The sequence below is a fragment of the Hymenobacter edaphi genome (assembly GCF_003258365.1).
Taxonomy (GTDB): domain Bacteria; phylum Bacteroidota; class Bacteroidia; order Cytophagales; family Hymenobacteraceae; genus Solirubrum; species Solirubrum edaphi.
The window spans coordinates 113,337-171,007 of sequence record NZ_QHKM01000007.1 but is presented as its reverse complement, the minus strand read 5'-3'; the positions used below and the strand labels follow the sequence as shown (position 1 = coordinate 171,007).

The following is a 57,671-nucleotide window of genomic DNA, read 5'->3' as shown; positions in this document are numbered from 1 at the left end:
GCGGCACCGGCGACGATTACTGCCACGGCCTAGCCGTCGACGCGGCCGGCAACCTCAGCATCACCGGCGAATACGGCAGCCCGCAGCTGGCTTTCGGCAGCACCACGCTCCCCAACGCGGGCAGCAACTACGCCACCGAACTGTACGTGGCCAAGCTCAACACCGGCGGCCAGTGGCTCTGGGCCACCAAGGGCAGCAGCAGCGGCCGCGACGAAAGCTACGGCATTGCCCTGGATGCCAGCGGCAACACTTACGTAACGGGCTTCTCCCAAAGTCCCTCGCTCACGCTGGGCAGCACCACGCTCACCGGCGCGGGCTATATGGCTTTCGTGGCTAAGCTCGATGCTACCGGCAACTGGCTGTGGGGCAGCGGGCAGGCAGACGCCAGCGGCTCCCGCGTGCAGCTGGACGCAGCCGGCAACGTCTACGTGGGTGGCGGTTACTGGGGCATGCCCACCATCGGCGGCGTCACGCTGCCGCGCGGCGACAGCAGCAACGTGTTCGTGGCCAAGCTCAACCCCAGCGGGCAGTGGCTCTGGGGCCTGGGCGCGGGCGCCACCGGCAGAGAAAACCTCACTGACTTTGCCCTCGACGCCGCGGGCAACGCCTACCTGACCGGCTTCTACGCCAGCAACCGGGCCGTATTCGGCAGTACGACGCTCTACCACACCGGCGGCACCTACGCCTTCGTGGCCAAGGCTACGCCGGCCGGACAGTGGAGCTGGGCTCAGCCCGTACCCAGCAGCGGCACCACGGCCTTGGCCCTGAGCGGCCAGCAGCTGTACGTGGCCGGCGACTTCTACACCTCCGCGGCCACCTTCGGCAGCAGCGTAGTGAGCAACACGCAGGGCGACTTCAGCGGCACCTTCCTGGCCGTGCTGGCCGACCGCCCGCTGGCCGCGCACGCCGCCGCGGCCACCGCGCTGCTGGGCGGCGAAGCCTACCCCTCGCCCTCGGCCGGCCCGCTGACGGTGGCGGTGCAGCCCCGGCAGCCCGGCCCCGTGCTGCTGACCGTGCGCGACGCGCTGGGCCGGGTGCGCACTACGCGCACCCTCGGCGGGGCGGCGGGCGTCCGGCAGCAGCTGACGCTGGACGAGGCCGCCACCTGGCCCGCGGGCGTGTACCGGCTCATCATCAGGCAGGGTGGGCAGCAGCAGGTGCTGCCCGTGGTGCGGCAGTAGCCTTTTCGCCACGCTTCCAGTCCCGAACCGGGCCCGCCGCAGCGCCAACTGCGGCGGGCCCGGCTGCGTTTAGCCGCTGTTTCCGACCTTTGCCCGCGTATGCTACAGCTGAATTTCCGCGAACAAGGCCAGGGCCGGCCGCTGGTCATCCTGCACGGCCTGTTCGGCACCCTCGACAACTGGCAGACGCTGGCCCGGCAGTGGGCCGCGCATTTCCGCGTCATCCTGGTGGATCTGCGCAACCACGGCCGTTCCCCGCACGCCGCCGAGCACACCTACGCCCTGATGGCCGAGGACGTGCGCGGCCTCTTCGACCAGCTGCAGCTCCCGGCCGATACCACCCTGCTGGGCCACAGCATGGGCGGCAAGGTGGCCATGCGCTTCGCCCTCGACCACCCCGAGCGCGTCCGCCAGATCGTGGTGGTCGACATTGCCCCGCGTTTTTCCGACATGGAGCACCAGGACGACGTTATCGAGGGGCTGAACGCGCTGAATTTCGCGGGTATCGACAACCGCCAGCAGGCCGACGACGCCCTGGCCCGGCACATCCGGCAGCCCGACGTGCGGCAGTTTCTGCTCAAAAACCTTTACCGCCGCGAGGACAACTCCTTTGCCTGGCGCATCAACCTGCCCGTGCTGACGGCCGGCGTGGCCGCCCTCGGCGAGGAAATTACCGCCGCCGCGCCCTTCCTCAAGCCCGCCCTCTTCATCCGCGGCGGCAAGTCCGACTACGTCAACGCCGAGGACAAGCTGCACGGCATTCCGGCCCTGTTCCCCAACTCGCAGGTGGAAACCATCGTCGACGCCGGCCACTGGGTTCACGCCGAAAAGCCCCAGGAGGTGTTCGAGCTGGTGACGGCCTTTGTCAATCAATGAGTGAGTGACGGACTCGGTGAATGAGTGACAGGCCAGGAAACCGTCCGCTCAATCACTCAATTACTCATTCGCTCATTCACTCATTGCCTATGCCCTCCCTCTACCTCATTCCCACGGTGCTGGCCGACGACACGGCCGCGCAGGTGTTGCCCCCGCAGGTGCCGGCGCAGGTGGCCGCGCTGCGCTACTTCCTGGTCGAAAATGCCCGCACGGCCCGGCGCTTCATCAAGCAGGTGGCCCCGGCGCAGGTGATGGAGGAGCTGCGCCTCACCGTCATCGACAAGGACGCGAGCGAGGCGCAAGTGAAGGCCGCGCTGCAGGTCATGCTCCGGGACGGGCTCGACGCCGGCGTGCTGTCGGAAGCCGGCTGCCCGGGCATTGCCGACCCCGGGGCCCTGCTGGCGCGCGAGGCGCACCGCGTGGGCGTGCGGGTGGTGCCGCTGGTGGGACCCTCGTCCCTGCTGCTGGCCTTGATGGGCTCGGGCCTGAACGGGCAGAGCTTTGCCTTCCACGGCTACCTGCCCATCGAGCGGGGCAAGCGCACGGCGGCCATCAAGCAGCTGGAGCGCACGGCCCAGCAGCAAACCCACCTCTTCATCGAAACGCCCTACCGCAACGGGCAGCTGCTGGAAGACCTGCTGGCCGCGCTGCAGCCCAGCACCCGCCTCTGCGTGGCCGCCAACCTGACGGCTCCCACCGAGTACCTGCGCACCGACACCGTGGCCGGCTGGCGCAAAACCGGCCTGCCCGACATCCACAAGCAGCCGGCAGTGTTCCTGATCGGGGCCTAGCCCGCCACGACCAGCGGCCGGCGCGACGCCAAGCGGCCAGGGGTTTTGCCTACCGGCTCCGGGAAATATCCCGGAGCCGAATTATTTATATCCTATTCTTAATCTAGGGCTATCCGATCCGGCCTATTTTTGTCTTTCATGTTCATTTTCGGCTGGCTTATGCCTACACCCTTACCCTCTTTTTCCCGTCCCGGCTTCGCGCGGCGGCTTTCCCTGCGGGCCCTGCTGTTCCTGCTGCTCTGCCTGGCGGGCCTAAGCACCCGGGCGCAGAGCTGGCAGTGGGTCAGCCAGGCCGCCGCCCGGCCCAGCAGCAGCGGCTCGTTTGCCAACCGCACCGCCACCGACGCGGCCGGCAACGTGTACGTGGCGGGCTACTTCCAACAATCAATTTCCCTGGGCAGCATCAGCCTGACCAGCCCGGACGAAAGCAATATGTTTGTGGCCAAGCTGGACCCCAGCGGGCAGTACCAGTGGGCCGTGCAAGTAGCCGGCGCTTCGCCGAGCGGGCTGGCCCTTGACGCGGCCGGCAACGTGTACCTGGCCGGCACCTTCGGCGGCGAGCGGCACACCGTCACGTTCGGCAGCACCACGCTGACCAACAACGACCCCGGCCAGTATCCTTCGCCCGACGTGTTCGTGGCCAAGCTCAACGGCACCGGCCAGTGGCAGTGGGCCGTGAAAGCCGGCGGCCCCGACGCCGACTTCGGCGTGGATCTGGCCCTGGACGGGGCCGGCGACGTGTACGTAACCGGGCACTTCGCCAGCGCCAGCGCCAGCTTCGGCAGCACCACGCTCGTCAACGGCGTGGCCCAGCCGGGGCCCTATAACTACAACATCTTCGTGGCCAAGCTCAACGCGGCCGGCCAGTGGCTCTGGGCCAGCAAGGCCGGAGGCGCCAACACGGACCAAGCCAGCGGACTAGCCGTGGACGGCAACGGCGGGGTTTACATCACCGGTACCTACGCCAGCAACCCCGCCACTTTCGGGACTTATCCGCTGACGGGCAGCGGCTTCTCCAACCTGTTCGTGGCCAAGCTGACGGCGGCAACGGGCACTTGGCAGTGGGCCAGCAAATCCGGCGGGACGGGCTACGGCTACGGCGTGCGCCTGGCCACCGATGCCAGCGGCAACGTGTACGTGGCCGGCAACTTCAGCGGCACGCTCACCTTCGGCACGGCGACGGTTACCACCGGCTCTTCAACGTCTTCTTTCTCCGAGGTCTACGTGGCCAAGCTCAACCCCAGCGGCCAATGGCAGTGGGCCAGCAAAGCCGGCGGCTCCAGCGACGACATGGTGCAGGGTATTGCCGTCGACGCGGCCGGCAACGCCTTTGTGGCCGGCTCCTTCCGCAGCCCCACCGCCGCGTTTGGCACGCTGACGCTCACCAACTCGACGCCCATGCCAGCCGGTTTTACCTACACCGAATCGGACCTGTACGTGGCCAAGCTCAACGCCAGCGGGCAGTGGCAGTGGGCCAGCAAGGCCACCGGCACGCGCGGCGAAGACGCCAGCGACGTGGCCCTCGATGCCAGCGGCAACGTGCTTGTCTCGGGCGAGTTCTACAGCGGCCGCCTGACCGCGGGCAGCAGCGTACTGCCTAGCAACGGCTACGGCAGCAACGTCCTCGTGGCCAAGCTGAATGCGGCCGGCGCCTGGCAGTGGGCCACCTCCAACGTCGGCAGCAGCGGCTACTACACCAACGGCGTGGCCCGCGACACCAACGGCAACCTCTACGCGGTCGGCAACTTCAGCGGCACGGTGAGCTTCGGCACGACCACGCTGGTCAGCACCGGCGAGGCGGACCTGTTCGTGGGCAAGCTGGATGCCTCCGGGCAGTGGCTCTGGGCAGTGCAGGGCGGTGGCGAGGGCTACGAATCGAGCTCGGCCGTGGCCCTCGACGCGGCGGGCAACGTGTACGTGAGCGGCAGCTTCGGCAGCCTCAGCGCAGACTTTGGCAGCTTCTCGCTCACCAACAACGACAACACCCGCGGCAGCTACGCCACGGACGACGTATTCGTGGGCAAGCTCAACGCCAGCGGGCAGTGGCAGTGGGTCAGCAAAGGCGGCGGCCCCGACTCGGATTACAGCAACCACGTGGCGGTCGATGCCGCGGGCCGGGTGTACGTCTGCGGGAGCGGCAACAGCAGCCCGCTTACGTTCGGCAGCACCACGCTCCCCAACAGCACCTCCTCCTACAACGCCTACGTAGCCCGCCTCGACGGCAGCACCGGGGCCTGGCAGTGGGCCGGCCAGGTAGGCGGCGCGGGCCGCGACGAAGCCACCAGCATGGCCTTCGACGCGACGGGCAACCTCTACCTCACCGGCAGCTTTAGCGGCGCCGGCGTGGCTTTCGGCAATACAACTCTGACCAGCAGCGGCGAGGGCGACATCTTCCTGGGCCAGCTGAGCCCGGCCGGCCAGTGGCAATGGGCCCTGCGCGCCGGCGGCCGCTACGACGACTTCGGCGGGCGCATGGCCGTCGACGCGGCCGGCAACCTCTACCTGACCGGCAGCTTCCACGGCCCCACGGCCACGTTTGGCACCATCTCCCTTGCCTCCACCAGCACCGACAGCAGCGACGTGTTCGTGGCCCGGGTGCCGAGCGGCGTGGCCAACTGGCAGTGGGCCGTCAAGGCCGGCGGCGCCGGCGACGACTACGGCTACGCCCTGGCCACCGATGGCGCCGGCGGCGTGTACGTAGGCGGCAACTTTTTCGGGCCCACCGCCAGCTTCGGCAGCATCAGCCTGGCCAACACGGTCGCCAACCCGCTCGACGACCCCACTTCCGACCTGTTCGTGGCCAAGCTCGCCGCGGCCAACGGGCAGTGGCTGGGCGCGGTGAAAGCCGGCAGCGCCGGGTACGACGGTGCCTACGGCCTGGTAACGGACCCCGCCGGCAGCGTCTTTGTTGCCGGCTACGTGGGCGCGGGAGCCAGCTTCGGCAGCATTCCCGCAACCAGCAGCCTGGACTACGGCAACGGGTTCGTGGCCAAGCTCAGCGGCTTCGTTACCGCCGCCAAGCCGCGCAGCTCGGCCGATGGGCAGCTTACGGCTTACCCCAACCCCTTCGCCGACCAGCTCACCCTGCGCGTCGACGCGCCCGTGGCCACGGCTACGCTCACCTTGCGCGACGCCCTGGGCCGCACCGTCCGGCAGCAGCTCGTCGGCGTGCCGGCCACCCGCGAAGCATCGGTTTCGGTGGCGGCGCTGCCCGCGGGCCTGTACTTCCTCAGCATCGACGCGGTCAACTACCACGGTGTGGTGCCGGTGACGCGCCGCTAGCCCCGCCCCGACAACAGGCAGCCCCGGCACCACTCAAGGCGCCGGGGCTGCTTTTTTTATTTCGTAGGGCAGTAGCTGCGCGGTACGTGCAAAACGGTATCTCTGGCGCCCCGCGGCGCTTCAGCGGCTTACCGGCGCCCGGCCACATCCCGGAGGTTACTTCAGCAGCTGGTACGTCACAAACGACAGCACGTAGGCCAGGCCGCTCATGTACACCAGTTGCAGCAGCGGCCAGGTCCAGCCCTTGGTTTCGCGGTAGGTGGTGGCCAGGGTGCTCACGCACTGCATGGCAAACACGTAGAACACCAGCAGCGAGGCGGCCCGGGCCGGGGTGAAGAAGGGCTGCCCGTTCTCGTCCTTTTCGGCCCGCAGCTTTTCCTGCACGGTGCTCATGTCCGCGTCCTGCCCCACGCTGTAGATGGTCGACATGGTGCCGACGAACACCTCCCGGGCGGCAAACGAGGTGAGCAGCGCGATGCTCACCTTCCAGTCGAAGCCCAGGGGCCGCACCGCCGGCTCAATGCTGCGGCCGAACACGCCGGCGTAGGAGTTTTCCAGCTTGTGCGAGGCAATCAGGTTTTCGGTCTGGGCGGGCGTCAGCTGCTGCCGGGTAGCCTCGGTGCGGGCCTGCTGCTCGGCCTGGTCCAGGGCGTCGCCGGGGCCGTAGGAGGCCAGCACCCACAGCAGCACCGAAATGGCCACGATAACCTTACCGGCCTGGAATACAAAGGCTTTCACCTTCTCCACGATGGTCAGACCCACGTTTTTCCAGCGCGGCCAGCGGTACACCGGGAATTCCATGATGAAGAAGCTCCGCTCCTTGGCTTTCAGGATAGACTTCAGGGCCCAGGCCGACAGCACCGCCGACACGAAGCCCAGCAGGTACAAACCCATCAGCACCACGCCCTGCAAATTGAAGACACCCAGCACTTTCTCGTCGGGCACCACCAGCGCCACCAGCACCGTGTACACCGGGATGCGCGCCGAGCACGACATCAGCGGCACCACGAAAATGGTGATGATGCGGTCCTTCCAGTTCTCGATGGTGCGCGTGCTCATGATAGCCGGCACGGCGCAGGCCATACCCGAAATCAGCGGCACCACGCTCTTGCCGTTCAGCCCGAACTTGCGCATGATCTTGTCCATCATGAACGTGACCCGCGCCATGTAGCCCGATTCTTCGAGCACGGCAATGAAGGCAAACAGCAGCGCAATCTGCGGAATGAACATCAGCACCCCGCCCAGGCCGGCAATGATGCCGTCGGACAGCAAATCGATGAGTGGCCCCTCGCCCAGCAGCTTCACCTGCGCCCCCAGCCAGGCCACGCCTTGGTCGATGAGGTCCATGGGATAAGCGGCCCAGGAGAAGATGGCCTGGAAGAGCATGAACAGCACCCACAGAAAAATCAGGTAGCCCCAGATCTTGTGGGTCAGCACCCGGTCCAGCCGGTTGCTGGTCGACTCGTTCTGCTCGGCCCGCGTCACGCGCACCACGTCCAGCAGCAGCTCCGAGATGCGCGCGTACCGGTCAATCGTCTCCTGGGCCTGCAGGCTGATGGAGTCGAACTGGTATTTCTCGCGTAGCTCGCTGAGGTAGGCCCGGTCGTCGGCCGAGAGAAAGCGCAGCCGGTCGCCCTGGTGGGCGTAGTGCAGCGCGAGGTAGTCGTTGTGGAGGTTGAAGTAGTAACGGATCTGCCGGATCATCGGCAGCAGCTGCTCCGAGGGCTGGTAGAACGTTGCGGTGGGCGGCCCCAGCTCCTGCGCCATCACGATCTTGAGGGCCGTCACGCCCACGCCCTTGCGGGCATTCATCGGGATGATGGGCACGCCCAGCTGGCGCTGCAGCTCCTCCACGTCGATCTGGATGCCATGCTGGGCGGCCGTGTCCATCATGTTCAGGGCCAGCACCATGGGCAGCTGCAAATCAGCCAGCTGAGTGAACAGCAGCAGGTTGCGCTTCAGGTTGGAAGCATCGGCCGTCACCACCACGAAGTCGGGGTAGCCGTCGGCGCCGCGGTCGTAGAGCAGGTCGGTAATGACCTTCTCGTCGAGGCTTTTGGGGTAGAGCGAGTAGGTGCCGGGCAGGTCGATAATGTCGGCCCGGTGCTGCGGGGTGAGCTGGGCCGAGCCGGTTTTGCGGTCCACCGTCACGCCCGGGAAGTTGCCCACCTTCTGGTTGAGGCCCGTCAGCTGATTGAACAGCGAGGATTTACCCGAGTTGGGGTTGCCGATCAGCGCAATGCGCGTGTGGCGGCCGGCCGCGCTACCCGTCGTCACATCCGGCCCCAGAGGCTGGGGTTTGTCAATTACTGCCGCACGCGCCATTCGTTCCCGTTAATCTTTCAGCATTATCGTGGCCGCCTCGCTCACCCGCAACGACAGGGTGTACTCCCCGTCGACGTGCAGAGTGATGGGGCAGCCCAGCGGTGCCCGGCCGCTCAGCTTCACCCGCGTGCCCGGGATGCAGCCCATTTCCAGCAGCTTCAACGCCATTTCGGGGTCGTTGAGGCAGCAGATGGTGCCGGTTTCGCCGAGGCGCAAATCCTTCACACTCCGGGGTGTGGCGAGGGGGGCAGTCAAAGTGGGCACGGGCGGGCGGGATTATTTAGACAAGCTATAAACAAAGGTACTACCTGCAAAGGTTTCCGCCAAAAAAGCGGCCGTCGGCCCGGGCCCCGCAAACTGCCGTTAGTACTTAGGCTTTGCGGAATTGCATTCTTATAAATATTCTTAGCAGACTTGCAATCCAAGGCCCGGTGGCTTGTATTTTTGGGGTATAATCCAACGCTTATGCTCAGACGCTTACTTTTCTTCGTTGCGCTAGGTTGGTTGCTCCCGCAGTTGGCAAGTGCGCAGGATAACCGCATCACAGGCCGCGTGGTCGACTCCAAGACCAAAGAGCCCATTCCCTTTGCTTCCATTGGCCTCAAAGAGGAAGCCACCGGCGCGTTGACCAACGAGTACGGCTTCTTCCAGATGGCCAAGCCCGATAAAACTGCGCAAGACTCCCTGATCGTGCAGGCGCTGGGCTACCTGCGCAAGGCCGTGGCGGTGCAGAAGGCCGACAAACTCGAGGATTTGATCATCGAGGTGGAAAAGCGCAACATCGTGCTGAAAAACGTGGAGGTTTCGGCCGACAAGGTGAAGAATGCCAACATGGGGGCCCGCAGCAACAACCCCGGCGAAGGCATGATTCAGGGCATGCCGGGCAGCCAGTACGCCTTTTTCGTGAAAAACGAGAAGGGCAAGAAGCTGGGCATGATCCGCACCGTGTCGTTCTACATCGGGGAGCACGGCTTCCCGAAGGAGCCCTTCCGCGTGCGCATCTACAAGAACGACGGCGACTACAACGCCCCCAACACCGACCTGCTCACCGAAAACGTAGTGGTGTCGGCCCCGGGTGGCGGTGCCTGGTTCACGGTGGACATGACGCCCTACAACATTCCGGCCCCCGACGAAGGCTTCTTCGTGGCCATGGAGTGGATTGTGTCGGGCGACAAGTTCTACACCACCAACTTCATGGACAACTACACGCCCTACGGCCAGATCATGCGCCCGACCTTCGAGTTCAAGGAAAGCCGCACCTGGACGTACTCCATGGGCAAGGGCTGGAGCCTGATTACGATGTCGAACGGCTCGGGTCTGCGCTACAACGCCATGATCAAGGCCGAAGTCGACGTCTACAAGTAAGAGCGTTTTCTCTCTCCCACAAAAAAGGCCCGCATTACTGCGGGCCTTTTTTGTGGGGGGCGGCTGGCGGCTAGCTGTTCTTCACCACGATTTCCACGCGGCGGTTTTGCTGGCGGCCGGCGGCCGTGGCGTTGGAGGCGGCCGGGGCTTCCTCGCCCATGGGCTGCACGCTCACGCGGGCGGCGTCAATCTTGCCGTTTTGCACCAGCCAGGTTTTCACGGCCTCGGCGCGCCGGGCGCTCAGCTCCTCGTTGTAGTCCTTGGAGCCGCGCGCGTCGGCGAAGCCCATGATGCGCACCTGCTTGTCGGCGAAGCGCTTGCCGATGGAACCGGTAATCTGGTCGAGGGTGGCTTTGGCCGTGGGCTTCAGCTCGCTCTTGTCGGTGTCGAAGAACACGGTTTCGTCGACGGAGTACACGCTGTACTGCTCGTTGCCGCGCACCGTCACGTCCTTGGTGGTAATCTCGTCGAAGCGGGCGTCGGGCAGATCCGCGTCGACGTCCCAGCGGTCGGCGGCCCCGGCCACGGCCCCGGCGGCCGACTCGCCCTCGCGGTACACGACGGCGGTATCCTGGGTGGCTTCCTGCGGTTCGTCCTTGGTCTGGGGCTTGTTCAGGCCGTCGCAGGCGCCTAGGGAAAGGGTCAGGGCTGCCAGGGGCAGCAGTAGAAGGTGCTTTTGCATGGTTGGGGAAAAGAAGGGAGGGACGGAATACCGCGGCATACGCAGCCTTCCGTCCCTCCGTTGACTATTCCGCCGGCTTACTGTTTTTTGGCCTGTCCGATAATCCACTCCCGGATCATTTCCTGCGCCTGGGGCGAAAACGTTTCGCGCTGCTGCCCAGCCACGATGGGCCATTCGGCCGGGTCGGACTGGAACAGGTGGTTGACGCCGTTGAGCTTTCGGCTCACCACGTTTTTATTGCCTTTCAAGCCTTTGGCGAGCAGCGGCAGATTGGGCTCGGCGGCGGCGTAGGTATCGGCGGTGCCGTGCAGCAGCAGCACCGGGCAGCTTACCCCGGCCAGCTTCTCCACGGGGTTGAAGCTCAGGAAGTGGCGGTAGCGGGGCGAGGTCAGCTCGGTGGCGCTGGCCTGGGCCGTGGCCTGGTCGATGGCCTCGTTGTTCTGGCGCAGCATGTTGGCCACGATGGCCTGGGCTTGGTTGTTGTCCTGGGTCTGCTGAATGATGTCGAGCATGGTCTGCTGGCGCTTAGAGGCGGCTTCGATCTGGGCCGGGTCGGTGCCGAGGGAGCGGAGCGTGTTCGCCTGCTGCTGCACCACGATGTCGCGGCCGGGCAGGCCGTGGGCGGCCAGCGTGACCACGAAGGCCGGGGGCAGGGGCTGCGCGGCCGCCAGCAAGGCCACGTTGCCGCCCTCGCCGTGCCCGATAACGCCCAGCCGGGCCAGGTCCACCTCGGGGCGGGCGCGCAGGAAGTTCAGGGCAGCCTGCACGTCGCTCACCAGCTCGGCCGTGGTGGCCGTGGCCGGCGTGCCGCCCGACTGGCCCACGCCGCGGTCGTCCACGCGCAGCACGGCAATGCCGCGGCGGGTCAGAAAATCGGCCAGGGAGCCCATGGGGCGGTACTCGCCCACGGTGGCGTCGCGGTCCTGGGCGCCGGCGTCCGACACGAGCACCACGGCCGGGAACGGGCCTTTGCCGGGCGGCACCGAGAGCATGCCGGCCATGCGCAGGTCCACCGGAATGTTGGTGAACGTGACTTCCTCCTCGCGGTAAGGCGGGGTCAGGCGCACCTTGGCGCCGGTGCTGGCGGGCGGCACGCTGTATTCCAGCGTCATGGGCGCTTTCAGGCCCGGCTGCTGCCAGGTGCCTTCCACGTGCTTGCCATCGGCCGATATGCGGCCCACAAACTGGCTGGCTGCTTCTTCGGCCACAAACATGACGGTGTCGCCGTGCAGCTGCACGTCGACGCTCATGCGGGTGACTTTCTGCATGGGCACGTCGAGGGTGGCGAAGTACTTGCCGCCGGTGAGCGTGACCACGCGGAAAATAACTTCCCACTGGCCGCCGGGCACCTTAAGCGGCCCTTTCCAGAAACCGTCGAGGGCGGGCGCGGCCTGGGCGCTGAACCAGCTCAGCGTCAGCAGCAGACAGCTTAGGCTTTTAAAGTAAGACAGTAGGCATTGCTTCATGGCTAGGTGCGGGAGGTAAACGGGACGAAAAAGGAGGAGCCGAACCAGTCAGCGCGTTTTCGGCCTACGAACATAATCAAATTTATTATCAGAATAACCCAGTAAACCCTAATGAATCTAACCAGCATTCCGCCAGCGGCCTCCGCCGCCCCCGGTATGGGGTGCACGGCCGGCCCGCGCCGGGGGCGGTTTGCCCCGGCGACGAGCCCGGCGGGCATAGCCAGCAGTTGATTATGTCAACGGGAAGCGCCGATCAGCCAACCGCTCGTCGACCCCAGGTTACTCCGAGTCAATGAATCAAAAATATCACAGAAAGCCTGGCCGTTAACCGTTCGGCTTATCAAGTCCGGCCTCCCCTTGTCAAACGGCGCTATTTACTGGCCGAACGCCGCCCGCGGCAGTTTGGCCACGGCTGCTTGCTCGCATTGGCTCCAGGGCTTTACTCAGCCACAAACACGCGCTTGACCCGCTCGCTCACGTTGGTCAGCAGCTCGTACGGAATGGTGCCGATGCGGGCGGCCAGTTCCGTCAGGGGCAGGCCGGCACCGAAGAGCACGGCCGCGTCGCCCTCCTGCACGTCCGCAATGCCCGTCACGTCGACCATGCACATGTCCATGCACACGTTGCCGATGATGGGCGCGCGCCGGCCGCGGATAAGCACCTCGCCCCCACCCCGCGAAAAGCGCCGGTCGTAGCCGTCGGCGTAGCCAATGGCCAGGGTGGCAATGCGCCGGTCGTGGTCGGCCGCCTCACCGCGGCGGCCGTAGCCCACGGTTTCGCCCGCCGGCAGCCGCTTGAGCTGCGAGACGGTGGTGCGCAGGGTGCTGACGGGCTGCAGCGCTTCGGGCGCGAGGCCGGCCGCTTCCACCCCGTAGAGCCCGATGCCGAGGCGCACCATATCAAACTGCGCCTTCGGAAAGCGCATGATGCCCGGCGAGTTCAGCGCGTGCTTGATGACCGGGTAGCCCAGGGCCGCTTCGAGCCGGGCCGTCATGCGCCGGAAGGCGGCCAGCTGCTGCTCGGAAAAGCGGTTGTGCTGCTCTTCGTCGGCGCCGGCCAGGTGGGTAAGGGCGCTGGCCACGCGCAGGGTGCCGGCGTGGCGCTGCAGCAGGGGCAGCAGCTCGGGCAGGTCGTCCTCGGCGAAGCCCAGGCGGCGCATGCCGGTATCGAGCTTGAGGTGAATGGCGGGCAGCGGGCCGTCCTCGGCCGCCTGCAGGTACTCGCGCAGCCGGGCGAAGGAGTAGATTTCGGGCTCCAGGTGGTACTGGCGAAGCAGGGCGAAGGAATCCGGCGAGGGGTTCATCACCATGATGGGCAGCGAGATGCCGTGCTCCCGCAGCTGCACGCCCTCGTCGGTGTAGGCCACGGCGAGGTAATCGACGCGGTGAAACTCCAGCAGGCTGGCCACTTCGTAGGAGCCGCTGCCGTAGGCAAAGGCCTTCACCATCACCATCAGCCGGGTGCCGGGCTGCAGGCGGGCGCGGTAGTAGTTGAGGTTGTGCACCAGCGCATCGAGGTTGACTTCGAGCACGGTGCCGTGGATCTGGCGCTGAAAGGCCGTCACCACCCGCTCGAACTCGAAGCGCCGGGCGCCCTTCACCAGGATGGTTTCGTGGCGGAAGTAGTCGGGCTGAAACCAGCGCAGCAGCGCGGCGGTATCGGCAAAAAACGCGCACTCGGGCACGGCCGCCCGCAGCACGGCCGCGTGCCGGCCGATTTCGGGTCCTACGGCCAGCAGGCGCTGCACGCCGTGGCGCCGGGCCAACTCGGCCACGCGCTGGTACAGCTCATCGGCCGGCAGGCCCGATTCGAGCACGTCGGAGAGGATGAGGGTGTGGCGGCCGCGGCGGGGCTGGCGGCGCAGCGCATCCAGGGCCAGATCGAGGCCGGTCAGGTCGTTGTTGTAGGTGTCGTCGAGGACGTAGCAGTCGTGGATGGCCTGCTTCATCTCGAGGCGCATGGCCACCGGCTGCAGGCGCAGCAGGCGGCGCTGCACCTCGGCGGCGGGCAGCCCGCGCCAGAGCAGCACCGCGAGGCAGTGCAGGGCGTTTTCCACCGAGGGCTCGTCGGCGAAGGGCAGCGTAAACGGGTGCTCGGCCTGTTCGTAGCGCACGTGGGCAATGGTTTGCCCGGGGTCGGCGCCGGCTTCCACGCGCACCTGCACCTGCGCTTCGGCCGCGCCGTGGCGCGTCCAGGTCAGGCGCTGCACCGTGGCGGGCAGCGCCGCGGCGGCCTCGTGCACCTCGGCGTGGTCGTGGCAGTAAAACAGCGTCCGGACGCCCCGGAACAGCTGCATCTTCTCGGCCGCCTTCTGCTGGCGCGAGGCAAAGCCCGCGTCGTGGGCCGGGCCGAGGTTGGTGAACAAACCCAAAGTGGGCTGAATCACGGCGGCCAGCCGCGGCATCTCGCCCGGCTCGGAAATGCCCGCCTCGAAGATGCCCAGGGTGTGCGCCGGGCGCAGTTCCCACACGCTCAGCGGCACGCCCACCTGCGAGTTGTAGGAGCGTGGCGAGCGGCAGATCAGCTCGTCCGGGCTCAGCAGCTGGGCCAGCCACTCCTTCACGATGGTTTTGCCGTTGGAGCCCGTCACGGCCAGCACCGGCAGCCCCGGAAACGCGGCCCGGTGCGCGGCGGCCAGGGTTTGCAGGGCCGTCAGGGCATCGGCCACCAGCACGAAGCCCGCGCCGGGGTAAGCCGCCACGCCGCCCGGAATCAGCGCGGCCCGGTCGGCCAGAAACAGCCGCACGCCCTGCTGGTAGAGCTCGGGCAGGTACTGGTGGCCGTCGTGGTGGGGGCCGCGCAGGGCCACGAACAGCGTGCCGGCGGCCTGGGCCACGCGGCGGCTGTCGAGCAGCAGCGTCAGCACGGGCGCGGCGGCCTCGGCGGGGGCCTGCAGCAGCGCGCCGCCGGTGAGGGCGGGCAGGTCGGCGAAGGAAAGCATAGGCGGCAGCGGGATTCTGCTGGCAAAGGTAGGCCGGCCCCGCCGCTTCGCCCCCGAGCGGTGGGCTGGCGCCTCGCCAAAGGCAGCCCGTTTTTCGGGCCGCACCCGTGCAACCATCGGGCGGGCGGCGGGCTCTTACCCCAACCGGGGTAGCACCGCCCGGCCCCGCCGCACGGCGGGCCGCGGGCCGCTGCGGTCGGTTGTCTTATCCGCTGATTGCTATGCGTCGACTTTACTCACTGCTGCTCGCCGGGACGTTGTGCCTTGGCCTGAGCGCCTGCCCGTTCGTGGATCGGTTGCCCCCGCTGCCGCAGTACAAGCCCGTTCTGATGCCGCGCAGCCAGCTGGAGCAGGCCGTGGCCGTGCTGCCGCCGCGGGAAATGCGCAACACCGGCAAAATCTACCTGCGCGACCCGTACATCTTCATCAATGAGCGGTACGAGGGCTTTCACGTCATCGACAACCAGAACCCGGCCCAGCCGCAGCCGCTGGCCTTCGTGCGTATCCCCGGCAACGTGGACGTGGCCATGAAGGGCAGCCTGCTCTACGCCGACAGCGGCGCCGACCTGCTGACCTTCGACGTGAGCAACGTCCAGCAGGTGCGGCTGCTGCACCGCGTGCGCAACGCCGTGCCCGAGCTGCCCATGCCCGAGCTGGGCCAGGTGCCGGCCGAATACCAGCCCCAGAACCGCCCGGCCGACGCGGTAGTGGTGGGCTGGCAGAAACTCTAACCCGCCCCTACCGTGATGAAGCTATCCACTATCGTATCGGCCGCGGCGCTGGGCCTGCTGAGCGCGGCCCTGGGCGGCTGCAGCGCCGACAGCGCCAGCCCCGACAGCGCGGCCCGCGCCGCCGACAACGGCAAGGGCGGCTCGCTGGCCCGTTTTACCGTGCTCGGCGACAACCTCTACGTGGTCGACGAGAGCAACCTGCGCCTGTTCAGCCTGGCCACGCCCGCCGCCCCGGCGGCCGGCCCGGTGATACCGCTGGTGCCCGGCGTCGAAACCATCTACCCGCAGGCGCCCTACCTGTTTTTGGGCACCCAGCGCGGCATGTACATCTTCGACGCCTCCACGCCCACCGCGCCCACGCAGGTAGCCTTTTACCAGCACGTGGTCAGCTGCGACCCGGTGGTGGTCGACAACCGCTTTGCCTACGTCACGCTGCGCGACGGGCGCACCTGCGGCGGCGGCCCCAATCAGCTGCAGGTTATCGACCTGGCCAACCTGCGGGCGCCGCGGCTGGCCCAGGCCTACCCCATGCAGCACCCGCTAGGCCTGGGCGTCGACAGCACGCTGCTCTTCGTGTGCGACAAAGACCAGCTAAAGGTGTTCAGCACCGCCACCGCCCCCGTGCTGCCCGCGCCGCAGACGTTCGACGTGAATGTGTTCGACGTGATACCGCACCGCGGGCTGCTGCTGGCCATCGGGCCCGGCGGCCTGTACCAGTACCGCTACCGGGGCGGCCGGCTCAGCCAGCTCAGCCACCTGCCCATCCGGCCCACCAATTGAGCCGCGTGAGTTACCGGCTGCGGCCGTGGGCGCTGGTGGCCGGCGGGCTGCTGGCCCTGGGCGGCGCGGCCTGGGCCCAGGCGCCCGCCGCGCCGCCCGCCCCCGGGGCGAAGCACGGGTATTCCGTGCAGGCCGGGCTGTTTCCGCTGCTGGCGCGGGGCTACCACCTCGGCGCCGCCAAGCTGCTGGGTCCGCAGAGGCGCCACGCCCTGGTCGTCACGCCGCAGTGGTACGGCGGCCGGGTGCAGGGCCTCACGTCGCGCATCAGCGCCGGCGCCCCCGACCACGTGCGGGGTTACGGCCTCGAGGTGCAGCACCGCATCTTCCTCGGGCCGCGCGAGGTGGCCCAGGAGGGGTTTTACGTCGGCTACGGCGGCGGCTACCAGCGCTTCACGCTGGACTACCAGGCCAAGAACTGGCTGCCCGAGCTGCGCGACGACGGCCTGACCTACTACGAGTTCCGGCTGCGCGAGCAGCAAACTGCCATCCGCCGCTACGCCACGGCGCTGGTGGTGGGCGGGCAGGTATTTCTGCCCGACACGCCCGTTTTTCTGGATATGTACCTGGGCCTGGGCTTCCGCTGGGCGCGCCGCCGGGCCACGGCCGCGGGCTGGTCCTACGAAAGAAACTCGCTTGACTACGGCCACGCCGGCCAGTACACCCCGGTGGGCCTGCGCGTGGGCGTGGCGTGGTAGCGGCCTCAGAACCCGATGCCCAGCCGGAAGCCGTGCGTGAGCTTCTGCCCTTGCTGAAACGCGGTGTAGTAATCGACGCGCACCAGCTTGAAGATGTGCTCGATGCCGGCGCCCAGCTCCGCGTACTGGCCGGCGGTGGGCGTGTAGAGGTAGTTTACCGAGCCCACTTCCTGCCACTTCAGCCGGCGCATCAGCGGGATTTTGTTTAGGAAGAAGCCGTTGAAGTGGTGGTCGAAGTGGCCTTCCACGAACCGCTCCCGCGTGGCGTACTTGTAGTAATCGAGCAGCTGGAAGCGGGTGAAGTCGGCGGCCAGGAAAAAGCGGTTGCCCGAAAACTGCCGGTAGTCCATGAAAGCCAGCTGCGGCTTGCCCAGAAAGCCGCCCGCGCTCAGGCGATACGAGCTGGTGCCGAGCAGCCCGAACTGCACCGTTTGTCGGATGCCCGCTTCCAGGAAGGTATACTGCACGTCGGAGCCGGGGGCGTGCCAGCCCTGCCGCCAGGTCAGGCGGAAGGTGGGGTAGCGCGAGCCAAGGTTGATTTTGCCGTCGGGGCGGGTGATGTAGCGCTGCCCGGGGCGCCAGCTCAGCCACAGCTCCGAGCTCAGCGCCCGGCTGCGCCCGAAGCCGGTGCCGCCGGGCAACTCCAGCGCCACCGGGTCGTTGGGCGTGAAGGCCCGGCCCGGAATGTCGCGGATCAGGTTGATGGTGGCGTTGTCCAACTCGCGCCGGTCGAAGTAGCTGACCGCCCCGCGCACCTGCAGGCCGTTGATGACCTCCGCCAGGTAGCCAATTTCGGCCCCGCGGCGCTGGTAGTACTTGGCGTAGTTGTGGTTGCGAAACAGCGTGGCCGAGGTGTTGATAATCGGCGTGAGCTGGGTGTTCGGGTCGAAGTTTTCGATGGTGCGGCCCACCTGCACCTGCCAGCGGGCCAGCTTCACCGCGTCGTGCTGCCAGTTGAGCTCCACCGAGGGGCTGAAGAGCTTGGCTGCCACCCCGTAGCGCAGCGAGGGCGTCAGCCAGAAGCGCCGCTCGTCGTCGGTGTAGCGCGAGTAGGTCACCTCGGGGTTGACGATGGTGCCCTCCACGGTGCTGTACTGCAGCATGTACACCAGCGGTTTGGCCCGGTACATCTGCTTTTTGTGGGTGTTGTTGTAGGTGTAGCCCAGCGAGATGAACTGCTGCATGCTGAACTTGTTGCGGATGCGGTCCAGCGAATCCTGGTAGGGCTTGGAGTTGCGAATGGCCTCGGTGCTGTCCTTGAGGTGGTAGTCCTTCACCTCCTCCTCGGTCAGCGGTACCGGGCGCACCTGGCTCCAGTAGGCGCTGTCCCGCTCGTTGGCACCCTTTTCCACGCGCATCACCTCGCCGGCGGCCAGCTTCTCCACTTCCAGCAGGTTGCCGCGGCGGGCCGAAGAATCGAGGGCGGCCTGCACGGTTTTGCGGCTCTGGCGCTTGGCCTGCCGGCTGGCCTGGCGGGCGGCCGGGCGCTGCTGCCGGGCCTCGGCCACGGTTTCGGCGTGCACGGGCTCGTTCGAGGGCGCGGCCGGGGCCGGGGCGGCCGGCTCGGGGCGGCTGGGGTAGGTCGGCGTCACGCGGTACTGCGAAAACATAGCCGTCAGGTAGGCGTTGCCCTTGAAGCCGAACGCCGAGATGTTGGCCGTCAGCGTCTGGCTTTGCAGCACCCAGGCGTGCGGGGCGCCGGGCGCGGGCACAAACTGCTGGTCGATGCGCACGTTGTCGACGTAGTCGAGCTGGGCGTCCTCGTTGAGCGTGAGCGACACCGAGTGCAGCCGCCAGGTGCCATCCACCACGAAAATGTGCCCGCTGAACACCGGGTCGGTGCGGCGGCGCGGAATCACGCGAATCTTGTGAATCAGCTGCCCGTCCTGCTGGGTGCTGCCCTCCAGCACGTACTGGTAGAACAGGAAGGCGTTGGGCGCAATCGGCGAGACGAAGCCGCGCTCCGAAAACACCTTCAGCACCGGGTTGTAGAAGCTCAGGCCCCGGCCCGCCCCGGCCCGGTTCAGGCTGAAAGCCTTGGCGTCACCGCTCACCCGCGAGGATATCATGCGCTCCTTCACCACGTTGGGCTGCCGAAACGACACCTCCGACACCGACTCGGACAGGTAAATAATGCCCGGCTTCAGGTCGGGCCCGACCTTGAACAGGCCCAGCACCTTGCTCGGCACGTCCTTGAGGCGGGCCAGGGCCTTGATGTAGCCGCGGGCCGTGAAGGCCGCCACCTCGCGCTTATGGTAGCTGCGCCAGTCGATGGCGTGCTGCACGATGGCGAAGGCCGGGTCGCGGTCCTTGGCCCGCACCACCACTTCGCGCAGCTGGTACTGCTCGGGCGTGAGCGTCACGTTCAGCACGGTGGCCGTGTCGCCGCCCAGCACGCGCACCGGTTGCAGCAGCGGCTTGTAGCCCACAAACTGAAACACCAGCTCGTAGCGGCCGGCCGCCAGCGGGAGTTGGTAGTTGCCCTGCTCGTTGGAGGCGGTGTTGGTGGGGGTACCTTTCACGGCCACGTTGGCGAAGCCCAGCGGCTGGCCCTTGGGGTCGGTGATGCGGCCACGCACGACGCCGGCCGACGCCAGCAGCGGTAGGAGGCTCAGCAAAAGCAGCAGGGAGAGTAAGCGACAAACCATGAATCGACCGGAACGCAAGACAGCGGGGTAATTTATGGAGTAGATAAGCGAAGCCTCCCGGACGTTGCCCGCCCCGCCGTATTTTTTCCGGCCGGCCGGCGGGTGATTGTTCGCTCACGCGCCCGGGCACCGGCCCCGCGTCCCAGTATTATCGCATAAACGCTCGGCTTACGCAACACTTCGGGACGCGAATAATTCACTGGCAGATTCTCAGCCCGGCGGGCGTGGTGGCTGCGAACATCGCAGCAAACGAGCCCATTCGTTTCTAAAACCCACGCAACGGATATTAATTCCTTAATATTGTGTGAAATGTGACAGCTGCGTATTACCTTGCCGCAGCTGAACCCAAAGAACCTCTGCTGGTTCGCTGGTTTTGTTTTTTGGATTCAACTTGTTTATGTGAGCGAACAGCCGCCGCCTTCTGGGCGGCGGCTGTTTTTTTGGCCTATCCCAATGCGGGCAGCTCCCGAGCCGGCGGCTGCGTAAGCCCTCACTGACGACCCCGTAACCCGCCAACGGCTCCGGCCCCCTCCCGCCATGCCCCTCGACGATCAGGCCCCGCGCAAGCGCAAAACCTACACGCCCGGCGAAGCCCTGCCCAAGATTGCCGCCTACTGCGCCTACCAGGAGCGCAACTCCAAAGAAGTGGAAGACAAGCTGCGCAGCTACGGCCTCGACGAGGACGAGGCCGGCGAAATCATGATCCGACTGGTGCGCGAGAAGCTGCTCGACGACGAGCGGTACGCCCGCTCCTTTACTCGCGGCAAGCACCGGCTGAAGAAGTGGGGCCGCCGCCGCATCCGCATGGAGCTGAAGCAGCGCGGCCTCTCGGAGTTCTGCATCAAGGCCGGCCTGAGCGAAATCGACGGCGACGAGTATTACCAGAACCTGAAAGAGCTGCTGGAGCGCAAAAACGCCCTGGAAAAGGAGCCACACCCCTACAAGCGTCGCCAGAAGCTCATGGCCTACGCCACCCAGAAGGGCTACGAAAGCGAGTTTATTCAGGACGCACTAGGCGAGGTGCTCGGCGGCGAAGCCGAGGCGTAGGCCCCCTAGCCGACGATGCGCACGCGGTAGGGGCCGCGCCGGTCCGAAAACACGCAGGCGCCGTCGAGCACGACCATGTGCGGGTTGTGCAGGTAGGCCACCGGGTCGGCCACAAGGTCGGTATCCTGGCGGCACTGCGCGCACTTGGGCCCGGCGCCCGGCACAAACCGGCCGCCGCAGGGGCACTCGGGCAACGTGGCGGCCACCTGCGCCAGCAGCTCGGGGGTAGCCGCGTCCCACACCGTCGCCTTGTCGGCCTCGCGGTGCACCACGTTGGAGCAAACGGAGCAGTAGAAATGCGGGAAACACTCGCTCATCCCGCTGGAGCGCCAGGCTTCGTTCGGGTGCTGGCAGTGCGGGCAGCGCAGGTGGCCCACCCAGGGCAGGGTGCGGGGGTAGTCGACGGTATCCATAAGCGGCGGCGTTGACGGTCGGGCCCGCAAGGTAGGTGTCGGCGGCCGGCACCGCCCTCAGTCGAAGCACAGGCCGAACCGGGCCGCCACCGCCGCGAGGGGCGCCGGGTCGGGCTCGGCGGGGGGCAGCGGCGGCACAATCAGGGCCTGGGCCGGCTCGCTCAGCGCGCGGTAGAAGTGCTCGAGGCCCGCCGGCGCCACGTGCAGCAGCACGCGGGCGTAGTCCGATTCGAGGCGAAACCAGTGGCGGCGGTGACGGGGCAGGTGCATGGTGTCGCCGGGGCCAGCGGGCAGCACGTCGTTGTCCACGTAGAAGCGCAGGCGGCCTTCCAGCACCACGTAGGTTTCATCCTCGCAGCGGTGGGTGTGCGGGGGCAGCTCGCAGCCGCGCTGCAGGCTCACGTCGAGCAGGGCAAACTCGCCCAGCGAATCGGCGCCGGTGACCAGGGGCGTGACCAGGCTGCCCCGATGCCACCACGAATGCTGCAGGCAGCGGTGCCGCAGCAGCGGCTGGCGGCCGGGCATCAGCGTGGGTTCGACTATTTCGACGGCCGGGGCAGCGGCTCTCAGCGGGCCGGCGGCAGGTATGGCGGGAGTTTTCATAGCGGGCAGGGTTGGGCGGGAGCGTCCCCAAATCTACCCCGCGCGCCCCGCGGCGGCCAAGCGCGCGGCATCACATAAAATGCAGCTCGTCAACGCCATTGCGGCCGATAGAGGCGTTACCGGTGCCTGCGGGCCGCTGCGCCTCGCATCAATATGTGCGGCTGCGCTGCTCTAGCCGCGCGGGCCGCGCACCGGCGGGGCCGTCTGCGGCACCAGTATCACGCGGCGGCCGGTGAGGGTTTCGAGCATGGGCCGCAGAATCTGCTGGGCGTTGCGCTCCGTCTGGGCCAGGATGCCCGACTGCAGGGCGGCGCGCTTCACGTTGGCCTCGGCGTACTTGTAGCCCTGGTCCACCAGTTCGGCGTCCTGAAAAAAGCCGTTTTCGACCCCGTACACCCGGCTGCGGTTGTGGTCGACGCGCCAGGTGCACAGCTCGGCTTTGGGCAACGCCACGCGCACCACCGAGTCGCCCTCGAAAACCACGTCGGTGGCCTTCACCTGGCGCAGGTCCAGGCAGCCCACGGCCTCGCCGGCCACGATGAGGGCCACTTTGGCGTCGGGCAGGAAGCGGTAAGTGCTCCTTTTGTACTCCACGATGTCCTTGAACTGGTAGCGCACCAGCTCCAGTCGGCCCAGCCCCTCGATTTTTTCCAGCACCGTATTGTGGCTCACCGTCACGCGCGGGGCGGGGTTGAGCGGGTTCAGCTCGGTGAGGGTGCCGGCCACCTTCTGCCACAGAAACCAGCCCAGGGCCAGCAAAAACACCAGCGGCAGCACGCGCCGCAGCAAACGAACAAGGGACATACCCGCAACTAAACGATGAGCAACTCTGCTGCTATACGGCCGCGGGCGGATAGCTGCCGAACCGCTGCTGAAAACCCGCCCAGCCCTGCAGCCCGCCGGTGTGCACCGCCACCACCGTGCTGCCCGGCGCGAAATGCCCGGCCTCGATCAGCTGCAGCGTGCCCACCAGCAGCTTGCCGGTATACACCGGGTCGAGCACGACGCGGTGGCGCAGGTAGAACTCCTCGATAAAGCCCAGCAGCTCCGTCGAGTAGCTGGCGTAGCCGCCGAAGTGGGCGCCGTGGTGCAGGTGGTAGTTGGCGTAGCGCCGGCCCACGGCCTGCTCGGTCAGCGCGTCCACTTCGGTGCGCAGCCAGTCGGCGCCCTTCAGCGCGGCTACGCCCACGGCCTGCCGGCGGCCGTCGAGGCCGGTAAGCAGGCCCGCCAGGGTGCCGCCAGTGCCGCAGGCCACGGTCAGGGCATCGTAGGCTTCGCCGGCGGCGTTCAGCTCCTGCACCAGCTCGGCCACCCCGCGCAGGGCCAGAGCATTGGTGCCGCCTTCGGGCAGCACGTAGGCCGGGCCCAGAGTGGTCAGCAGCTCGGCCACCCAGGCGGGGTCGTTGCGCCGACGGTAGGCCTCGCGGCTCACGAAGTGCAGCTGCATGCCGTCGGCGCGGCACTGCTGCAGGGTGGGGCTCAGCGCCGGGGCTTCTTCGCCCCGCACCACGCCCAGGGTGCGGAAGCCCTGCAGGCGCCCGGCAGCGGCCACGGCGGCCAGGTGGTTGGAGTAAGCTCCGCCGAAGGTCAGCAGCGCGTCGTGGCCCTGCTCGCGGGCGGCCAACAGGTTGTATTTGAGCTTGCGCCACTTGTTGCCGGGCAGCTCGGGGTGCTGCCAGTCGTCGCGTAGCAAACGCAGGCGCACGCCGCGCCGCTCGGCGGCGGACTCGGCCAGGTCTTGCAGAAACGGGGCAGCAGGCAAGGGCAGTATAATAAGGCAGGTGAGGAACAGCCGGGTGAATTGTACGGCCGGGCGCGGAAAACTTACCCGCCCGGCTGTAAAAAAGATGACCGGTTGAGCAGCGCCGACCACTAACCGGGCAGAACTTGCCCAATCAGTTGTGCTGCCACCAACTCACCGGGCAAATTCTACCCGCGGAGCCCTCTTGTACACCAGTGCCCGGGTAAAAATTCCGAGCGCCGTCGTGGCAGAGAGGACCCGCCGGATAAAAAATACCCGGGGAGTCGTAACCAGGACGACTCCCCGGGCAAGCAGGGCTGGCGCGACTCCGTTTTAGCAAGTCGGCGGCAGCTTCCGGCCGGGCATCGGCACCTACGCCGCCAGCAGGTCGTCGTTGTCGGCGGGGGCCGCGGCGGCAGGAGGGCTGCCGCGGCGCAGCACGAAGACCACCCCGCCGATAACTACCAGGAACAGCAGCACCGACGACACCATCGAGATGATGTTGCCGAGGCGATACTCCTTGGGCTCGAACTTGAATTCGATGGTGTGCCGGCCGGCCGGCACGGGCAGGGCCCGCAGCACGTAGTTGGCGCGCAGGTGCGGCACCAGCTGGCCGTCGAGGTAGGCGTTCCAGCCGTCGGCGTAGTAGATTTCGGAGAAGACTACCAAACCCGGGCGAGCGGCATTAGCGTTGTACTTCAGCTCGTTGGGCGAGTAGCTGGTGAGCTGAATGGTGGAGCCGGCCGGGTCGTAGCTGGTCGTCGTTTGCGGAAACTTGCTCACGTCGACCACGGCCGTGGTGGCCGGGTCGAAGGTGCTCAGCGCGGCTATTTCCTGGTCGGGGTTCTGCACCGGCTGCACCTTGCTCACAAACCAGGCATTACCCAGGGCGCCGGCGTTCGGAATGGCCTGCGTCTCGCCGTTCTGCTGGGGCGGGCTGATGAAGTAGCGGGCGTTGAGCATGTTCAGCACCCGCGGGTTGCCCACCTGGCCGGTGGTCGAGAGCTGCTGAAACAGCTGCTGCATCTCGGGGCTGATCTGCCGCTCAATCAGTTCCTGGTAGCGGCGCAGCTTGGCGCCGTGGTAGCCGCCGATGCTTTTGTGCAGGTAGGACGTCTGGGCGTCGTTGAAGGGGTTGGCCAGGTTCAGCACCCGGTAGTGCAGGGTTTTGTCGGCCAGGATCTGCTCGTCGGCCTTGGTGGGCGCAAACTGCTCGGTTACGGTCTGGGTAGTGAAGTTGCCCTCGCCCAGGTAGCGCTTGTCGGCCGTCCAGAGGTCGGCCAGCACCAGCAGGCCCACCAGCGCGGCGGCCAGCGTCAGGCCGAGCTTGCGGCTGAGGTAGAACCAGAGCACCCCGGCCGTGGCCACGATAAAGAAGATGGAGCGGAACACGTCGGTGCGCAGCAGGGCGGCGCGGTCCTGGCGCAGCGCATCCAGCGGGAAGCCCTGCGGCAGCTGGCTGTCGACGGGGCCGGCAAAGTCGCTGCCGAGGCTGAACACCAGGGCCAGCAGGCACAGGCCGGCGGTGATGCCCACGGCCAGCAGCAGGTGCCGGCGCAGGCCGGCCACTTCGGGCGTGTCCTTCTGGGCCACGGGCAGGCCGGCCACCAGCGGGGCCGCCGCGGCCGGGCGGGCGCGCAGCACCCGGGCCAGGGCCAGCACGGCCAGCAGCGGCATGGCCAGCTGGGCAATGGTCAGGGCCATCGACACCGCCCGGAACTTGTTGTAGCCCGGGAAGAAGTCGAACATCAGGTCATTGAACGAGGCGAAGTTCTTGCCCCAGGCCAGCACGATGGAGAAAAGCGTGGCGGCCAGCAGCCAGGTGCGGGTGCGGCGGTCGGCCACGAACACGCCGAGCACGAACAGCAGCACCACCACCGCGCCCACGTACACCGGGCCGCTGGTAATGGGCTGGTCGCCCCAGTAAGTGGGCATGCCGGCCAGGTACTGGTCCAGCTGCGCCGGATCGACCATGCCACTCAGGGCCTTGCCGGTGTTCGAGTCGGCGGCCAGCTTGCTGGTGGAGGCGCCGCCGTAGTAGTTCGGAATGAGCAGGGTGAGCGTCTCCCCCACCCCGTAGCTGTAGGAGAAGGCATAGTCGTGGTCGAGGCCCGAGCCGGCTTCTTCGGCGGCGGCCGGTGCCTGCCCGGGCTGGGCCGGCGCGGGCGTCTTCAGCTCCGAGCGGCCCCGGATGCTGTATTTGCCGTACTCGGCGGTGGTGTAGAGGCGGCCGAAGCTCACGCCCACGGCCAGCAGCGCGCCCACGGCCAGCACGGCGGTGTTGCGCAGAAACTCCGCGAGGCGCTTTTCGCGCAAAGCAAAAATCAGTTCCACGATGCCGAACACCAGCACCAGCAGCAGCAAGTAGTAGGTAATCTGCAGGTGATTGGCCCGGATGTTCATGGTCAGGCCCAGGGCGAAGAGTACGCCGCCGGCCAGCCAGTTGCGCCGGAACGTGACCAGCAGGCCCGCCAGCACCAGCGGCGCGTAGGCCAGGGCGTAGGACTTGGAGTTGTGCCCGGCGGCGAGGATGATCAGGTTGTAGCTGGTAAAGCCGATGGCAACGGCCCCGACCAGCGCCACCAGCGGCCGCATGCCCAGGGCCGCAAACAGCAGGTAGCCGCAGAACAGGGCCGCAAACAGGTTGGCCACAATCGGCGGCAGGCCGAAGGTGAAGATGCTGGTCAGGTACACCGTCAGGTCGCCGGGGAAGCGGGTGCTGATCAGGTAGGTGGGCATGCCCGAGAACATGGAGTTGGTCCACAGGGCTTCCTGCCCGGTATTCTCCCGGAACAGCAGCGCCTCGCGGGCCCCGCCGTTGAACTGCACGATGTCGTGCTGGCTGAGCGTTTTGCCCCCGAACACGATGGGCGAGAAGTACAGCACGGCCAGCACGAGCAGGAAGGCCACGGCCAGCAGGTGAGGCAGCAGGCGCGACCAGAGCGGCTGCGGCGCCGCGGCAGCCGGAGTCGGCGAAACGACTGGGGAGGGCATGGAAAAAGTAGTCGGTAGTGAGTAGTCGGTACCAGAACGATAGATACCCAACGGCGCCTAACGCCTCAATAGCTCAGGGTTTAAACCCTGAGCTATTGAGAAGCGGGCATTACCCGAATGGTTATCCGCAAAAAAAGCCCGGCCGGCAGGCGCCAGCCGGGCTTGAAGCCCGAAGGTAGGTCGATTATTTCACTTCCTCGAACTCGACGTAGTCACCGCCGCGGAATTCCTTTTTGGCCTGGCGCGGCGCTTTGGGCGGCACGTAATCCACCCGCACCTCGCCGCTGGGCGCGGTGGGGCGCGGGCCAGGCCGCTCGTAGCGGGGCGGCGCCTGCTGACCGAAGTCGGCCGCTTCGGCCCCGAAGGGTATGCCGCCGGTGCGCATCTGCTTGCGCACGAAGGCCGTGAGCACGTAGCGCAGCACGTACGGCAGCACCAGGCGCAACACCCAGAAAATCAGAAAGGAAACCAGCAGAAACGAAATAAAGCTCATCAGCTTACAGGTTCAGCGTCGGGTTTGAAGTAAAAGTCGCGGTCGGCGGGGCCCTCGAGCACGGCCGGCGGACAGGGTACTAACCGCGCCGGGCCCGATTGGGTTTCAAGCACGTAGGGGCGGTAGCCCAGCTCGGCCAGCAGCCCGGCCACCCGGCGGCGGTTATCGAGGCCGTTCAGCTCGGTCTGAATCACAGGACGGTGGCGGCGCAGCGTCTGTTGCATGTGCCGGAACACTTCGTACTCGAAACCCTCCACGTCGCACTTCACGAAATCCAGGCGGGTGAAGTCGGCCAATAGCTCGTCGGGCACGCGCATGGGCACCTCGTAGAACTGCGCGTACTGCTCGGTGGGGCTGCTGTCGGCCACCTTGGTCATGCCGTGGTGCAGCAGGCCGTTGCGGGCCGGCGTGCCCATGCGCACGGTGTCGTTGTTGCCCCCGAGGGCGTAGGGCAGCAGCAGCAGGTTGTCGTGCCCGCTCAGGCGCACGTTATCCTCCCAGATGCGCTGAAACAGCGGCACCGGCTCCACCGCCAGCACCTTGCCCGCCGGCCCCACCAGCCGCGACAAAGCCACGGAGTAGTAGCCCAGGTTGGCGCCGATATCGAGGCACACGTCGCCGGGCTTCACCAGCTTTTCCAGGAAAAACAGCTCGGGGTACTTGCTGCGGCCCCAACCCGCCGCCACCAGGCGCAGGTAGGCGTAGCTAGCCAGCCGGATATACCGCTCGAAGCCCAGGGTGCTGACCAACAGTTTGCGCAATGCCTTCATGTGCCGGCAAAGGTACGAGTGGTGAAATGGCGAGATAGTGAAATAGTGAGTGTCGTCCGAATTACCCGAACGTCAAACTCACTAGTTCACCACCTCACCATTTCACTCTGTCACTTCCTGGCCCACCAGCGCGACACGCCCGCCGCCACCAGCCCGCCCAGCGTGTACCAGGCCACGGTCATCAGCTTGGTTTGCGGGGTGCGGTTGCTGGGGCCGTCGCCCAGGCCGAGCGGACCGGGCAGCACCACCCCGCCCACGCCGGCCGCTACGCCCAGGGCCGCGCCGCGCCACCACGCGTCGGGCCCCGAGCCCACCAGGCTGTAGTAGAGGCCGTTGACCAGCAGGTCGCCGGCCATGGTCACGTTGTAGGCGGTTTCGGGGCCGGGTTGCGGGGCATCGGCGGCAGCCAGCAGCTTGCGCAGGCCGCGCACGCCCAGCACGTCCATGCGCGGGGCGTCGGGGCTTAGCTCCTTGGCGGCTTGGTGTACCAGCGTCAGTACCACCGAGCCGCTCAGGCCGCTGACTAGAGCCTGAATAAGGTCATCCGAATGAGAATCAGCCATAAGTGCTTGCAATTGGCGGCCGCGGGGCCGCGTGGGGTGTTAGTCGAAACGCACGCGGCCCGCCCGGGTTAGGCCGGCCGGATATTTTTTTCAGCCGCTGGGTTGCGTCGTTTGAAAACGGCTTTTTATATTTGCAGCCCCGAACGGCGCATACGCTCCGGCCGGGACAGAAGCCTGCTTAGCTCAGTTGGTAGAGCAGCTCATTCGTAATGAGCAGGTCGTTGGTTCGAGTCCAATAGCAGGCTCCACAAACAACAAGGCCCGTTTCCTCTCGGAGACGGGCCTTGTTGCGTTTTTCAGACCAGCATTTCAGGCCCGCTGGTGGGCCGTGGCTTAAGCGCTGCGCTTGTTCATGGCCTTGCTCAGCCAGCTGATGCCGGCGGCCAGGGCCAGGCCGCCCACTACTTTCTGGGTGGTGCTGAGTTTGCCGAGCTGGCCGGCGGCCGAGTCACCGAAGGTTTTCAGCTGCCCGTTCAGGCCGCTGAGCAGGCCGCTGGCTTTGTCCTGAATGGAAGCCGGCTGCTGGTGCTGCTGACCTTGCACGTCGCTGCTGCTGGAGCCTTTGAAATCGGGGGTGTTTTGCGTAGCCATGTTGATCGGAGTTTTGGGGTTCAGAGGGTAGCCGGGGCAGCCCGGCCGTCGGGTAGCATATTCGTAAAACGCGCCCCGCAGGTTACAGCAAATCAGCGAATGAGTGGCCGCCCTACACCACCACGTCGGGCCGGTTGTGGCCGGCCGAGGCATGCTCCGATGCCCCGCGGCCCGGGCCGGCGGGCAGCGGCACCTGCAGCAGGGCGGCGTACGCGGCCGCGTCGCGCAGGCCGGCCTCGCGGGCTTCCACCTCGAAGCGGTTGGCGTAGTAGCCCACCCGCGCCGACTCGACCAGGTATTCCCACAGAAACCGCAGCACGCCGCGCTCCTGCACCTGCCGGATGTGGCACATTTCGTGCGCCACCCACGAGGGCTCCCGCAGAAATTGCTCCCGCGTGACGCCGCTCAGGTGAATGGTTTTGCCCAGCACCATGGCTACGTTGCCCTGGCCCAGTTTCAGGCGGGCCAACCGGGCCAGCGGCGAGTTTTCGACAATGCGGGGAAGCTCCACCGTACGAGCTGATTGAAAGACAACAGGATACGAAACAAGTAGCCCAAGGTTGGCAACCTCAGCAATACTATTCTGCCACCGAATTGAATATTAGAAGGAATATTCGGCTTTTCTGCGCCGAAAGCTTGGACTGCAACGGGTCGGCGGCTAGCTTTACCCTATCGGCCCGGATAGAATCTTTCCGGACCGGTTGAAAAAAACCTCTTTTTCACTTTCTCCAACGGCATCTTCTAGAGAAGAAAAGTACGCCACCCGGTCCTGCCGGACCGCCGCCTGGGAGCGGATCCACTACCCACACGACGGACAATGAAGAATACCTTTTTGTGTTGCCTCGCCGCTGTTTCACTGGCCCTTTCTTTTTTCTTTGACTACGCTCCTGATTCCCGCCCGGCCGGTTTGCCGGCCATGGCTGAAGCGTCGCTTTTCGCCCTGCCCGACGGGGGCAGCGAGGATTTCCGCGACTCGCTGAACGTCGGCTACTACTCGCAGGCCCTCGGCATCCGCGCCGACTACGAGGACAACGCCTCGCTGCTGCGCACCATCACCGAATGGCTGGGCACGCCCTACCGCTTCGGCTCCAACAGCAAGAGCGGCACCGACTGCTCTGGCTTCGTAACCCGCGTCTTTAAGGAAGTGTACGGCGTCAACCTGGTGCACAGCTCCCGCTCCATGTTCAGCAACGCCACGCGCGTAGCCAAGGACGAGATGAAGACCGGCGACCTGGTGTTTTTCCGCCGCGGCCCGGGCCAGCCCATTTACCACGTCGGCATCTACCTGAAGGACGGCAAGTTTGCCCACTCGGCCACCAACGGCGGCGTGATGGTCAGCTCGCTGGAGCAGCCCTACTACCACCGCAATTTCTACGCGGCCGGCCGCGTCAACGTCGAATAGCTCTCAACAGCCTGTTCTGCGAAGCCCCTGCTCCCTGAGCCGGGGCTTTTTGTTTATAGCCCGGTGGAAATAGCGCCCGATAACTATTTTGGCGCGAAACAGTATAGCACGGCAGCCGCCGGCTGCTTCGGCGGCGGGCTTTTGTTTGTTCTCTCAACTCCTTTCATACCATGGCTACATCCACTCCCGACGGCGAACGAATTGCGTCGTCGCCGCTTTTTAAGGGCTTTCTGAGCAAGGCCGAAAGCTACCTCAAGCAGCCGCTGCGCATCAAGCAACTGCTCAACGACGCCTATCAGAAAGCCAGCGCCAAGAAGGACGTCGGCCATATTGCCCACGAAGCCTGGGAAAGCCTGCAGACGCTGTTCCGCCTGGTGAAGTACGCCGCCTCGGGCGAGTACACCGGCATTCCAACGCCCACGGTAATGGCGGCCGTGGCGGTGCTCATCTACTTCCTCTCCCCCATCGACCTGGTGCCCGACTTCATTCCCGTGGTCGGCCTGCTCGACGACGTGGCGCTGATGGCCTGGTTTACCAGCACCCTCAAGACCGAGATGGACAAGTTTGCCGACTGGGAAAAGTCGCGCCCGCATCCCATTGCGGTGCCCAGCGAGCGGTTCGAGGCAGCGCCGGAGTCGGCCAAGAAAGGCCCGGTAACGCGCCGTCTGGGTGCCATCACCGAGTCGCCGGTGGAAAAGGCGGAGCACAGCGTGACCAGCGGCTCGTTTGTGGAGTCGGCTGAGTCGGCGAAGCGGGCCGGCGCGGCCGACCTGCCCGGCGGCCCCAACCCCGATCCGGCCAACTCAGCGGCTTCCGATGCGGACAGCCCGGCCGCTCACGCCAAGCACCACCCGGAAGTGGGCAACCAGCCCAACCCCAACGTGGCCGCCGCCAGCACGGCTGGCAGCCGCGACCCGAAGGACAGCACCCTGCGCGGCGGCGACACCGGCGGCAACGTGCGCTAAACCGGCCTCCTTATTCCAAACGCCAACGGCCCGCTTCCCTCTGCGTGAGGGAAGCGGGCCGTTGGCGTTTTTCAGACTATCGAGGGTATTGCTGGCGTCTACGCTGCTTAGCGGGCTTTGGAGCCCCCCAGGTGCGAGGCCACGTAGCGCACAAAGTCGCGTACGGTGTGCAGGGGCACCTCGTCGGGAATGGTGATTTTGAAGCGGCGCTCCAGCTCCAGAATGATGTCGACCACGTCGACGGTATCGAAGCCCAGCTCGCGGCTCAGGTTACTGGAAACACGCAGGCGGGTAGGCTTAATGGCCTTGCGCTTGCTGATGATCCGGAGCACCTGCTGTTCGATGTTGGTGCTGCCGGGGATGGTAGTCGTTCGGGTTAACATGGCTGTTGAAACGACGGGTGAACGGAAAATGGGAGAAACAAAGCCTGGGGGCTGCCGGCGAACGGCCGGTGGCCGTAGGTCGGAGTCGGCAAGGCCGCAAAAGGTTGCATCAGATTTTTCGGCGGCCCGGCTTGGGCCGCCCGCAGCCCGGCGGTGGGCAGTTGCAGGTGTAGAACGCACCACCACCGCCGGGCTGATATGGCGGCGGCCTTAGTATTCGGCCAGCACCGGGGGAGTGGCGGCCGCTACCTCTTCTTCATCGGCGACCGGCTGCACGTTGGCGTCCGGGTCGTTGCCGGTCACCTTGCCTTTCAGCGTCTCGCTCAGCAGGTACATCACCGGCACGACCACCAGGGTAATGAGCGTAGCGAAGACCAGGCCGAAGATGATGGTCCAGGCCAGCGGGCCCCAGAACACCACCGACTCACCGCCGATAAAGAAGTTGGGGTGGCCCGAGGCAAACAGCTCGTAGAAGTCCACGTTCAGGCCGATGGCCAGCGGAATCAAACCCAGCGTGGCGGCCGTGGCCGTCAGGATTACCGGGTTCAGGCGGGTGCGGCCGGCCAGTACAATGGCTTCGCGCAGGGACATACCCTGGCTGCGCAGGATGTCGGTGAATTCGACCAGCAGAATCCCGTTTTTCACCACGATACCGGCCAGGGCGATGATGCCCACACCCGTCATCACGATGCTGATGTTCATGCCCGTAATGGCCAGGCCCCAGAATACGCCGGCAATGGAGAACAGCACTTCGGAGAGGATGATAACCGGCTTGCTGAACGAGTTGAACTGCACCACCAGGATCAGGAAGATCAGGCCCAGGGCGCCGATACCGGCCAGGGGCAGGAAGTCGGAGGTTTCCTTTTGGTCTTCCTGCGCACCACCCATTTTGATGGTGTAGCCCGGAGGCGTCGGGTAGGCCTTCAGGGCCGTCTGGATGTTGCTCACCACGTCGGGGCCGGTGAAGCCGCTCAGCACGTTCGAGGAGATGGTGATGACGCGCTTCACGTCCTTGCGCTTGATGCCGCCGTAGGTGGTGCTGTACTTCACGTCGGCCACGGAGCTGATGGGCACCTGGCGCATCTGGCCGGTGGCGTCGCGGAAGGTCAGCGGCGAGTTCAGGATGGCGTCCACGTCTTCGCGGTAGGGCTTGGCGTAGCGCACCTGAATCGGGTACTCGTCGTCGGGGGTCTTGAATTTGCTGGCCTCGTAGCCGTAGATGGCCGTGCGCACTTCCATGCCGATCTGAGCCGTGCTGATGCCCTCGCGGTTGGCGCGGGTCCGGTCGATGTTCACGGCAATTTCGGGGTTACGGTCTTCCAGGTTGGAGCGCAGCTGCTCGATGCCGCCGATGTTCTTCTGGTTGATGTAGCGAATCACGTCCTTCGAGAGGGCGGCCAGTTTCGGGTAGTCGTCGCCGGCTACTTCGATGGCAATTTCCTTACCCGTGGGCGGGCCGCTCGACTCCTGGTCCACCGAAATTTCGGTGCCGGGGATGCCCTTCACGGCCTCCCGGATTTTGTCCATGTAGGTGCGGGTTTCGGGGCCGGTCCGCTCACTCAGCTCCTTGAAGGCCACGGCCACCTTGGCCAGGTGCGACTGCGACACCCCCGAAGCCGTAGCCTCGCCCGGGTCGCCGGCGCCGATGGCCACGTTGGTAATTACCGATTCCACGTCCGGGTTTTTCGTGCCGATGACGCCGTAGATGCGCTTTTCCAGCTCGCGGGCCACCGAGTCGGTAACCTCCACGCGGGTGCCCACCGGCATCTTCAGGTAGGTGTACACGAATTTCGGGTCGCCCTTGGGGAAGAAGTCCACCTTGGGGCCGCGCATGCCCACGGCCACGAACGAGCCGATGAACAGCACCAGCACGCCCACCATGACCAGCACCGGGTGGCCGATGGCCCAGCGCACCAGGCTGGCGTAGCCGTCCATGAAGCGCGGCAAGGCCCGGGTCTGGAACCAGGCAATCATGTGCACGAACACGAACTTGTCGAGCAGGGCGAAGACAATCAGGAAGATGAACAGGTTGCCGACGAAGAACGAACCGGCCACATAGCCAATCAGCGCAATCAGCAGCATCACGCCCGTCACGATGAGGAAGGTCTTGGTCAGCTTGGGCTTCTTGTCCTCGGCGTGGTGGTCTTCGCGCTCCATGAACGACACGGCAAACACCGGGTTCATGATGAAGGCCACGATGAGCGAGGACATCAAGGTCAGAATCAGCGTCACTGGTAGGTAGAACATGAAACTACCCACAATTCCCGGCCAGAACATCAGCGGCACGAAGGGGGCCACGGTGGTCAAGGTACCGGCCAGTACCGGCACAAATACCTCGCCGGCGGCAAACTTGGCGGCTTGCGCCGTGGTCAGGTTCGGGTGCTCGTGCAGCAGGCGGTGGGTGTTTTCAATCACCACAATGGCGTCATCGACCACGATACCCAGCGCCAGCAGGAAGGCGAAGAGCACAATCATGTTCAAGGCGAAGCCGAACATGGGCAACACCACGAAGGCCAGGAACATCGACAGCGGCACCGACAGACCCACGAACAGGGCGTTGGTGGTACCCATGAAGAACATCAGAATCACCGTCACGAGGATAAAGCCGATGACGATGGTGTTGATCAAATCGTGCAGCGTTACGCGGGTGTCGTTCGAGGTGTCGCCGGTAATGGTGATGCGCAGGTCGCTGGACTGGCCCTTCTTCGACTCGTCGACCAGCTGCTTGATCTTGTCGGAGGCGTCGATGAGGTTTTCGCCCTGGCGCTTAATCACGTTCAGCGTAATCGAGGGCTTGCCGTCGAGGCGGGCGTACGATTCGCGGTCCTTGAAGGCGTCCTCCACGGTGGCAATGTCGCCGAGGCGCACGGCCGAGCCGGAGAGGTTCTTGATCTGGATGTTGGCAATGTCGGCGGCGTTGACGTACTGACCGGCCACGCGCACGGCGCGCTTCTGGTCGCCCACGTCCACCGAGCCGCCCGAAATCGTGATGTTCTCGCGGGCAATGGCGCCCTCGATGTCGGTGAAGCCCAGGCGGGCGGCGCGGAGCTTGTAGAGGTCCACGTCCACGTTCACCTGCTGCTCCAGGGCGCCGATGATGTCGACGCGGGTAATTTCGGGCAGGGCCTCGATTTTATCCTGGAAGTCGTCGGCCAGCTTCTTCAGCTGCGAAGCGGGCAGGTTGCCGGCCAGGTTGATCTGCATGATGGGCAGCTCCGACAGGTTCACTTCCTGCACGGTGGGCGGCGTCGGCAAATCGTTGGGCAGCTCGTTGCCGGCCTTGTCGACGGCGTCCTTGATGAGCTGCTTGGCGTACTGCACGTCCACGCCGGAGTTGAACTCCACGTCCACGATGCAGTAGTCCTGGTTGGAGGTGGAGTTGATTTTCTTCACCCCGTTCACCGACTTGATTTCCTTCTCAAGCTGGCGCGTCACCAGGTTTTCGATGTCCGTCGGCGAAGTGCCGGGGTACACCGTGGCCACGATGATGCGCGGAATGACGATATCCGGGAATTTCTCCTTGCCCAGCTTGATGTAGGAGAAGATACCCGCCACGCACAGCAGCAGCGTGATGATGTAAATGCTGGTCTTGTTATTAATGGACCAACTGGTGGGTCCAAACTCTTTTTCGATATCCTGCATGGGGAGTCGGAAGCTAGGATGGGTGACGTGTCAGGCCGCGCGGCGGGCCGGGTTAGGTGCCCGCCGCGCTGGTCCTTGCGCTAGGCGCCTGCTTGCCCGGCTGCGCCGGCGAGGGACACCGTCTGGCCCTCGTTGAGGTTCTGGTAGCCGGCCGAAATGACCTGGTCGTTGGCTTTCAGACCGCCGGTAATTTCGGTGCGGCCGTTGTAGGTGGCGCCGGTCTGCACCACGCGCTTGGCGGCCACTTTTTTGCCGCCTTTGTCTTCCACCACGAACACGTAGCTGTTGGTTTCGTCCTTCTGCACCAGGTCCACGGGCAGCACGGTGGTGCTGGCCTTGCTGTAGTTCTGGATGCGGACGGTTGCCACCATGTTGGGGCGCAGCTGCGCGGCGGCCGGGCCGGTCAGGCGCAGCTCCACCGGGAAGGTGCGGCTGGCCGGGTTGATGGTGCGGCTCACGGTGCGCACCGTCGAGGGCACGTCGTTCACGCCCAAATCCGGGATGCTCACCAGGGCCTTGTCACCGGCCTTGATGGTGCTGGCGTAGTTTTCCGATACATCGGCCACCAGCTTGCCGCCGCCGCCGCTGAGCAGGCGCACCACCGGCATGCCGGGGTTGCCCATTTCGCCCACCTTGGCCGGCACGTCGTCCACGGTGCCGCCGAAGGGCGCTACCACGTTGTACATGGCGCGCTGCTGCTGCTGGGTGGCCAGGCTACGCTGCAGGGCTTCGTAGTTGTTCTTGGCCTGCAGGTACTGGATTTCGGTGCCGATCTGCTGTTTCCAGAGGCGGTCCTGCTTTTCGTACACGGTCTTGGCCAGCTCCAGGCGGGTGCGCAGCTCGGCAATGCCCGATTCGAGCACGGCCGCGTCCTGGGTGGCAATAACCTGGCCCTTGCTCACCCGGTCGCCGCGCTGCACGCGGATGCTGGTGAGCACGCCCGGGACCCGGGGCGACACGTTGGCGTTTTCGTCGAAGTCGGCGCGGCCCTGCACTTCCAGGTAGCTGGTGAAGCTTTCGGGCTGCACGCTGATAACCGATACGGGCGTGGCGGCCAGCTCGGTGGCCGCGGCCGGACCGGCTTTGGCTTCCAGCTCGGCAATTTTGGCAGCGTTAGTGGCCTGTTCCTTTTTGAGCTTTTCCAGCTCGGCTTTGGGGTCTTTATCACCGCCGCCGCAGGAAGCCAGGAAAGCCAGGAACAGCAGCGCCGAAGAAGAAACGTATTTCATTGGAGAAGGAGCTAGTAGCAAGAAGTTAGGAGCTAGAATCGGGGGTGTTGGGCAATCAACTGTGGCTGGGTCAGGAGCTTCCAGCTCCTAGCTCCTGACTCCTAGCTCCTTACTTTTTCGTCTGATTGAACAGCTCGCCGGTGGCTTTGTCGCGGTCCACCTTGGCCACCAGCACGTCGTAGAGGGCGGCGTAGTAGTTGGTCTGGGCCGAGCGCAGGTCGGTTTCGGCGGTAATGACTTCCAGGTTCGAGCCCACGCCCTCCTGGAACTTGATGCGCGACACGCGGGCCACGTCGGTAGCCAGCTCCAGGTTGGCTTTCTGGTTGTCGAGCACGTCCAGGGCATTGGTGAGCGTGGTGCGGCTCTGCGCGTCCTGCAGGTCGATGCTCTGGCGCAGCGTCTCGAAGCCCCGCTCAATGGTCTGCTGCTGAATGCGCGCCTGCTGCACCTGGTACTTGCGGCGGAAGCCGTCGAACACCGGAATCTGCAAGCTCAGGCCCACGTTGCCGAAGCCAAACCAGTTCTGGTTGGGGAAGCCGTTGCCGTCCACCGAGTTCGGGCCGCGGAAGGCAAACAGGTTGCCCAGGCCGTTGGCCGAGCCGTTGAAGCCGTAGGCAGCCGTAGCTACCAGGCGCGGGTAGGCACCGGCGCGGCGGTTAGCCAAATCGAGGCCGGCCAGGGCCTGCTGGGTTTCCAGGGTCGTGAACTCGATGCGGTTGTTGTAGTTGAAGGCCGCCGCGGCCTGGCTGGGCCGGGCCCCGCTCAGGGCCGACTGCTGGTCCTGGCGGGCCTGCTCGGCGGCGTTGCCGCCCGTGGGGGCCGGGGCCGTGGGCACGCCGCCCAGGCTACGGTCGCCGCTGCCGGTGTTGAAGTTGGCCGCGCCCAGGCGCTGGCGCAGGGAGTTGGCATCCACCAGAGCCCCGTCGAGCTGATCGGTCAGCACCACCGGCTGTTCCTGGGGCAGGCCCATCTGGAACTTCAGCAGGGCCACGCTCAGCTCGGTCAGGCGCTGGGCTTTCTGCTGCTCCACCACCAGGTTGTTGCGCTGCACGCGCAGGCGGTCCACATCGAGCTTCTCCACGAAGCCCTCCTTATAAGTAGCGTTGGTCTGGTAGAGCAGCGTGTCGAGGCGCTGCACGTTGCGGGCCAGCAGCTCCAGGCGGGCGCGGGCGACCAGGGTGCTGTAGTAGGCCTTCTGCACCTGCTCCACCACGTCGATTTCGGCCTGCTGGGTTTGCTTCTTGGCCAGGTCTTCGTACACCTTAGCGGCCTTCAGGCCAATCAGATACGAGCCATCGAAGAGCAGCTGCGACACCGAGGCGCTGGTGTTGCCGGCGTGCCGCAGGCCGAAGGCAATGGCCTGGGGCGGCACCGGCGTGCGCTCCACCTGCACCTGGGAGAGGTTGACGTTCTGCCCGCCCTGGGCGGCCGTCACGTCGGCGGAAGTGAGCTGGGTGGCGGTGGAGCCCCCGAAGGCGCCCACGTCGACCAGGGACTTCTGCAGCTTGAAGTTGTCGGCCAGGTTGGCGGCCACGTTCACCTGCGGCAGCCCGGCGGAGCGAATTTCGCCGACGCGGGCGTGGGCGGTCTGCTCGCCCAGGCGGGTGGCCATCAGCGAGGATTTGTTTTTGAGGGCGAAGTCAACGGCCTGCGAAAGGCTCAGCGACATGGGCGCGCCCGAGGCCACGGGCGCCTGGCCCGGGGCGGGCGTCTGGGCCAGTAGCTCGTGCAGCCCGAGGAAGCCCAAAGCGGCTAGCAGCAGCAGTAGGCGAAACGCTTTGTTCATAGCGAAACGAATGGTGAGAGCGGGTTGGTGGTTTAGTCAGCTTCCGTCAGCTGACGGTACTGGTTGATCAGGCGGTGCCCCTTCAGGGTGCAGATGCCGTAGAGAAAGTGCTCGACGGTGACCGTGTGCAGGCGCTGCAGCTCGAATTGCCGGGTCGGAAACACGCGGGCGTCGAACATCAGCTCGATTTCGGCCAGCTTCAGCCGGGCCAGCACGTCCACGTCGAGGTCGGGGCGGAACAGGCCTTCGTCGATGCCCCGGCGCAGGTTTTCGATGATTTTGCGCAGGATGAAGGTGTTCTTGTGCTGCTCAAACAGCGCCCAGGCCTCGGGGTAGTACTTCTGCAGCTCGTGGAAGATGCTCGGGTTGATGCCCGAGAGCATGGTCTTGTGCCACTGCATCAGGTTATAGCTCTCCTCCAGCGCGTTGGCGCCGGCGGCAAACACCATTTCGCAGTCCGATTCCTCTTTGCAGAGGTGCTGCTGCATGGTGGCCAGCACGATCTGGTCTTTGTTATCGAACCACTTGTAGAGGGTCTTTTTCGACATGCCGAGCTGGGCGGCAATGTCGTCCATCGAAACGCTGCGGATACCGTTGCGCATAAACAGCTCGACGGCGGTCAGCAGAATCCGGTCCTTGATTTCCATACTCACGCCACAAAGGTACAACGGAAACTTTCAGTGAATCCAAAGTTTCCAGTAGTTTTTTTGCTGACATAATCATGTGAGGCTTGGTTCCCGAAACAGCTGTGCGCGGGCAGACGCCGCCGCCGCAGAAATACTTTATCGGAGAAGATGAATTTTTATCACCGGGGCGGGGCTGCCTTCATCAGCCCGTCGTCCGGAGCGCGCAGCAAACCGGAGGTCGGTGTTCTTTTCCCCTCGTCGTACCTTGCAGCGCGGTGGCCCACTCACCATTTCACCACCTCACCATTTCGCCCATGCGCATCCGTACCGGCTTCGGCTACGACGTTCACCAGCTCCAGGAAGGCCTGCCGTTCTGGCTCGGCGGCATTCAGGTGCCGCACACCCACGGCGCCCTCGGCCACTCCGACGCCGACGTGCTCATCCACGTCATCTGCGACGCCTTGCTGGGCGCGGCCAACCTGCGCGACATCGGCTTCCACTTCCCCGACACCGACCCGCAGTACAAGGGCATCGACTCCAAGCGGCTGCTGCGCGAGGTGGTGCGCCTGCTGCGCGAGCGGGGCTACGAGGTCGGCAACATCGACTCGACCATCTGCCTGGAGGCGCCCAAGGTGAACCCGCACATCCCGGAGATGCAGCGCGTGCTGGCCGAGGTGATGGGCGTTGATATCGACGACGTGAGCATCAAGGCCACCACCACCGAGAAGCTGGGCTTTGTGGGCCGGCGCGAGGGTGTAGCGGCCTACGCGGCGGTGCTCATCACCAAGGAGTAGACACCGGCGCCGCGCAGGATGTAGCCGCGTCGCTTACATTTAACCAGCCGCCGCGCCCGCCGCAACCCTCGGCGGGCGCGGCCGTCTTTGCCCCTGCTCATTCCATTCCCCTCACCAAAACTCCGGCCGCCCGCCCGGGCGGTATCCTCACTCCCTCCTTTATTATGTCGTACAAACTAATGCCGGTGCTGCTGGCCGCGGCGCTGCTGGCCAGTCCGGCCGTGGCCCAGGACGCCAAGCAGAAAGTCAAGGTCAAGCGCAAGGCCAAAACCGAGGCTGCGGCCGCTCCCGAAGCCGCCCCGGCGCCTGCTGCCCCGGCCCCGATGCCCGCCGACCACGCCCGCACCTACGCCGAGGGCATCACGCAGGCCGACCTGCGCAAGCACCTCACCGTGCTGGCCTCCGATGAATACGAGGGCCGCGAAACCGGCGAAAAGGGCCAGAAAATGGCCGCCGATTACATTGCCAACCGCTTCAAGGAGCTGGGTTTGGTGGGCCCGGTACAAGGCTCCGACAACCCCTACCTGCAGCACTTCACCATGGAGCGCAGCACCTGGGCGGGCACCGGCACGCTAAAAGTGGGCGGGCAGAGCTTCCAGTGGATGAAGGACTTCTACGCCGCCGGCAACTCGCCCTTCGACCAGGCCACCACGCTGCAGCCGGTGTTTGTGGGCTACGGCATCGAGCAGGAGGGCTACAACGACTACGCCGGCCTCGACGTGAAGGGCAAGGACGTGGTGGTGCTGCTGGGGGAGCCGATGAAAGACGGCAAACCCACGCTCAGCAAAGACGAAAAGCCGACCAAGTGGGGCAACGACTACCGCGCCAAATCGGCGCTGGCCACCCAGAAAGGGGCCCGTTCGGTGTTCTTTGTGGCGGCCAGCAAGGACGACTTCGACAAGGCCCTGACGCGGCTGACGCCCTACCTGGGCCGGCCCAGCATCAGCTTTATGGACAAGAAGGAAAGCCGGGCGGCCACGCTCTTCGTGTCGCCGGCGGTGGGCCTGAAGCTGCTGGGCACTACTGAAGCGGCCCTGGGCAAGTACCGCACGGCCGCGGCGGCGGGCAAACCGACCAGCGCGTTCAAACCGGCTTCCGTGGTCGTCACGGCGCCCAAGAAGCGGGAGCAGTTCACCACCGAGAACGTGCTGGGCTTCCTCGAAGGCAGCGACAAAAAAGACGAAATCCTGGTGGTGTCGGCGCACTACGACCACATCGGCATCATCAGCGGGGAGGTGCACAACGGCGCCGACGACGACGGCTCGGGCACGGTATCGGTGCTGGAAATGGCCGAGGCCTTCACCCAGGCCAAAGCCGCCGGGCACGGCCCGCGCCGCAGCATGCTGTTCCTGACGGTGACGGGCGAAGAGAAGGGCCTGCTGGGCTCGGAATACTACACCGACCACCCCGTGTTTCCACTGGAGCGCACCATTGCCGACCTGAACATCGACATGGTGGGCCGCACCGACAAGGAGCACGAAGGCAAGCCCGACTACGTGTACGTCATCGGCTCGGACAAGCTCTCCTCGGAGCTGTATAACATCGTGGAAAACGCCAACAAGCAGTACGGCCCCATCGACCTGGACTACCGCTTCAACGACCCGCAGGACCCGAACCGCTTCTACTACCGCTCCGACCACTACAACTTCGCCAAGCACAAAATCCCGGTGGCCTTCTTCTTCAACGGGGTGCACGCCGACTACCACGGCGCCAAGGACGAGGTGGACAAGATCGAGTTTCCGAAGATGGAGAAGCGCGCCCGGCTGGTGTTCTACTCGGCCTGGGAACTGGCCAACCGCGACAACCGCATCGTAGTCGATTCCAACAAGCCGTAACGCTGCATGGCTGAATGGCTGAATGGTTAAATGGCTGGTCGTTCTGGCGCCGCTGGAACAATCAGCCATTTAACCATTCAGCCATGCAGCCATTTCCTTCTATGCCCAGACCTATCCTCCCCTTCCTGCTGCTGACGGCCGTGCTGGCCGGCGGCAGCGCCCCGGCCCTGGCCCAGAAAGCCAAGGTGAAAGTCAAGACCAAGACCGAAAAGCCGGCCGAGCCGGCCGCCGCGCCCACCGACTGGTCGGTCACCTACGCCAATACCATTACCGAGGCCGACCTGCGCAAGCACCTCACCGTGCTGGCCTCCGACGAGTACGAGGGCCGCGAAACCGGCGAGAAAGGCCAGAAGATGGCCGCCGACTACCTCGCCGCCCGCTTCAAGGAGCTGGGCCTGGCAGGCCCGGTAACGGGCTCCGACAACCCTTACCTGCAGCACTTCACCATGGAGCGCAGCCGCTGGGCCTACGACCAGATGCAGCTGCAGATCGGCAAGCAGAGCTTCAAGCCGCTGCAGGACTACTACGTGGGCGGCAGCGCCGCTTTCGCGCAGGCCACCACGCTGCAGCCGGTGTTTGTGGGCTACGGCATCGAGCAGGAGGGCTACAACGACTACGCCGGCCTCGACGTGGCGGGCAAGGACCTCATCATCCTGGGCGGGGAGCCGCTGAAGGACGGCAAGCCGCTGCTGGGCAAGGACGGCAAGCCCAGCAAGTGGGCCGATTCGCGGGCCAAGGAGTCGCTGGCCATGCGCAAAAACCCGCGCTCGGTGTTTGTTATCAACCCCGACGCGGAGAAGTTCGGCCAGCTGCTGGCGCGCATCAAGCCTTACCTGGGCCAGGCGCGCATGAACTTCCCCGGCAAACAGGGCCCGGCCCGCGCGGCTTCCTTTTCCGTGGCCCCAGCGGTGGGCTACGCCCTGCTGGGCAGCAACGCCGCCGGCGTAGCCAAGTACCAGGCAGCCGTAGCCCAGGCCGGGCAGCCGGTGAAGTCGCCCTTTAAGCCGGCGAAAGTAACCGTGCGGGCGCCGCGCCAGACCGAAACCTTCGCCACCGAAAACGTGCTGGGCCTGCTCGAAGGCGGCGACAAAAAAGACGAGCTGCTGGTGCTGTCGGCCCACTACGACCACCTGGGCATTCAGGACGGCAAGGTGTTCAACGGGGCCGACGACGACGGCTCGGGCACGGTGTCGGTGCTGGAGCTGGCCGAGGCCTTCACCCGGGCCAAGGCCGAGGGCCACGGGCCGCGCCGCAGCATCCTGTTTCTGGCCGTGACGGGCGAGGAGAAGGGCCTGTTCGGCTCGGAGTACTACACCGACAACCCCGTCATTCCGCTCGCCCAGACCGTTGCCGACCTGAACATGGACATGGTGGGCCGCTACGACGATAAGCACAAGGCCGGCGACCAGTACGTGGAGCTGGTGGGCTCGGACAAGCTCAGCTCGGAGCTGCACGCCATCAACGAGGAGGCCAACCGCAAGTACACCCAGCTCGACCTGGGCTACCGCTACAACGACCCCAACGACCCGGAGCGCGTGTACTACCGCTCCGACCACTACAACTTCGCCAAGCACAAGGTGCCGGTTATCTTCTACACCACCGGCGACCATGCCGACTACCACCAGGCCAGCGACGACGTGGACAAGATTGAGTTTCCGCTCATGACCAAGCGCGCCCAGCTGGTGTTTCACACCGCCTGGGAGCTGGTCAACCGCGACAACCGCATCGTGGTCGACTCCAACAAGCCGTAATGGTTTGTTAACTTGCTTACCGCTTTGAATGGCTGGTTGACGCGCCTTCGCAAGGGCCCGGCAACCAGCCATTTCGTTTTCCGTCCGTTGAGACGGTCGTTTTTCTCCGGTTCGATGTTTCGCATTCCCTTTCTGACGCTGCTGCTGGCCGCCGGCGTCGGGCTCAGCAGCTTTTCGGCCCAGGCGCAGGGCAAGGTCAAAGTCAAGACCAAAACCAGCGCCGCCCCGGCCCCGGCGGCCGACGACGCGGCCGTGACCTACGCCGGCACCATCATCGCCGCCGATTTGCGCCGGCACCTCGGCATTCTGGCTTCGGACGCCTACGAGGGCCGCGCCACCGGCGAGAAAGGCCAGAAAATGGCCGCCGACTACCTCGCCGCCCGTTTCCGGGACCTGGGCCTGACGGGGCCGGTGCCGGGCGGCGTGAGCCCCTACCTGCAGCCGTTCGGGCTGGTGCGCTACGCCCCCGACGGCGCCGGGCAGCTGCGCGTGGGCCCGCAGACCTTCCAGGCCGGCCGCGACTTCCTGGGCTTCGGCCCCTCACCCTTCCGCACCGAAACCAAGGCCGACGCGGTGTTTCTCGGCTTTGGCATCGAAACCGAGCAGTACAACGACTACCAGGGCCGCGACGTGCAGGGCAAGGACGTGGTGCTGCTGCAGGGCGAACCGACCGACGGGCGCGGCCGCTACCTGCTCTCGGGCACCAAGCAGGAATCGGAGTGGAGCAGCACCTTCCGCAAGGCCGCCCTGGCCCGCGACAAGGGCGCCCGCAGCGTGTTCATCATCACCTTCGCCCCCAGTGCGGCCTTCGTGCCCATGGCCGAAGGCATGGGCGAGGCCCTGAACGAGCCCGGCTACGAGCTGCTGCAGCCCGTACGCCAGCCGCTCACCGGCTTTATGCTCACCGAGGCCCCGCCCACCGGCATCGGCTCCTACCTGACCTCGCTCGACCTCGGCGCGGCCCTGCTCGGGGCCGGCCCTGAGGCCCTGGGTCAGTACGTGCTGGCCAGCTACCAGACGCGGCAGCCCCCGCCGCACGCCTTCGCCCTGCGGCCCTTCACCGTGCTGCTGCCCCAGACGCGCCTGGAGCTGGCCTCCGAAAACGTGCTGGGGCTGCTGGAAGGCAGCGACAAAAAGGACGAAGTGGTGGTCATTTCGGCCCACTACGACCACGTGGGCATTCAGCACGACACCATCTACAACGGGGCCGACGACGACGGCTCCGGCACCTCAGCGGTGCTGGAGCTGGCGCAGGCCTTCGTCAAAGCCAAGGCCGAAGGGCACGGGCCGCGCCGCAGCATCCTGTTTTTGCTCAACGCCGGCGAGGAGCGCGGCCTGCTCGGCTCCGACTACTACACCGGCCACCCCGTGGTGCCGCTGCAGCAGACGGTGACGGACCTGAACATCGACATGGTGGGCCGCACCGACAAGCGCCACGCCGCCGCGGACCGCTACCTCTACCTTATCGGCGCCGACAAGCTGTCCTCCGGCCTGCACGCGCTCAGTGAGGCGGCCAATGCGAAGTACGCCAAGCTCAAGCTCGACTACTTCTACAACGACCCCAAAGACGAAGAGAAGCTCTACTACCGCTCCGACCACTACAACTTCGCCCGGCACGGCATCCCGGTCATCTTCTACACCAGCGGCCTGCACCAGGACTACCACAAGGCCACCGACGACGTGGACAAGATTGAGTTCGATAAGCTGGCCGACCGCGCCCGGCTGGTGTTCTACACCGCCTGGGAGCTGGCCAACCAGGACCAGCGCCCCGTCGTCGATTCCAACAAGCCCTGATGTAATTGTTTAATTGCTGCATTGTTAAATTGTTGATCCAGACAATGCAGATGGAAGAGCGTAAATTCCTACGACTGAACGATATCGAGGCTTACCGCATCAGTTTTGCCCTCAGCAACCGGGTTTGGCTGGCAGTAGGTAGTTGGAACAGCTTTGCCCGCGACACCATCGGTCAGCAGTTTGTGCGCAGCGTCGACAGCATTTCGGCCAACATTGCCGAGGGTTTCGGACGCTACGGGAAGCGCGACAAGATCAAGTTCTTCCGCTACGCGCAGGGTTCGATGTATGAGTCGCTGGACTGGAATGAGAAGGCCAAAGTGCGACAGTTGCTCGACATCGAACAATACGAGTCGTTCTTTGTCGAACTAAAGCGCCTCCCCAAAGCCCTCAACGGCCTGATCCGCTACACCGACGATATGCTGAAAATTTGACGTTGGGCCACTTGCGTCAACAATTCAACAATGCAGCAATTCAGCAATGACTACTAAATCCGCCCAGTTTCTGACCGACTCCGACTCGAAGGCCTTCGATCTGGAGCACCGGCGCAAGATTCGCTTCAACATCGGCAAGTACAACGCGGCGGTGCAGACCGGCCTGGGCTGGTACCGCGACCATGAATTGGCCCGCTCCCGTGCCGCATATCGCAAGTCACAGATTGTCAACAATCTTGACCAGTACCTGCTGCAGTGGGAGGAAAACTTCACCAAGCGCGGCGGCAAGGTCATCTGGGCCCAGGACGCGAAGGAGGCGCTGACGGAAATCGGCAAGATCGTGGCGCGCAAGCGGGCCCGCACGGTGGTGAAGGCCAAGAGCATGACCACCGAGGAAATTCACCTCAACCACTTCCTGGAGCAGAACGGGGTGGAATCGGTGGAAACGGACCTGGGCGAGTACATCGTGCAGCTCAACGGCGAGCGGCCCTACCACATCGTGACGCCGGCCATGCACCTGAGCAAGAAGGACATTGCCGACATCTTCGTCAAGCACCTGCACATCGAGCCCACCGACGACGCGCAGAAGCTGGTGGCCACGGCCCGCAAGCTGCTGCGCGGCAAGTACACCGCGGCCGAAGTGGGCGTGACGGGCGGCAACTTCCTGGTGGCCGACGTGGGCGGCGTGGCCGTGACCGAAAACGAGGGCAACGCCCGCCTCTCCGCCACGTTTCCGCGCACCCACATTGCGGTGGTCGGCATCGAAAAGCTGATTCCCTCGCTGCAGGACCTGGACCTGTTCTGGCCCCTGCTGAGCACCAGCGGCACCGGCCAGCAGCTGACGGTGTACAACACGGTGTACCTGGGCCCGCGCCAGCCGCTGGAAAAAGACGGCCCCGACGAAATGTACGTGGTGCTGCTCGACAACGGGCGCACCAACCTGCTCGCCCAGCCCGACAAGCGCGAGGCCCTGCAGTGCATCCGCTGCGGCGCCTGCCTGAACGTGTGCCCGGTCTACAAAAACATCGGCGGCCACACCTACGAGGCCACCTACTCGGGGCCCATCGGCTCGGTCATCACCCCGCACCTGGCCGGCTTCGAGGACAACAAGCACCTGAGCTACGCCTCGTCGCTGTGCGGGGCCTGCACCTCGGTGTGTCCGGTGCGCATCCCGATTCACAACATCCTGCTGCTCAACCGGCAGCAATCCGTGAAAGAGCACTTCAACGACAAGGAGGAGGAGCGCGGCATCAAGCTCTGGCTCTACGGCATGAAGCACCGCTGGACCTGGAGCCTGGCCCCCACCGCGGCCAAAAACTGGGTGCTGGAGCGCCTGCTGGGCCAGGTAGGCTGGAGCAAGCGCCGCGAGGCCATTCAACTGGCCCCGAAGTCGTTCCGGCAGCAGTGGAAGGAGCGCCCGAAAAAGTAGACCCCGAAAAAAGGCCGGAAGCAGTTCCGGCTTTTTTCATACCGGGCGCCGCCGTTACATGCGCTGCTGGTGAATCAGCATGGCTGTGAGGGCGGCGGCCACCGGGCCTTTCACGGCGGGCGTGAGCGTGGGCGCCACCCACACCCGGCCGCGGCCCATCAGCTCCACGGCGGCTACCACCGAGCCGTCGGGGCGGGCAAACTCGTAGCCGACGGGCACGCCGAAGGGCAGGGTCATGGGCCGGCCGTCGCGGCGCAGCAGCTGGGCAATGGGGCGCACCTGCAGCACCGAGTCGCCGTTGGAGAGCGTGCCGCGGGCGAATTGGGGCCGGTCGCCGAGCTGGTTTTTGCTTTCCAGAATCAGCTGCCAGGTGGGCTGGTTCGGCGCCTTGATAATGCTGCTGTACAGCTCCTCGCTGAACAGGGTCACGCCGACGTTGCTGTTGGGCGTGGGGCTGAGGCGCAAATCGTCGCTGTGAGCGAAGAAGGCGCACTGGGCCTCCCAGGCGGTGCCACCCACCGGCTGCATGGTGAACGAGCTTTTCTGCCGGGCGCGGGTTTGATCAAACCACACCGGCGCGGGCAGCCAGCCGCCGGCGGCATTGCCCCACGACCACGCCGCGGTGCTAAACCAGCCCTGCTTGACCTGGGCGGTGGCAAACTCGCCGAACTGGTAGCTGTGCCGGAAGCCCTGCTTGCCGGTGACGGGCAGCGGCGCCGCGGCCGACAGCTGGGCCGGCACCTGCATGGAAATGCGGCTGGTGGTGGAGCAGCTGGTCAGGGCCAGCAAGGCGCCGCCCAGCAGCAGCGCAGGGCGTGGCAAGGCGAAGGTCAGGAAGCGGTTCATAGGGGTAGTCGTTTGTTTTCGTTGGTAGGAGCGGTGGCAACAAGCACCAGGCCAAAGCCCCGCCCGGCGCCTCACATCTTCGGGGGATAAGTACCTGCTGCTCAACAGTGGGGCGCCCGGGCCGTAGAACGTTGTATGCCGCCACGCCTTAGCCCGCTTTCCGCCTGATGTCCTGGGACTTATTGTTACGCGGAGCGGTGCTGCTGGCCGGGCTGCTGCTGGTCGTGCTGACCTTGTCGGCCGCCATCCGCTCGTTTGTGCTGCCGCGCAACGAGTCGGTTCGGCTCAACGGGTGGCTGTTTCAGGGCTTCCGCTGGATCTTCAATCAGCTGGCGGCCCGCACGGTTACCTACGGCCAGCGCGACCGGGTGCTGGCCCTCTTCGCCCCGGTAGCCTTGGTGGCGCTGCCCATTTTCTGGCTGGCCCTGCTGTCGTTGGCCTACACGGGCATTTTCTGGGGGCTGGATGAGGGCCACTGGTTTCGCTGCTACCGCATCAGCGGCAGCTCCCTGCTCACGCTCGGCTCGGAGGAGCCCACCCACGGCGTGGCGGCCACGGCGCTGTCGTACTCCGAGGCGGCGCTGGGGCTGCTGCTGCTCACGCTGCTGATTTCCTACCTGCCCACCATTTACCAGTCGTTTTCGCGGCGCGAGCTGGTGGTGGCCCGCCTGGAGCTGCGGGCCGGTTCGCCCAGCTCGGCCACGGCCCTGGTCGAGTGGCTGTACGGGGCCGAACGGCTCTACCACGACGAGCCGTGGATGCGCTGGGAAGAGTGGTTCGTGGAAATCGAGGAAAGCCACACTTCCCTGCCCATCCTCTCGTTTTTCCGCTCGCCCCAGCCCGGCCGCTCCTGGGTGAGCACCGCCGGCATCATCCTCGACGCGGCGGCGCTGGTGTTCAGCGCCGTGGAGCAGCCCCGCAGCCCGCAGATGGAAATCTGCTTCAAAGCCGGCTGCCTGGCCCTGAACCGGGTGCACCGCTATTTTGAAGTGAACGTACGCAGCACGCCGCCGCGGCAGGGCCCGCTGGCCGCCCATGCCGGCCGGGCGCAGCACATCGACCGGGCCAGCTTCGACGACATCCTCGACCAGCTGGCCGCCTGCGCCCTGCCGCTGCGCCCCGACCGCACGGCCGCCTGGCAGCAGTACCAGGAATTGCGCAGCCGCTACCAGGAGGCCCTGGTGTTTATGGCCCGGCTCACCGTGGCCCCCGAGGTATCCACTATTCAGCAGGGCTAAGCCCCGGCTCAACGCTCCATGTGCCCCCGGCTCGGTTGCCGCGGCCTGTAAAAGCATACTGCTTCCGCAGCCCCTAGGGTGGGTGAACAGCGAGCATGCCGGCCTGGGAAGCAGCAGAGGCCCATTTTCGGTTACTGTTCACAAACTATAATTGGAAAAAGCAATGATACCCAGCCAAGATAGTCGTTGACCACTTAGCTGAACATGTGCAAAATCCCGGTTACATCTTACTGGTATTATCACATAAAACCGGTAGTTTGCTGACTCGCAGTGTACTGTTCCCAGGCATTCTGGCGCAGCACCTTCGAAGCTCCACCCGCCCTGCTGTGCCAGCCTTACGCGTTTGCCCCCATCCGAAACCGGGGCTGGCCATTCCTTGCCGCATTGGAAGTTGAAATCAATGGCCTAGCCGCTGATTTTCAACCAGTCGTGCGGTCATTTTGCTGCCTTCAGCTGCCTTTCCAACCTCATTTTCTTCTATGCACACACCTTTACGCTTGCCAACTGCCCGCCGCGTGTCCTCACCGGGAAGGCGGCAGATGGGTCGGCTCCTGAGCCTGCTGCTCCTGCTGGTCAGCTCCGGCGCCTGGGCGCAGAGCCTGGCCAACTACAATGCGCCCAACGGCTCGTTTGTGGCCAGCGCGGGCACCTACACCCCGCTGAGCGGCGGCACGGTGCCGGCCCTGAGCTCCGGCTCCCTGGACGACGGCCTGTTCAACGCGCTGCCCATCGGCTTCACGTTCTTTTACAACGGCACGCCCTATACCACCGTTTCGGCCAGCACCAACGGGTTCGTCAGCTTCGGGGCAACGACTTCGACCAGCGCCTCCAACAACCTGAGCGGCGGCACTCCGCGGCCCATTGCGGCCCCGCTCTGGGACGACCTGAGCCTGCCCTCGAACAGCAACTTCTCCTACCAGACCAGCGGCGCGGCCGGCAGCCGCGTGTTTACCGCGGAGTGGAAGGGCGCAAACTGGTACTACAACGCCAATCCGGCCTCGCAGATCAGCTTTCAGCTGAAGCTCTACGAAGCCACGGGCGCGGTGCAGTTCGTGTATTCGCCCGACGACGCGGTTTCGCCAGGCGCCTCGGCCACGGCGTCGGTGGGCCTGACGGCCACGGCCACGGGCAGCGGCAACTTCCTCTCGCTCAACAACCTGGGCGCTAGCCCTACGCTCAGCTCGACCTCGGAAACCAACTCCATCGGCACCAAGCCCGCGAGCGGACAGACCTACACGTTTACGCCCCCGCAGGTAACGCCGGCGGCGCCGGGCGTGAGCTTCACCAGCGTCACGGCCAGCAGCTTCAGCCTGGTCATCACCGATAACTCGACCACGGAAACCACCTTCGCGGTGCTGCGCTCCACCGACAACGTGAACTTCACGCCGGTGGCCACCATCGTCTCCAGCGGCACGACGAGCCCGGCGGGCACCGGCGGCACGCAGACGGTGGCCCAGACGGGCCTCGCGAACGGCACGACCTACTACTACCGCGTTTACGCCGCTACGGAGGGCCTCGCGGCGCTGACGGCGGGCCAGCAGGCGACGCTCAACGGCACGTTCTGCGGCACGGGCGGCGTGGTGACGGTGGGGCCGGGCGGCAACTACCCAACCCTGAGCGGCACCGGCGGCGCCCTGGCGGCCCTGACGGCGCAGGGCGTCTGCCCCGGCGGCGTCATCATCGAGCTGCTGCCCGGCTACACCGGCAGCACCGAAACGCTGCCCATCTCCTACACGTTTGCGGCATCCTCGGCCAGCAACCCGGTGACGATCCGGCCGGCGGCGTCGGCTACCGGCGCCAGCGCCATTGTGCTCAGCCTGACCAATGCCACTGCCCTGCTCGACGTGAACGGGGGGCGCAATCTGGTGCTGGACGGGCGCCCCGGCGGCGTGAGCGGCACCAGCAGCAGCTACCTTACCCTGACCAACACCAGCACGGCCGGCGCGGTGCTGCGCTTCACCTCCGACGCGCAGAACAACGTGGTGCAGTACTGCCAGCTGAAAAGCCAGAACAGCGGCACCAGCTCCGGCGCGGTGGTATTCGCGGCCACGAACACGGCGGCGGGCGGCGGCAACAGCAACAACACGCTGCGCTTCAACAGCATCGGCTCGGTCAGCAGCACGACCGGTACCACGGGCTTTGCCACCAACCTCATCTACGCCGCGTCGGGCACCAACACGGCCAACAGCGGCAACGTCATCACCGGCAACAACCTGCTGGACTACTTCAACGCCAGCAACTCGTCGAACGGCGTGCTGCTGGCTTCGAGCAACAACACCGGCTGGACGATAACCAACAACGCCTTCTACCAGTCGGGCGCGCGCACCTACAGCTCGGGCGCGGTGCACTACGCCATCAACATCGGGGCCGCCACCGCTACCGGCACGGGCTACACGATATCGGGCAACTTCATCGGGGGCGGGGCCAGCACGGCCGCCAGCGCGGCGGCGCCGCAGCCGGCCGCGCCTGCAGCTACCTACACGATGAGCGGCTCGACCAGCCGCTTCTACCCCATGCAGCTGTCGTTTGTCTCGGGCGGCACCAACCTGGTGCAGGGCAACACCATCCGCGACATTTCGCTGACGACGACGACCAGCGGCACCACGCCTTTCTTCCACGCCATCACCCTCACCGCGGGCAACGCCACCATCGGCGGCACGAGCCTGGCCGAAGGCAACAGCATCGGCTCGGGCAGCGCCAACGGCTCCATTACCGTGGTCAGCTCGAGCGGGCAGGGCATCACCAATGGCATCAGCAGCAGCAGCAGCGGCACCGTGCTCATTGGCTATAATACGGTAGCGGGTATCACGGCGGGCCTGGCCACGGGCAACATCACGCAGGTCATCAACGGCATTATCGCCACGGCCGGCACCCTCACCATCGACAACAACACGGTGGGCAGCATCACCCAGGCCAACAGCCTGTACGTGCCCAACGTGACGGGCACGGCCTCGGTGCTGGTGCGGGGCATTGTGAGCACCACGACCGGCTCCATGAGCCTCAACAACAACACGGTGGCCAACCTGAAAAGCGACAACACGGGCTCGACCAGCGCCCAGGTTATCGGCATTACGGCCACTTCGGGCACGGCCGCGGTGACGCTGACCGGCAACACCGTGCGCAACCTGACCAACGCGGCCCCGAACGTGAGCGGCGGCACCAGCGCGGCCCTGATGGGCATTTACGCCTCCAACACCAGCGCCACGGCTACCAACGTATCGACCAACACGGTGTTTGGGCTCAGCGGCACGGCCGCCACGGGCAGCGGGTTCAACGTGCTCGGCATCTACTACAACGGTTCGGCCACCGGCACGCTGGCGCTGAACCGCAACTTCGTGCACGGCCTCTCGCTGAGCACCACCACCACGACGGCCGCGTCGTCCATCATCGGCATTCAGCTGGCCGGCGGCACCACGCCGCTGACCAACAACATGGTGCGCGTGGGCCTCGACGCCAGCGGCAGCAGCATCGGCAACGGTGCCGTTGAAATCACGGCTATTTACAAAACCACCGCGGCCGGGGTAGCCAACAACTTCTACCACAACTCCCTGTACGTGGGCGGCACGGCCAACGGCGGCGCGGCCACCACGGCGGCGCTGCGCCGGACCAACACCGGCACCGACGTGGTGCGCAACAACGTGCTGGTGAATGCCCGCAGCAACGGCACGGCCACCGGCACCCACGCGGCCGTGACCCTGAACGCCACGGCCAGCACCACCTTCAGCAACAACGTGTACTACGCGCCCGGCACGGGCGGCACGGTGGCGCTGGTGGGCGGCACGCCGGCCAGCAGCCTCAGCGGCGACGCCAACAGCGCCGTGGCCGACCCGATGTTCGTCAATGCCACCGCCGCCACGCCCGACCTGCACATCCGCACCGACGTGGCCACGCCGGTGGAAAGCAAGGGCGTAGCGCTGGCCTCGGTACCCGATGACTTCGACGGCACCCCGCGCAACGCCGGCACGCCCGACGTCGGAGCCGACGAAGGCACCTTCATCGGCGGCGACCAGGTGGCCCCCACCATCAGCTACACGCCCCTGGGCAATACCACCAACACCACCACGCGCACACTGAGCGGGGTCAGCATCGCCGACGACGCGACGGGCGTGGGCCTGGCCACGACGGCCGGCAGCACCCGCCCGCGCCTGTACTTCCGCCGCCTCAACCTCGACGGCACGGCCGTGGACCCGGGCGTCATCAACGACAACACCAGCGCCACGGCGGGCTGGAAGTACGTGGAAGCCAGCGGCACCAACACGGCTTCGCCCTTCAGCTTCGACATCGACTACAGCCTGCTGGCGGGCGGAACGGGCGTGGTGCCCGGCCAGCGCATTCAGTACTTCGTGGTGGCGCAGGATGCGGCCGGCAACGTGGCCAGCAACGCCGGCACGCTGGCTACTTCGGGCCCTAACAAGCCCGGCAGCGTGGCTCTGACCACCAACCAGCTTCCCAGCGGCCCGCTCAACGACTACTCCATTTCCATCGTGTTCGGCGGCACGGCCTACGAGGTGAATGCCTCGGGCACGCCGAGCACGCCCGGCAACCAGACGTTTACCTCGCTGACCGGGGCCGGCGGCCTGTTCGCGGCCCTGAACCAGGGCGTGCTGACGGCCAGCACCACCGTCACCATCACCTCGGACCTGACGGAAGACGGCACCATCCCCCTGAACCAGCTCACGGAACAGGGCGCCGGCGGCTACGCGCTGCTGCTGCGCGGCGACGGCACGCGGCGCACGGTCAGCGGGCCGGGCTTTGCGCAGGGCCTGATTCGCCTGAACGGGGCCGACCGCGTGACCATCGACGGCGGCGCGGGCCAGCAGCTGCTGTTCCGCAACCTGAACACGACGCTCAGCCCCACCTTCACCCTGCTTAACGACGCGACGGGCAACACCATTACCCGCAGCATCATTGAGGGCGGCAACACCAGCGCCACCAGCGCCACCATCCTGTTCTACAACGGCACGAGCACCGGCAACCAGAACAACGTCATCAGCGGCAACGACATCCGCGAGCTGACGGTGGCCCCGAACACGGTGCCCAACACGGCCATTCGCTCGGTAACGGATGCCGGCACGGCCACCAACCAGGGCAACGTCGTCAGCGGCAACGACATTCATAACTTCACCGGCACCGGCGTGGCGCTGAGCGCCACCGGCAACGGCGACGCGTGGAGCATCGGCGGGGCCGCGGCGGCCGAGGGCAACCGCATCTACCAGGATGCCGCCCGCAGCACCGCCCTGACCGGCATCAGCCTGGCCAGCGGCAACAACCACGTGGTGAGCAACAACAAGCTCTACCAGACGGCGGGCCTGAACACCAGCGGCTTTACCGGCATTTACCTCTCGGCCGGCACCGGGCACACGGTGAGCAGCAACGTCATCGGCGGCGCGGACGCCACGGCCGGCGGCAGCCCGCTCGGCGTGAGCGGCACCACCTACGGCATCCGGCTGGCGGTGGGCACCACGGCCCCGACCAGCGTGCAGAACAACCTGATCCGCAACCTGGCCAACGCCTCCACCAGCAGCGCCACCTACGGCCTTTACGCCTCGGCGGGCCTGCTGAGCATCGGCACGGGCAGCAGCACGGGCTCCAACACCGGCAACGTCATCGGCGACGCCACGCCCGGCCTGGGCATCAGCACCAAGTACGACGCCTACGGCATCTACCTGACCAGCAGCACGGCGGGCCATGCTTTCACCGTGAGCGGCAACACCGTGCGCAACCTGCAGGTGCTGACCGGCGCGGGCAGCCTGCCGTTCAACTACGGCCTGCTCGCGTACAGCGTGGATAAATCGACGGTGCAGAACAACACGGTGCGCGACCTGAGCATCGGCAGCGGCGTGGTCAACGGCCGCCTCTACGGCATCGTCGTCGGGCAGAGCGGCGCCCACGACGTGCTGGGCAACACCGTGACCAACCTGAGCAGCGGCACGGTGCCCAGCAGCAGCAACTTCACGCACACCATCGGCATCATCTCGAACAGCTCCGGCGCCGTCGTGGTGGCCGACAACGCGGTGAGCAACGTCGCGCTGACCTCCACTACCGTAGTCAACAGCAACAGCTACTTCAACTTAGTGGCCGGCGTTCTGATGAGTGCCTCTTCCGGGGGCGGGGGCAAGGTGCTGCGCAACCGCGTCTGGAACCTCAGCAGCCAGGCGCCGGCCCTGGCCACCGCGCCCAACCTGCTCGACGCGGTGCTCGGCGTGGGCACCGCGGACAGCTACGCCAACCTGACGGCCGCCAACAACCAGATTGCCCCGGGCAGCGGCTCGGTGGCGGGCGTACCGGTGCTCGGCATTCTGAACGGCGGCTCCGGCACCGGCAACGCCTTCTACTACAACTCGGTGTACCTGACGGGCAGCGGCGCGGTGGATTCGTACGCCTACCGCCGCACGGGCAGCACGGCCAGCGGGGCGCTGCGCAACAACATCTTCTACAACGAACGCACCGGCGCGGGTAGCCACTACGCCATCGGCTACCAGACGGCGGCGGGCTGGCCGGCCACCACCTCGAACTACAACCTGCTGGTGACGGCCGACAACGCCAAGGTGGGCAACACCGCCGGCACGGCCCGCGACTTTGGTACCTGGAAAGCCACCTCGGGCGGCGACGCCAGCTCTACGGCCTACCTGCCCACGGCGGCGGAGGTCGGCGGCAGCGCCACCGGCCTGTTCAACGCCCCGGCCACCGGCGACCTGACCATCAACGCAGGCTTTGCTTCCACGCCCTCGCCCATCGAGTCGGGCGGCACGGCGCTGGCCGGCACCGTCGACAACGACATTCAGGGCGACATCCGCCAGGGCAGCCCCGGCTACGCGGGCTCCGGCACCAAGCCCGACCTGGGCTCGGATGAGTACGCGGGCACGGTGCTGCCGGTGATGCAGTACACGGGCACCGTGGTGACGCAGAACGCAAACCCGGTATTCGCGGGCGCCACCACCCAGCAGGTGCTGCGCGTGGAGCTGACGACCACCGGCTCGTTTAACCCGCTGCAGCTTACCCAGCTGACCTTCACGGCCGACGGCACCACCGACCTGGCCAACATCAGCAACGCCCGCGTGTACTACACCGGCACCAGCAGCACGTTTGCCACCACCACCGCGTTTGGCGCCGCCACGGCCCCGGCCTTCGGGGCGCAGGGCGGCTTCAGCTTCACGGGCACCCAGACGCTGCAAACCGGCACCAACTACTTCTTCCTGGTGTACGACGTGACGGCCGGCGCGGCTACCGATAACCTGGTGGACGCCACGCTGACCAGCCTGACCATTCCGGCTGCGCCCGGCTCGCCCTTCGCCATCGACCCGGCGGTGGGCGCCCCGGCCGGTGCCCGCCGCATCCTGGGCCCGATGAATGGCTCCTTCACCGTGGGCCGCACCGGCGGCGAAGCCTACGCGACTATCAAGGACGCGCTGGCGGATTTGACCGCCCGCGGCCTGCAAACCACCGGCGGCGTGGGCGTTACCTTTCTGCTGACCAACCCGGCCGCCACCACCGGCGCGTACGACGCCGCCAGCGGGGAAGTCTTCCCGCTGACCATCGGCACCATTGCCGGGGCCGACGCAACCCGGCGCGTGACCATTCGCCCGCAAACGGGCGTGACGGCCAGCATTACGGGCAGCAACGCCAAGGCCCTCATCTTGCTCGACGGGGCCGACTACGTGACCCTGGACGGCTCGAACGCGCCCGGCGGCAGCTCGCGCGACCTGAGCCTCACCAATACCAACACCGGCACCAGCAGCACGGTGGTGTACGGGCAGACGGGCGCCAGCACCAACAGCGCCACCAACAACGTCATCCAGAACCTGGTGGTGACGGGCAGCGGCCCGACCCAGACGCTGATGGGCATCGGCTTTGGCAGCAGCACGGTATCGAGCACCAGCCTGGGCACCGGCAACAACGGCAACCAGGTGCTCAACAACAGCATCAGCCGGGTGCAGTACGGCATCTACTCGCAGGGAGCTTCCGCCAGCAACCGCAACACCGGCACGGTGATTTCCGGCAACGTGCTGACGACGGCCGCGCCCGGCAACGTGGGGCGCTACGGCATTTACCTGGGCCACGAAAGCGGGGCACAGGTAACGCTCAACGCCATCGGCGGCCTCACCAGCACCTCCGACGTGGCGGCCATCAACCTCGGCGCTGGTACCACGCAGAGCACTTCAGCCCCCTCGGGCAACGCGGTGGTGGACGCCACCGTCAGCCGCAATACGGTGAGCGGGGTGGTGAGTACCGGTACCGCTTCGGCCCTGGGCATTGTGCTCGGCGCGGCCACGGCGGGCACCACCACCATCAGCAATAACCTGGTGGCGGGCGTGGTGTCCTCGTCTTCGTCCTCCGAGCTGACGGCCGGCCTGTACCTGGGCGGCGGCGCGGGCTCGACGACCAACGTGTACTTCAACACGGTGGCGCTGAGCGGCAGCCGCGACGTGGGCAGCACCCCTCCCACCGGCCCCAGCCTGGCGCTGGCCGTAGCCGGCTCGAACCCCGTCGTAGTGCTGCGCAACAACGTGCTGTCGAACACCCAGACCACTGCGGGCACCGG

40 protein-coding genes, 1 tRNA gene and 1 pseudogene (2 of these 42 cut by a window edge) are annotated in these 57,671 nt (G+C 66.0%); 20 read left to right on the top strand and 22 right to left on the bottom strand.

Annotation, left to right across the window (positions count from 1 at the left end):
- From DLM85_RS19365 to DLM85_RS19350, 4 genes are all read left to right on the top strand, one after another.
- Positions 1-1,181, top strand: the end of a protein-coding gene (locus DLM85_RS19365; protein WP_111479821.1) for an NHL repeat-containing protein. It extends 1,819 nt beyond the left edge of the window; the window shows 1,181 of its 3,000 coding nt (coding positions 1,820-3,000); the start codon falls outside the window, past its left edge; its stop codon occupies positions 1,179-1,181.
- A 99-nt stretch (positions 1,182-1,280) separates the two neighbouring features.
- Positions 1,281-2,057 (top strand): alpha/beta fold hydrolase, encoded by a 777-nt coding sequence (locus DLM85_RS19360; RefSeq protein ID WP_111479820.1) that lies wholly within the window; start codon positions 1,281-1,283, stop codon positions 2,055-2,057.
- A gap of 89 nt (positions 2,058-2,146) precedes the next feature.
- Complete coding sequence (locus DLM85_RS19355; RefSeq protein ID WP_111479819.1) at positions 2,147-2,848, top strand: SAM-dependent methyltransferase; 702 nt, start codon at positions 2,147-2,149, stop codon at positions 2,846-2,848.
- 159 nt (positions 2,849-3,007) lie between these two features.
- Positions 3,008-6,130, top strand: coding sequence for an SBBP repeat-containing protein (locus DLM85_RS19350; protein ID WP_165822216.1), 3,123 nt, complete (start codon positions 3,008-3,010; stop codon positions 6,128-6,130).
- A gap of 156 nt (positions 6,131-6,286) precedes the next feature.
- Here DLM85_RS19350 and feoB read toward each other — a convergent pair whose 3' ends face one another.
- Complete coding sequence (feoB, locus tag DLM85_RS19345) at positions 6,287-8,407, bottom strand: ferrous iron transport protein B (RefSeq protein WP_243636050.1); 2,121 nt, start codon at positions 8,405-8,407, stop codon at positions 6,287-6,289.
- A 57-nt stretch (positions 8,408-8,464) separates the two neighbouring features.
- On the bottom strand, positions 8,465-8,710 hold the full coding sequence (locus DLM85_RS19340; RefSeq protein WP_111479910.1) for a FeoA family protein: 246 nt from the start codon (positions 8,708-8,710) through the stop codon (positions 8,465-8,467).
- 297 nt (positions 8,711-9,007) lie between these two features.
- Between DLM85_RS19340 and DLM85_RS19335 the strand changes: the two genes are divergently transcribed.
- On the top strand, positions 9,008-9,820 hold the full coding sequence (locus DLM85_RS19335; protein WP_165822215.1) for a carboxypeptidase-like regulatory domain-containing protein: 813 nt from the start codon (positions 9,008-9,010) through the stop codon (positions 9,818-9,820).
- A gap of 70 nt (positions 9,821-9,890) precedes the next feature.
- Here the strand turns inward: DLM85_RS19335 and DLM85_RS19330 are convergent, their stop codons facing one another.
- The 3 genes from DLM85_RS19330 to DLM85_RS19315 all read right to left on the bottom strand — a co-directional run bounded on the left by DLM85_RS19330 (position 9,891) and on the right by DLM85_RS19315 (position 14,909).
- Positions 9,891-10,502 (bottom strand): OmpA family protein, encoded by a 612-nt coding sequence (locus tag DLM85_RS19330; protein ID WP_165822214.1) that lies wholly within the window; start codon positions 10,500-10,502, stop codon positions 9,891-9,893.
- A 77-nt stretch (positions 10,503-10,579) separates the two neighbouring features.
- A complete protein-coding gene (locus DLM85_RS19325) occupies positions 10,580-11,968 on the bottom strand; it encodes an alpha/beta hydrolase family protein (RefSeq protein WP_111479814.1) in 1,389 nt (462 codons plus the stop codon).
- A gap of 439 nt (positions 11,969-12,407) precedes the next feature.
- A complete protein-coding gene (locus tag DLM85_RS19315; protein ID WP_111479812.1) occupies positions 12,408-14,909 on the bottom strand; it encodes a bifunctional UDP-N-acetylmuramoyl-tripeptide:D-alanyl-D-alanine ligase/alanine racemase in 2,502 nt (833 codons plus the stop codon).
- 221 nt (positions 14,910-15,130) lie between these two features.
- On the opposite strand from DLM85_RS19315, the gene DLM85_RS19310 reads away from it, so the two are divergent.
- The 3 genes from DLM85_RS19310 to DLM85_RS19300 are packed head-to-tail and all read left to right on the top strand — an operon-like array spanning position 15,131 to position 17,115.
- Positions 15,131-15,640, top strand: coding sequence for an LVIVD repeat-containing protein (locus DLM85_RS19310; protein WP_133257157.1), 510 nt, complete (start codon positions 15,131-15,133; stop codon positions 15,638-15,640).
- A 15-nt stretch (positions 15,641-15,655) separates the two neighbouring features.
- On the top strand, positions 15,656-16,420 hold the full coding sequence (locus DLM85_RS19305; protein WP_111479810.1) for an LVIVD repeat-containing protein: 765 nt from the start codon (positions 15,656-15,658) through the stop codon (positions 16,418-16,420).
- 5 nt (positions 16,421-16,425) lie between these two features.
- Positions 16,426-17,115, top strand: a complete 690-nt coding sequence (locus DLM85_RS19300) for a hypothetical protein (protein WP_133257156.1) — start codon at positions 16,426-16,428, stop codon at positions 17,113-17,115.
- Positions 17,116-17,120: 5 nt separating this feature from the next.
- On the opposite strand, the gene DLM85_RS19295 is transcribed toward DLM85_RS19300, so the two are convergent.
- Positions 17,121-19,733, bottom strand: a complete 2,613-nt coding sequence (locus DLM85_RS19295) for a DUF5686 and carboxypeptidase regulatory-like domain-containing protein (RefSeq protein WP_165822213.1) — start codon at positions 19,731-19,733, stop codon at positions 17,121-17,123.
- 567 nt (positions 19,734-20,300) lie between these two features.
- Between DLM85_RS19295 and DLM85_RS19290 the strand changes: the two genes are divergently transcribed.
- Positions 20,301-20,810, top strand: coding sequence for a regulatory protein RecX (locus DLM85_RS19290; protein ID WP_111479807.1), 510 nt, complete (start codon positions 20,301-20,303; stop codon positions 20,808-20,810).
- A 5-nt stretch (positions 20,811-20,815) separates the two neighbouring features.
- On the opposite strand, the gene DLM85_RS19285 is transcribed toward DLM85_RS19290, so the two are convergent.
- The 8 genes from DLM85_RS19285 to DLM85_RS19250 form a co-directional block, all read right to left on the bottom strand.
- The gene (locus tag DLM85_RS19285; RefSeq protein ID WP_111479806.1) at positions 20,816-21,223 is read right to left on the bottom strand and encodes a hypothetical protein; all 408 of its coding nucleotides are present in this window, start codon (positions 21,221-21,223) and stop codon (positions 20,816-20,818) included.
- A 57-nt stretch (positions 21,224-21,280) separates the two neighbouring features.
- On the bottom strand, positions 21,281-21,826 hold the full coding sequence (locus DLM85_RS19280) for a cupin domain-containing protein (RefSeq protein WP_111479805.1): 546 nt from the start codon (positions 21,824-21,826) through the stop codon (positions 21,281-21,283).
- A 171-nt stretch (positions 21,827-21,997) separates the two neighbouring features.
- A complete protein-coding gene (locus tag DLM85_RS19275) occupies positions 21,998-22,630 on the bottom strand; it encodes a DUF4230 domain-containing protein (RefSeq protein WP_111479804.1) in 633 nt (210 codons plus the stop codon).
- Between the two features lie 31 nt (positions 22,631-22,661).
- Positions 22,662-23,588 carry a 1-aminocyclopropane-1-carboxylate deaminase/D-cysteine desulfhydrase gene (locus DLM85_RS19270; RefSeq protein WP_243636049.1) on the bottom strand — a complete coding sequence of 309 codons (927 nt, stop codon included), beginning with the start codon at positions 23,586-23,588 and terminating at the stop codon, positions 22,662-22,664.
- A gap of 351 nt (positions 23,589-23,939) precedes the next feature.
- The gene (locus DLM85_RS19265) at positions 23,940-26,561 is read right to left on the bottom strand and encodes a YfhO family protein (RefSeq protein ID WP_111479803.1); all 2,622 of its coding nucleotides are present in this window, start codon (positions 26,559-26,561) and stop codon (positions 23,940-23,942) included.
- 184 nt (positions 26,562-26,745) lie between these two features.
- A complete protein-coding gene (locus DLM85_RS19260) occupies positions 26,746-27,054 on the bottom strand; it encodes a DUF4834 family protein (protein WP_111479802.1) in 309 nt (102 codons plus the stop codon).
- A complete protein-coding gene (locus DLM85_RS19255) occupies positions 27,054-27,824 on the bottom strand; it encodes an FkbM family methyltransferase (protein WP_111479801.1) in 771 nt (256 codons plus the stop codon). The genes DLM85_RS19260 and DLM85_RS19255 overlap by 1 nt, the downstream gene beginning before the upstream one ends.
- 110 nt (positions 27,825-27,934) lie before the next feature.
- The gene (locus DLM85_RS19250; RefSeq protein ID WP_111479800.1) at positions 27,935-28,387 is read right to left on the bottom strand and encodes a hypothetical protein; all 453 of its coding nucleotides are present in this window, start codon (positions 28,385-28,387) and stop codon (positions 27,935-27,937) included.
- A 172-nt stretch (positions 28,388-28,559) separates the two neighbouring features.
- Here DLM85_RS19250 and DLM85_RS19245 point away from each other — a divergent pair.
- Positions 28,560-28,635 (top strand) — tRNA-Thr (locus tag DLM85_RS19245).
- A gap of 85 nt (positions 28,636-28,720) precedes the next feature.
- Here DLM85_RS19245 and DLM85_RS19240 read toward each other — a convergent pair.
- Complete coding sequence (locus tag DLM85_RS19240; RefSeq protein ID WP_111479799.1) at positions 28,721-28,978, bottom strand: hypothetical protein; 258 nt, start codon at positions 28,976-28,978, stop codon at positions 28,721-28,723.
- Between the two features lie 112 nt (positions 28,979-29,090).
- Entirely contained in the window at positions 29,091-29,489 is a 399-nt protein-coding gene (locus tag DLM85_RS19235; protein ID WP_207891063.1) for a hypothetical protein, read from the bottom strand.
- A 405-nt stretch (positions 29,490-29,894) separates the two neighbouring features.
- On the opposite strand from DLM85_RS19235, the gene DLM85_RS19230 reads away from it, so the two are divergent.
- Positions 29,895-30,380 carry a C40 family peptidase gene (locus tag DLM85_RS19230; RefSeq protein ID WP_243636047.1) on the top strand — a complete coding sequence of 162 codons (486 nt, stop codon included), beginning with the start codon at positions 29,895-29,897 and terminating at the stop codon, positions 30,378-30,380.
- Positions 30,381-30,802: 422 nt separating this feature from the next.
- Positions 30,803-30,904: pseudogene (locus tag DLM85_RS26360) on the top strand (YkvA family protein); the annotation flags it as partial.
- A gap of 548 nt (positions 30,905-31,452) precedes the next feature.
- Here DLM85_RS26360 and DLM85_RS19220 read toward each other — a convergent pair.
- From DLM85_RS19220 to DLM85_RS19200, 5 genes are all read right to left on the bottom strand, one after another.
- Positions 31,453-31,728 (bottom strand): acyl carrier protein, encoded by a 276-nt coding sequence (locus DLM85_RS19220; protein WP_111479796.1) that lies wholly within the window; start codon positions 31,726-31,728, stop codon positions 31,453-31,455.
- Between the two features lie 210 nt (positions 31,729-31,938).
- Positions 31,939-35,370 carry an efflux RND transporter permease subunit gene (locus DLM85_RS19215; RefSeq protein WP_111479795.1) on the bottom strand — a complete coding sequence of 1,144 codons (3,432 nt, stop codon included), beginning with the start codon at positions 35,368-35,370 and terminating at the stop codon, positions 31,939-31,941.
- A gap of 80 nt (positions 35,371-35,450) precedes the next feature.
- The gene (locus DLM85_RS19210; RefSeq protein WP_111479794.1) at positions 35,451-36,599 is read right to left on the bottom strand and encodes an efflux RND transporter periplasmic adaptor subunit; all 1,149 of its coding nucleotides are present in this window, start codon (positions 36,597-36,599) and stop codon (positions 35,451-35,453) included.
- 109 nt (positions 36,600-36,708) lie between these two features.
- Entirely contained in the window at positions 36,709-38,385 is a 1,677-nt protein-coding gene (locus DLM85_RS19205) for a TolC family protein (RefSeq protein WP_111479793.1), read from the bottom strand.
- Positions 38,386-38,417: 32 nt separating this feature from the next.
- Positions 38,418-39,032: a TetR/AcrR family transcriptional regulator gene (locus tag DLM85_RS19200; protein WP_111479792.1), complete on the bottom strand. Its 615-nt coding sequence runs from the start codon at positions 39,030-39,032 to the stop codon at positions 38,418-38,420.
- A 293-nt stretch (positions 39,033-39,325) separates the two neighbouring features.
- On the opposite strand from DLM85_RS19200, the gene ispF reads away from it, so the two are divergent.
- The 6 genes from ispF (at position 39,326) to DLM85_RS19170 (ending at position 47,045) form a co-directional block, all read left to right on the top strand.
- Positions 39,326-39,805, top strand: a complete 480-nt coding sequence (gene ispF / locus DLM85_RS19195) for a 2-C-methyl-D-erythritol 2,4-cyclodiphosphate synthase (protein WP_111479791.1) — start codon at positions 39,326-39,328, stop codon at positions 39,803-39,805.
- Positions 39,806-39,969: 164 nt separating this feature from the next.
- Positions 39,970-41,640 carry a M28 family peptidase gene (locus DLM85_RS19190; RefSeq protein WP_111479790.1) on the top strand — a complete coding sequence of 557 codons (1,671 nt, stop codon included), beginning with the start codon at positions 39,970-39,972 and terminating at the stop codon, positions 41,638-41,640.
- 101 nt (positions 41,641-41,741) lie between these two features.
- Complete coding sequence (locus DLM85_RS19185) at positions 41,742-43,391, top strand: M28 family peptidase (protein ID WP_111479789.1); 1,650 nt, start codon at positions 41,742-41,744, stop codon at positions 43,389-43,391.
- A gap of 114 nt (positions 43,392-43,505) precedes the next feature.
- Positions 43,506-45,185 (top strand): M28 family peptidase, encoded by a 1,680-nt coding sequence (locus DLM85_RS19180; RefSeq protein ID WP_111479788.1) that lies wholly within the window; start codon positions 43,506-43,508, stop codon positions 45,183-45,185.
- 44 nt (positions 45,186-45,229) lie between these two features.
- Complete coding sequence (locus DLM85_RS19175) at positions 45,230-45,616, top strand: four helix bundle protein (RefSeq protein ID WP_243636044.1); 387 nt, start codon at positions 45,230-45,232, stop codon at positions 45,614-45,616.
- Positions 45,617-45,662: 46 nt separating this feature from the next.
- Positions 45,663-47,045, top strand: coding sequence for a LutB/LldF family L-lactate oxidation iron-sulfur protein (locus tag DLM85_RS19170; protein WP_111479787.1), 1,383 nt, complete (start codon positions 45,663-45,665; stop codon positions 47,043-47,045).
- Positions 47,046-47,099: 54 nt separating this feature from the next.
- Here the strand turns inward: DLM85_RS19170 and DLM85_RS19165 are convergent, their stop codons facing one another.
- On the bottom strand, positions 47,100-47,891 hold the full coding sequence (locus tag DLM85_RS19165) for a hypothetical protein (RefSeq protein ID WP_111479786.1): 792 nt from the start codon (positions 47,889-47,891) through the stop codon (positions 47,100-47,102).
- Between the two features lie 167 nt (positions 47,892-48,058).
- On the opposite strand from DLM85_RS19165, the gene DLM85_RS19160 reads away from it, so the two are divergent.
- Together DLM85_RS19160 and DLM85_RS19155 are read left to right on the top strand one after the other, a co-directional pair.
- Positions 48,059-49,129 (top strand): hypothetical protein, encoded by a 1,071-nt coding sequence (locus DLM85_RS19160; protein ID WP_133257155.1) that lies wholly within the window; start codon positions 48,059-48,061, stop codon positions 49,127-49,129.
- Positions 49,130-49,608: 479 nt separating this feature from the next.
- Positions 49,609-57,671, top strand: the 5' portion of a protein-coding gene (locus DLM85_RS19155; protein WP_133257154.1) for a BNR-repeat neuraminidase N-terminal domain-containing protein. The gene runs 2,977 nt beyond the window's last position; only the first 8,063 of its 11,040 coding nucleotides appear in the window; it begins with the start codon at positions 49,609-49,611; its stop codon lies off the right edge, out of view.

Excerpts from the sequence above, each read along its gene's own strand:
- DLM85_RS19260 (WP_111479802.1), bottom strand. The coding sequence starts at position 27,054 with ATGAGCTTTATTTCGTTTCTGCTGGTTTCCTTTCTGATTTTCTGGGTG.
- DLM85_RS19305 (WP_111479810.1), top strand. The coding sequence starts at position 15,656 with ATGAAGCTATCCACTATCGTATCGGCCGCGGCGCTGGGCCTGCTGAGC.
- DLM85_RS19165 (WP_111479786.1), bottom strand. The coding sequence starts at position 47,891 with ATGAACCGCTTCCTGACCTTCGCCTTGCCACGCCCTGCGCTGCTGCTG.
- DLM85_RS19280 (WP_111479805.1), bottom strand. The coding sequence starts at position 21,826 with ATGAAAACTCCCGCCATACCTGCCGCCGGCCCGCTGAGAGCCGCTGCC.
- DLM85_RS19285 (WP_111479806.1), bottom strand. The coding sequence starts at position 21,223 with ATGGATACCGTCGACTACCCCCGCACCCTGCCCTGGGTGGGCCACCTG.
- DLM85_RS19205 (WP_111479793.1), bottom strand. The coding sequence starts at position 38,385 with ATGAACAAAGCGTTTCGCCTACTGCTGCTGCTAGCCGCTTTGGGCTTC.
- ispF (WP_111479791.1), top strand. The coding sequence starts at position 39,326 with ATGCGCATCCGTACCGGCTTCGGCTACGACGTTCACCAGCTCCAGGAA.
- DLM85_RS19350 (WP_165822216.1), top strand. The coding sequence starts at position 3,008 with ATGCCTACACCCTTACCCTCTTTTTCCCGTCCCGGCTTCGCGCGGCGG.
- DLM85_RS19215 (WP_111479795.1), bottom strand. The coding sequence starts at position 35,370 with ATGCAGGATATCGAAAAAGAGTTTGGACCCACCAGTTGGTCCATTAAT.
- DLM85_RS19170 (WP_111479787.1), top strand. The coding sequence starts at position 45,663 with ATGACTACTAAATCCGCCCAGTTTCTGACCGACTCCGACTCGAAGGCC.
- DLM85_RS19230 (WP_243636047.1), top strand. The coding sequence starts at position 29,895 with ATGGCTGAAGCGTCGCTTTTCGCCCTGCCCGACGGGGGCAGCGAGGAT.
- DLM85_RS19330 (WP_165822214.1), bottom strand. The coding sequence starts at position 10,502 with ATGCAAAAGCACCTTCTACTGCTGCCCCTGGCAGCCCTGACCCTTTCC.
- DLM85_RS19160 (WP_133257155.1), top strand. The coding sequence starts at position 48,059 with ATGTCCTGGGACTTATTGTTACGCGGAGCGGTGCTGCTGGCCGGGCTG.
- DLM85_RS19290 (WP_111479807.1), top strand. The coding sequence starts at position 20,301 with ATGCCCCTCGACGATCAGGCCCCGCGCAAGCGCAAAACCTACACGCCC.
- DLM85_RS19265 (WP_111479803.1), bottom strand. The coding sequence starts at position 26,561 with ATGCCCTCCCCAGTCGTTTCGCCGACTCCGGCTGCCGCGGCGCCGCAG.
- DLM85_RS19210 (WP_111479794.1), bottom strand. The coding sequence starts at position 36,599 with ATGAAATACGTTTCTTCTTCGGCGCTGCTGTTCCTGGCTTTCCTGGCT.
- DLM85_RS19180 (WP_111479788.1), top strand. The coding sequence starts at position 43,506 with ATGTTTCGCATTCCCTTTCTGACGCTGCTGCTGGCCGCCGGCGTCGGG.
- DLM85_RS19250 (WP_111479800.1), bottom strand. The coding sequence starts at position 28,387 with ATGGCTGATTCTCATTCGGATGACCTTATTCAGGCTCTAGTCAGCGGC.
- DLM85_RS19200 (WP_111479792.1), bottom strand. The coding sequence starts at position 39,032 with ATGGAAATCAAGGACCGGATTCTGCTGACCGCCGTCGAGCTGTTTATG.
- DLM85_RS19240 (WP_111479799.1), bottom strand. The coding sequence starts at position 28,978 with ATGGCTACGCAAAACACCCCCGATTTCAAAGGCTCCAGCAGCAGCGAC.
- DLM85_RS19355 (WP_111479819.1), top strand. The coding sequence starts at position 2,147 with ATGCCCTCCCTCTACCTCATTCCCACGGTGCTGGCCGACGACACGGCC.
- DLM85_RS19255 (WP_111479801.1), bottom strand. The coding sequence starts at position 27,824 with ATGAAGGCATTGCGCAAACTGTTGGTCAGCACCCTGGGCTTCGAGCGG.
- DLM85_RS19315 (WP_111479812.1), bottom strand. The coding sequence starts at position 14,909 with ATGCTTTCCTTCGCCGACCTGCCCGCCCTCACCGGCGGCGCGCTGCTG.
- DLM85_RS19190 (WP_111479790.1), top strand. The coding sequence starts at position 39,970 with ATGTCGTACAAACTAATGCCGGTGCTGCTGGCCGCGGCGCTGCTGGCC.
- DLM85_RS19275 (WP_111479804.1), bottom strand. The coding sequence starts at position 22,630 with ATGTCCCTTGTTCGTTTGCTGCGGCGCGTGCTGCCGCTGGTGTTTTTG.
- DLM85_RS19220 (WP_111479796.1), bottom strand. The coding sequence starts at position 31,728 with ATGTTAACCCGAACGACTACCATCCCCGGCAGCACCAACATCGAACAG.
- DLM85_RS19325 (WP_111479814.1), bottom strand. The coding sequence starts at position 11,968 with ATGAAGCAATGCCTACTGTCTTACTTTAAAAGCCTAAGCTGTCTGCTG.
- DLM85_RS19310 (WP_133257157.1), top strand. The coding sequence starts at position 15,131 with ATGCGTCGACTTTACTCACTGCTGCTCGCCGGGACGTTGTGCCTTGGC.
- DLM85_RS19175 (WP_243636044.1), top strand. The coding sequence starts at position 45,230 with ATGCAGATGGAAGAGCGTAAATTCCTACGACTGAACGATATCGAGGCT.
- DLM85_RS19185 (WP_111479789.1), top strand. The coding sequence starts at position 41,742 with ATGCCCAGACCTATCCTCCCCTTCCTGCTGCTGACGGCCGTGCTGGCC.
- DLM85_RS19360 (WP_111479820.1), top strand. The coding sequence starts at position 1,281 with ATGCTACAGCTGAATTTCCGCGAACAAGGCCAGGGCCGGCCGCTGGTC.